Source organism: Flavobacterium okayamense (genome assembly GCF_019702945.1).
Taxonomy (GTDB): domain Bacteria; phylum Bacteroidota; class Bacteroidia; order Flavobacteriales; family Flavobacteriaceae; genus Flavobacterium; species Flavobacterium okayamense.
In genome coordinates, this window is the sequence record NZ_AP024749.1 from 461,374 (window position 1) to 519,044 (window position 57,671).

Annotated in this window: 50 protein-coding genes (1 of these 50 running past the window's edge); 19 read left to right on the forward strand and 31 right to left on the reverse strand. The window is 31.7% G+C overall.

The window, feature by feature from the left end; genetic code table 11:
* The first annotated feature begins 9 nt into the window (after positions 1-9).
* Positions 10-450, forward strand: a complete 441-nt coding sequence (locus tag KK2020170_RS02150) for a hypothetical protein (RefSeq protein WP_221259168.1) — start codon at positions 10-12, stop codon at positions 448-450.
* Between the two features lie 38 nt (positions 451-488).
* Here the strand turns inward: KK2020170_RS02150 and KK2020170_RS02155 are convergent, their stop codons facing one another.
* From KK2020170_RS02155 to KK2020170_RS02185, 7 genes are all read right to left on the reverse strand, one after another.
* Positions 489-3,143, reverse strand: coding sequence for a T9SS-dependent M36 family metallopeptidase (locus KK2020170_RS02155; protein ID WP_221259169.1), 2,655 nt, complete (start codon positions 3,141-3,143; stop codon positions 489-491).
* A gap of 75 nt (positions 3,144-3,218) precedes the next feature.
* The gene (locus tag KK2020170_RS02160; protein ID WP_221259975.1) at positions 3,219-4,556 is read right to left on the reverse strand and encodes a deoxyguanosinetriphosphate triphosphohydrolase; all 1,338 of its coding nucleotides are present in this window, start codon (positions 4,554-4,556) and stop codon (positions 3,219-3,221) included.
* 9 nt (positions 4,557-4,565) lie between these two features.
* Positions 4,566-4,799 carry a hypothetical protein gene (locus tag KK2020170_RS02165; RefSeq protein WP_221259170.1) on the reverse strand — a complete coding sequence of 78 codons (234 nt, stop codon included), beginning with the start codon at positions 4,797-4,799 and terminating at the stop codon, positions 4,566-4,568.
* A 100-nt stretch (positions 4,800-4,899) separates the two neighbouring features.
* Positions 4,900-5,409: an RDD family protein gene (locus tag KK2020170_RS02170; protein WP_221259171.1), complete on the reverse strand. Its 510-nt coding sequence runs from the start codon at positions 5,407-5,409 to the stop codon at positions 4,900-4,902.
* Positions 5,410-5,415: 6 nt separating this feature from the next.
* Positions 5,416-7,824, reverse strand: coding sequence for a ribonucleoside-diphosphate reductase subunit alpha (locus KK2020170_RS02175; protein ID WP_221259172.1), 2,409 nt, complete (start codon positions 7,822-7,824; stop codon positions 5,416-5,418).
* A gap of 98 nt (positions 7,825-7,922) precedes the next feature.
* Positions 7,923-8,900: a ribonucleotide-diphosphate reductase subunit beta gene (locus KK2020170_RS02180; RefSeq protein WP_221259173.1), complete on the reverse strand. Its 978-nt coding sequence runs from the start codon at positions 8,898-8,900 to the stop codon at positions 7,923-7,925.
* Between the two features lie 272 nt (positions 8,901-9,172).
* The gene (locus KK2020170_RS02185) at positions 9,173-9,739 is read right to left on the reverse strand and encodes a DUF3109 family protein (RefSeq protein ID WP_221259174.1); all 567 of its coding nucleotides are present in this window, start codon (positions 9,737-9,739) and stop codon (positions 9,173-9,175) included.
* Positions 9,740-9,862: 123 nt separating this feature from the next.
* Between KK2020170_RS02185 and KK2020170_RS02190 the strand changes: the two genes are divergently transcribed.
* Genes KK2020170_RS02190 through KK2020170_RS02205 form a run of 4 tightly spaced genes read left to right on the forward strand, consistent with a single transcriptional unit; the run spans position 9,863 to position 11,874 of the window.
* On the forward strand, positions 9,863-10,435 hold the full coding sequence (locus KK2020170_RS02190; RefSeq protein ID WP_221259175.1) for a MarC family protein: 573 nt from the start codon (positions 9,863-9,865) through the stop codon (positions 10,433-10,435).
* Positions 10,436-10,445: 10 nt separating this feature from the next.
* Positions 10,446-10,640: a hypothetical protein gene (locus KK2020170_RS02195; protein WP_221259176.1), complete on the forward strand. Its 195-nt coding sequence runs from the start codon at positions 10,446-10,448 to the stop codon at positions 10,638-10,640.
* Positions 10,640-11,248 (forward strand): FAD-dependent oxidoreductase, encoded by a 609-nt coding sequence (locus KK2020170_RS02200; RefSeq protein WP_221259177.1) that lies wholly within the window; start codon positions 10,640-10,642, stop codon positions 11,246-11,248. Before KK2020170_RS02195 ends, KK2020170_RS02200 begins: the two co-directional genes overlap by 1 nt.
* A gap of 47 nt (positions 11,249-11,295) precedes the next feature.
* A complete protein-coding gene (locus KK2020170_RS02205) occupies positions 11,296-11,874 on the forward strand; it encodes a hypothetical protein (protein WP_221259178.1) in 579 nt (192 codons plus the stop codon).
* Between the two features lie 96 nt (positions 11,875-11,970).
* On the opposite strand, the gene KK2020170_RS02210 is transcribed toward KK2020170_RS02205, so the two are convergent.
* Genes KK2020170_RS02210 through KK2020170_RS02220 form a run of 3 tightly spaced genes read right to left on the reverse strand, consistent with a single transcriptional unit; the run spans position 11,971 to position 14,563 of the window.
* Positions 11,971-13,542 (reverse strand): S41 family peptidase, encoded by a 1,572-nt coding sequence (locus KK2020170_RS02210; RefSeq protein ID WP_221259179.1) that lies wholly within the window; start codon positions 13,540-13,542, stop codon positions 11,971-11,973.
* Positions 13,542-13,967 carry a deoxycytidylate deaminase gene (locus KK2020170_RS02215; RefSeq protein WP_221259180.1) on the reverse strand — a complete coding sequence of 142 codons (426 nt, stop codon included), beginning with the start codon at positions 13,965-13,967 and terminating at the stop codon, positions 13,542-13,544. The genes KK2020170_RS02210 and KK2020170_RS02215 overlap by 1 nt, the downstream gene beginning before the upstream one ends.
* Positions 13,968-13,969: 2 nt before the next feature.
* The gene (locus tag KK2020170_RS02220; RefSeq protein ID WP_221259181.1) at positions 13,970-14,563 is read right to left on the reverse strand and encodes a HupE/UreJ family protein; all 594 of its coding nucleotides are present in this window, start codon (positions 14,561-14,563) and stop codon (positions 13,970-13,972) included.
* A gap of 136 nt (positions 14,564-14,699) precedes the next feature.
* Here KK2020170_RS02220 and KK2020170_RS02225 point away from each other — a divergent pair, with 136 nt between their 5' ends.
* The gene (locus KK2020170_RS02225) at positions 14,700-15,131 is read left to right on the forward strand and encodes a tellurite resistance TerB family protein (RefSeq protein ID WP_221259182.1); all 432 of its coding nucleotides are present in this window, start codon (positions 14,700-14,702) and stop codon (positions 15,129-15,131) included.
* A 66-nt stretch (positions 15,132-15,197) separates the two neighbouring features.
* On the opposite strand, the gene fbp is transcribed toward KK2020170_RS02225, so the two are convergent.
* Positions 15,198-16,205, reverse strand: a complete 1,008-nt coding sequence (gene fbp / locus KK2020170_RS02230; RefSeq protein WP_221259976.1) for a class 1 fructose-bisphosphatase — start codon at positions 16,203-16,205, stop codon at positions 15,198-15,200.
* 115 nt (positions 16,206-16,320) lie between these two features.
* Between fbp and KK2020170_RS02235 the strand changes: the two genes are divergently transcribed.
* Both KK2020170_RS02235 and KK2020170_RS02240 read left to right on the forward strand, forming a co-directional pair.
* Positions 16,321-16,797 carry a GNAT family N-acetyltransferase gene (locus KK2020170_RS02235; protein WP_221259183.1) on the forward strand — a complete coding sequence of 159 codons (477 nt, stop codon included), beginning with the start codon at positions 16,321-16,323 and terminating at the stop codon, positions 16,795-16,797.
* Positions 16,798-16,829: 32 nt separating this feature from the next.
* Positions 16,830-18,083, forward strand: coding sequence for an aspartate kinase (locus KK2020170_RS02240; RefSeq protein ID WP_221259184.1), 1,254 nt, complete (start codon positions 16,830-16,832; stop codon positions 18,081-18,083).
* A 74-nt stretch (positions 18,084-18,157) separates the two neighbouring features.
* Here the strand turns inward: KK2020170_RS02240 and KK2020170_RS02245 are convergent, their stop codons facing one another.
* The 8 genes from KK2020170_RS02245 to KK2020170_RS02280 form a co-directional block, all read right to left on the reverse strand.
* On the reverse strand, positions 18,158-19,447 hold the full coding sequence (locus KK2020170_RS02245; protein WP_221259185.1) for an amidohydrolase family protein: 1,290 nt from the start codon (positions 19,445-19,447) through the stop codon (positions 18,158-18,160).
* A 307-nt stretch (positions 19,448-19,754) separates the two neighbouring features.
* The gene (locus KK2020170_RS02250) at positions 19,755-21,038 is read right to left on the reverse strand and encodes an HlyD family secretion protein (RefSeq protein ID WP_221259186.1); all 1,284 of its coding nucleotides are present in this window, start codon (positions 21,036-21,038) and stop codon (positions 19,755-19,757) included.
* Positions 21,038-23,233, reverse strand: a complete 2,196-nt coding sequence (locus tag KK2020170_RS02255; RefSeq protein ID WP_221259187.1) for a peptidase domain-containing ABC transporter — start codon at positions 23,231-23,233, stop codon at positions 21,038-21,040. Before KK2020170_RS02255 ends, KK2020170_RS02250 begins: the two co-directional genes overlap by 1 nt.
* Complete coding sequence (locus tag KK2020170_RS02260; RefSeq protein ID WP_221259188.1) at positions 23,227-24,033, reverse strand: tetratricopeptide repeat protein; 807 nt, start codon at positions 24,031-24,033, stop codon at positions 23,227-23,229. The genes KK2020170_RS02255 and KK2020170_RS02260 overlap by 7 nt, the downstream gene beginning before the upstream one ends.
* A complete protein-coding gene (locus KK2020170_RS02265) occupies positions 24,026-25,135 on the reverse strand; it encodes a hypothetical protein (protein WP_221259189.1) in 1,110 nt (369 codons plus the stop codon). Before KK2020170_RS02265 ends, KK2020170_RS02260 begins: the two co-directional genes overlap by 8 nt.
* A 9-nt stretch (positions 25,136-25,144) precedes the next feature.
* Entirely contained in the window at positions 25,145-25,783 is a 639-nt protein-coding gene (locus KK2020170_RS02270; RefSeq protein WP_221259190.1) for a CPBP family glutamic-type intramembrane protease, read from the reverse strand.
* A gap of 88 nt (positions 25,784-25,871) precedes the next feature.
* A complete protein-coding gene (locus tag KK2020170_RS02275) occupies positions 25,872-26,066 on the reverse strand; it encodes a hypothetical protein (protein WP_221259191.1) in 195 nt (64 codons plus the stop codon).
* A 149-nt stretch (positions 26,067-26,215) separates the two neighbouring features.
* Entirely contained in the window at positions 26,216-26,890 is a 675-nt protein-coding gene (locus KK2020170_RS02280; RefSeq protein ID WP_221259192.1) for a response regulator, read from the reverse strand.
* Positions 26,891-27,105: 215 nt separating this feature from the next.
* Between KK2020170_RS02280 and KK2020170_RS02285 the strand changes: the two genes are divergently transcribed.
* The 4 genes from KK2020170_RS02285 to KK2020170_RS02300 all read left to right on the forward strand — a co-directional run bounded on the left by KK2020170_RS02285 (position 27,106) and on the right by KK2020170_RS02300 (position 35,017).
* Positions 27,106-30,486, forward strand: coding sequence for a hypothetical protein (locus KK2020170_RS02285; RefSeq protein ID WP_221259193.1), 3,381 nt, complete (start codon positions 27,106-27,108; stop codon positions 30,484-30,486).
* A gap of 69 nt (positions 30,487-30,555) precedes the next feature.
* A complete protein-coding gene (locus KK2020170_RS02290) occupies positions 30,556-34,077 on the forward strand; it encodes a T9SS type B sorting domain-containing protein (protein ID WP_221259194.1) in 3,522 nt (1,173 codons plus the stop codon).
* A complete protein-coding gene (locus KK2020170_RS02295; protein WP_221259195.1) occupies positions 34,077-34,832 on the forward strand; it encodes an enoyl-CoA hydratase/isomerase family protein in 756 nt (251 codons plus the stop codon). The genes KK2020170_RS02290 and KK2020170_RS02295 overlap by 1 nt, the downstream gene beginning before the upstream one ends.
* Positions 34,829-35,017, forward strand: a complete 189-nt coding sequence (locus tag KK2020170_RS02300; protein WP_255567333.1) for a hypothetical protein — start codon at positions 34,829-34,831, stop codon at positions 35,015-35,017. Before KK2020170_RS02295 ends, KK2020170_RS02300 begins: the two co-directional genes overlap by 4 nt.
* On the opposite strand, the gene KK2020170_RS02305 is transcribed toward KK2020170_RS02300, so the two are convergent.
* On the reverse strand, positions 35,014-35,634 hold the full coding sequence (locus KK2020170_RS02305) for a 2OG-Fe(II) oxygenase (RefSeq protein ID WP_221259196.1): 621 nt from the start codon (positions 35,632-35,634) through the stop codon (positions 35,014-35,016). The genes KK2020170_RS02300 and KK2020170_RS02305 overlap by 4 nt on opposite strands.
* Positions 35,635-35,730: 96 nt before the next feature.
* On the opposite strand from KK2020170_RS02305, the gene KK2020170_RS02310 reads away from it, so the two are divergent.
* Positions 35,731-36,183 carry a 6-pyruvoyl trahydropterin synthase family protein gene (locus KK2020170_RS02310; RefSeq protein ID WP_221259197.1) on the forward strand — a complete coding sequence of 151 codons (453 nt, stop codon included), beginning with the start codon at positions 35,731-35,733 and terminating at the stop codon, positions 36,181-36,183.
* Between the two features lie 41 nt (positions 36,184-36,224).
* On the opposite strand, the gene KK2020170_RS02315 is transcribed toward KK2020170_RS02310, so the two are convergent.
* From KK2020170_RS02315 to KK2020170_RS02325, 3 genes are all read right to left on the reverse strand, one after another.
* Positions 36,225-38,090, reverse strand: a complete 1,866-nt coding sequence (locus KK2020170_RS02315; RefSeq protein WP_221259198.1) for an OmpA family protein — start codon at positions 38,088-38,090, stop codon at positions 36,225-36,227.
* Between the two features lie 18 nt (positions 38,091-38,108).
* Positions 38,109-39,044, reverse strand: a complete 936-nt coding sequence (locus tag KK2020170_RS02320; protein ID WP_221259199.1) for a PorP/SprF family type IX secretion system membrane protein — start codon at positions 39,042-39,044, stop codon at positions 38,109-38,111.
* A 66-nt stretch (positions 39,045-39,110) separates the two neighbouring features.
* On the reverse strand, positions 39,111-45,173 hold the full coding sequence (locus tag KK2020170_RS02325) for a fibronectin type III domain-containing protein (protein WP_221259200.1): 6,063 nt from the start codon (positions 45,171-45,173) through the stop codon (positions 39,111-39,113).
* Between the two features lie 171 nt (positions 45,174-45,344).
* Here KK2020170_RS02325 and KK2020170_RS02330 point away from each other — a divergent pair, with 171 nt between their 5' ends.
* Positions 45,345-46,085, forward strand: coding sequence for a UDP-2,3-diacylglucosamine diphosphatase (locus KK2020170_RS02330; protein WP_255567334.1), 741 nt, complete (start codon positions 45,345-45,347; stop codon positions 46,083-46,085).
* Here KK2020170_RS02330 and KK2020170_RS02335 read toward each other — a convergent pair.
* Positions 46,082-47,350: an MFS transporter gene (locus tag KK2020170_RS02335; protein ID WP_221259201.1), complete on the reverse strand. Its 1,269-nt coding sequence runs from the start codon at positions 47,348-47,350 to the stop codon at positions 46,082-46,084. The genes KK2020170_RS02330 and KK2020170_RS02335 overlap by 4 nt on opposite strands.
* Entirely contained in the window at positions 47,343-49,043 is a 1,701-nt protein-coding gene (recJ, locus tag KK2020170_RS02340) for a single-stranded-DNA-specific exonuclease RecJ (RefSeq protein WP_221259202.1), read from the reverse strand. The genes KK2020170_RS02335 and recJ overlap by 8 nt, the downstream gene beginning before the upstream one ends.
* A gap of 139 nt (positions 49,044-49,182) precedes the next feature.
* Here recJ and ade point away from each other — a divergent pair, with 139 nt between their 5' ends.
* Together ade and KK2020170_RS02350 are read left to right on the forward strand one after the other, a co-directional pair.
* Positions 49,183-50,805 carry an adenine deaminase gene (ade, locus tag KK2020170_RS02345; protein WP_221259203.1) on the forward strand — a complete coding sequence of 541 codons (1,623 nt, stop codon included), beginning with the start codon at positions 49,183-49,185 and terminating at the stop codon, positions 50,803-50,805.
* Between the two features lie 96 nt (positions 50,806-50,901).
* The gene (locus tag KK2020170_RS02350) at positions 50,902-51,255 is read left to right on the forward strand and encodes a hypothetical protein (protein ID WP_221259204.1); all 354 of its coding nucleotides are present in this window, start codon (positions 50,902-50,904) and stop codon (positions 51,253-51,255) included.
* A 23-nt stretch (positions 51,256-51,278) separates the two neighbouring features.
* On the opposite strand, the gene KK2020170_RS02355 is transcribed toward KK2020170_RS02350, so the two are convergent.
* Positions 51,279-51,704 (reverse strand): OsmC family protein, encoded by a 426-nt coding sequence (locus KK2020170_RS02355; RefSeq protein WP_221259205.1) that lies wholly within the window; start codon positions 51,702-51,704, stop codon positions 51,279-51,281.
* A 108-nt stretch (positions 51,705-51,812) separates the two neighbouring features.
* Between KK2020170_RS02355 and KK2020170_RS02360 the strand changes: the two genes are divergently transcribed.
* Entirely contained in the window at positions 51,813-52,055 is a 243-nt protein-coding gene (locus tag KK2020170_RS02360; protein ID WP_221259206.1) for a hypothetical protein, read from the forward strand.
* Positions 52,056-52,084: 29 nt separating this feature from the next.
* Here the strand turns inward: KK2020170_RS02360 and KK2020170_RS02365 are convergent, their stop codons facing one another.
* Genes KK2020170_RS02365 through KK2020170_RS02385 form a run of 5 tightly spaced genes read right to left on the reverse strand, consistent with a single transcriptional unit; the run spans position 52,085 to position 54,799 of the window.
* Positions 52,085-52,309 carry a PLDc N-terminal domain-containing protein gene (locus KK2020170_RS02365; protein ID WP_221259207.1) on the reverse strand — a complete coding sequence of 75 codons (225 nt, stop codon included), beginning with the start codon at positions 52,307-52,309 and terminating at the stop codon, positions 52,085-52,087.
* 35 nt (positions 52,310-52,344) lie between these two features.
* On the reverse strand, positions 52,345-52,512 hold the full coding sequence (locus KK2020170_RS02370) for a hypothetical protein (protein ID WP_221259208.1): 168 nt from the start codon (positions 52,510-52,512) through the stop codon (positions 52,345-52,347).
* 4 nt (positions 52,513-52,516) lie between these two features.
* The gene (gene rsmI, locus KK2020170_RS02375) at positions 52,517-53,194 is read right to left on the reverse strand and encodes a 16S rRNA (cytidine(1402)-2'-O)-methyltransferase (RefSeq protein ID WP_221259209.1); all 678 of its coding nucleotides are present in this window, start codon (positions 53,192-53,194) and stop codon (positions 52,517-52,519) included.
* Complete coding sequence (locus KK2020170_RS02380) at positions 53,187-53,969, reverse strand: HEAT repeat domain-containing protein (protein WP_221259210.1); 783 nt, start codon at positions 53,967-53,969, stop codon at positions 53,187-53,189. Before KK2020170_RS02380 ends, rsmI begins: the two co-directional genes overlap by 8 nt.
* A gap of 8 nt (positions 53,970-53,977) precedes the next feature.
* On the reverse strand, positions 53,978-54,799 hold the full coding sequence (locus KK2020170_RS02385; RefSeq protein WP_221259211.1) for a hypothetical protein: 822 nt from the start codon (positions 54,797-54,799) through the stop codon (positions 53,978-53,980).
* A gap of 101 nt (positions 54,800-54,900) precedes the next feature.
* Here KK2020170_RS02385 and KK2020170_RS02390 point away from each other — a divergent pair, with 101 nt between their 5' ends.
* Together KK2020170_RS02390 and KK2020170_RS02395 are read left to right on the forward strand one after the other, a co-directional pair.
* Positions 54,901-55,497, forward strand: coding sequence for a thymidine kinase (locus KK2020170_RS02390; RefSeq protein ID WP_221259212.1), 597 nt, complete (start codon positions 54,901-54,903; stop codon positions 55,495-55,497).
* A gap of 1 nt (position 55,498) precedes the next feature.
* Positions 55,499-57,671, forward strand: partial view of a bifunctional UDP-N-acetylmuramoyl-tripeptide:D-alanyl-D-alanine ligase/alanine racemase gene (locus KK2020170_RS02395; RefSeq protein WP_221259213.1) — the 5' portion only. The gene runs 257 nt beyond the window's last position; the window shows 2,173 of its 2,430 coding nt (coding positions 1-2,173); it begins with the start codon at positions 55,499-55,501; its stop codon lies off the right edge, out of view.

Genomic DNA, 57,671 nt, shown 5'->3' on the forward strand with positions numbered 1-57,671 from the left:
TAAAGAAAAATGAAAAAGATAGTATTTATTTGTATAGCGCAATTTTTTATTATGTGTAGTACAACACAATTTCAAGTTCGTGATGACTTTAAAAGTGTAAGCGAAAACGAAAAAACTACATTCCTAAAAAAAGAAAATGCAACTGCAAAATCTAAAAGTGTTATTATTTTAACTCAAGGATTTAAAGGAGGAAAAATTACAGCTAAACAAAATAGTAAGACAATTTATTCTGAATATCCAATTACTAATTTAAAAACTCAATTTGCTGATAGTTTTAGTTTTTCAAATAGTTCAGACATTGTTCTTTATGATCAATTTTCAAAAGAAGAATTGTTGTTAGAAGCAAAAAAAATAGACTCTTATAAATTCGTTTATATCATGAAAATTTTAAAAGGAGAACAAGCTTCCTACAAAATAACTTTGAGTAATACATTAAGGCCATTGCAATAAAAAAAAAGAGCTTCAAAATGAAGCTCTTTTTTTATAATTTAATTTTTAATTACTTTCTGAGTAAATGTGAGATTGTCTCCTGTTAACTTCAATAAATAAACTCCAGATTGTAGAGAATTAATATTTAAAGATTTTTCAACTGAAAAATTCCCATCTGTATTTGAGAAAACTTTTCTTCCATTTAAATCAAACATTTCAACAGTTAACTCTCCTGAATAATTATTAACTCTTAAGTTTAACATCCCATTAGATGGGTTTGGATAAACTTTAATTAATTCTTTATTGTCAAAATAGTTTGCAGATAAAACACAATTAGGACCCGCTGGCGGAACAGTAAAATCTTCAACTTGGTCTGTTGAACTATTAGAACCACCAGAAGAAGCATTTTGTCCTAAGCCTCTTCTAGCAAAAACTTCCCAAATAAGGCAATAGTCTTGTCCACCTGTTGTAGCTTGATCAGCAGCAATTAATGCATCTCTTCCTGAAACAAATGTTGGACTACAACCTTGAAGTTTTAATCCATCTAAAACAAGTTGCATTACTTTATTATTTCCTCCAGTACCATTGTAAATATCAGGATCATAACCATATTTTCCAACATATGCCCACGCTAAATCCCATAACATAGTTGCCCAAACAGAACCTACTCCATGAGGAACAACTTCAGTATTTGTATCTGCAAAAGTGAATGGGTTAATTCCCATATCAGTTGAATAAGGATATGTTCTAATTCCAGTTCCACTTGTAGGCTCACTTACTACGTATGTTCCAATTCCTTTAACGTCCTCTGGTTGATCACCAGACTTCATTTGCATCATTAAACCAAAGAAATCTGACCATCCTTCGCCCATTTGTTCTTGATTATTTAAACAACTTGTAGCAGGCCCTCCTGTTAATCGAGTTGAAATTCCATGACCATATTCATGTGCAATAACTACGTTATCAAAATCTCCATCAGCATTTATAAATCCAGTATCTTGATTTCTTAATGTTACATTAACTGTATTTGATGACATTGCGGCAATAATAGCCTCTCCAATATTGTAGTTAACAAAAACAGCTGGTATTGTTATAGAAGCATCAGCTCCTGACATTCCAACGTATTGGTTAGGATCAATACAGCTAGCAGTGCAACCCGGATTAGTAGTTAAATGACCATAATCATTCACTACTATAACAGCCGCTGCACCTGCATTTTGTGCATTTAAGACTTTTTGAGTAAACGGACAAGTACCTCTTCTAACTATAACAATTTTTCCTGATATCATGGCAGAATTAAGTGCAGCTTCACATGCGTCGGTTTGATCTGGAGTTGCATCTTCATAAAGAACTAAATCTGTTGTTAAACCAGGCATAGCTGGTAAATCTATATGTCCTGGGCTAAATACATTATCTGCTACAAAATACTCTCCTGCAACTCCAGTAGGTGAATTAACAACTAAATTCATAGGTGTTGGTCCAACATCCCATAAAAACATTTGCATTCTTGGTCTAGTTCCATCAGAAGGCGTAGAGAAATTCGCATTATTAGTCCCACTTCCATCTTGAGAGTCAGCAAAAACATAATCTCCAAATGGAGAATTAGCACCACCATTCCCGTAATTATTTTGTTGAAAATTTCCATTTGGTTCATCAAAACCGTAATGATACCATACATCATGCATAATATTATTCATATAGAATAAATTTGTAGTAGCAGCATCAGTATAATTATCCGCAGTTACGCCATTACCTCCATAGGGATAATCAAACAATAATGAAGCACCACCATCTGGGCTCGCACCAGTTCCATTATTTCCATTAATATCTTCTTGCGCATGAACATTATTACCTCTAGTAATAGTAAATTCAGCCCCATCAGCCCCATTAGTATCATGCCATCCGTAAGGAGAAGAAGTTACATCATGAGGATTTGAGATTAATGATCTACTCCCGTGATTTGGACTTTCAATGTAGTAAGGATAAACTCTGTATGAACCCGATTGAATATCTAAAGCCGAAAGATTAGATTCTTTAAAACCTTTTTTAGTAAAGAAAAAATTAGTATGGTTATGATTCTTATGGTTAGTATCACCAAAATTACATGTTAAAACACCATCAAACTTCTCAAGTAAATCTCCATTTAAAGCATCAATTCTTACACTCCATAAATGTTTATAATCTTGAGAATAAAACTCATAATGCCATGCAAGTTTTAATTGATTATTTACATTTTGAAAAACTAATTTTGCATTAACAAAATCTTCAGTTAAAGCACCATTAGAAATCAAATATTTATTTTGATCTGACACCTGAATAATTTCATGAGAGATTAAACTTTCATTTAATGCAATATGAGCGTAGTTTAATCCTGACAAAACATCAATACTAGGTGAAATAGTATTTATTTTAGTTGCTAAATTATTTACAAAATTCATCTTTGCATCTAAAACTTCACCATTCTTATACCAAATATTTGAATTAGAACCATAAACTTCAATATTTTGAAATGTCTGGTTAATGTAATAATTAGTAATTCCAGTAGCTTTAGAACTAGTAGTGCTTTCAACCTTCCAGTTTGCTACATCTCCTACAGTCAATCCAAATGAAACTCTATGAGCATCAAGATAATCTTGAATTTTAGCAGTTGGAATTTGGGCAAAACATCCAAATGTTAGCATCCCAAACACCAAAAATAGTAATTGTTTTTTCATATTAAGTTTAGGTTAAATTTTTTATAATAAGCACAAATATAATTAATTAGCTCTTAAACAAAATTTTTTTTTTTGTTAAATTCCTTTAATAAGCCTATAAAGTTCGATTGCTTTTCCATCTGTTAATAAAGAAACATAGTGACATATATGTAACAATCGTTGATAAATTGATTCTTTTTCTGATAAAAATCTTTCCGGTAATAATTTTAAAACAATCTTGTCGTAATTAGATTCGTTACCTTCCATTTTATTGTTAAAAGCCGTACAAAATACATCTAATAAAGAACTGATTACTTTGTAACCCATTACTTCTTTTTCAATTACTTCTTTACTTTGATAAATACGCTTTACACTAACTTTAATTATGTCATCCATTTGCGCTTTATACTGACTCTTATCGGTTAATGCAAAAGGAAATTCACCTTTTAAAATCAATTCTTCATTTTGCATAAAAACGTTTACAGCATCACTAATTAAACTACCAATTGCAAGTGCTCGTAAATAACTAATCCTATCTTCTTTAGTCTTAAGTTCGTTATATTTTGAAGTATCAATATTGTTTTTAACCAGCTTAATTAAATATTCTAACGCAAATTCTTCGTCAATTAATCCTAAATTAATTCCGTCTTCAAAATCGATAATAGTATAACAAATATCATCAGCCGCTTCAACTAAATACGCTAATGGATGTCTTTCGTAACCAATATCATTTCCAGATTTATTTGAAATCAATCCTAACTCAAAAGCTACATCTTTGAAAAACGCTTTATCTTGTTGGAAGAAGCCGTATTTTTTGTCACTAATTTTTGAAGTTGGTTTTTTTGGCAAACTCTCTTTAGGATACTTCATAAAGGCACCTAAAGTAGCATAAGTTAAACGCAATGCGCCTTCAACTCCTTCACGAGAAGACGAAACCACAGAAAACCCGTTTGCATTTCCTTCAAAATCGATTAGATCTTGCCATTCCTTATCGGTTAACTTCTCTTTAAATTGCTGACCTTTTCCTGTTTTAAAATATTCTCCAATAGCTTTTTCTCCAGAATGTCCAAAAGGAGGATTCCCGATATCGTGTGCTAAAGCCGCAGCCGCGACAATTGCACCAAAATCATTCATGTGATAGCCATGAATTTCAGACAAATGCGGATATTTTTCTAAAATTTTTTTACCAACTAAACGTCCCAGTGAACGACCTACAACAGAAACCTCTAAACTATGTGTTAATCGGGTGTGAACAAAGTCGGTTTTTGATAAAGGAATTACTTGTGTTTTATCTTGCAAACTGCGAAATGCTGAAGAAAATATGATACGATCATAATCGACTTCAAAACCTAAACGCGTATCATCTTGTTCTTTTCGTAGTCTTTTTGAAGTGTCGCCTTGTCGTTTTAAAGACAACAGTTGTTCCCATTGCATCATACTATTTTATTTATTTTCGGGTTTATCATTCGCTAAAAAGAAATCACGTGATTTTTTTGGATAAGCATCGTAACTAATATCACTTGGGTTTTCAATAACTGATTTAATCGTTATTTCGTCACCAACATTAAATTTAGCCATTGCATATTTATAATCTAATAAATACTCTCCACAGAAAAAATTACCATTTTCATCTTTCTCAATAACTCCCGTATAAACACCTTTATTTGCTCTCGACATGTTTTTATGTATATTTTCTCAAATGTACGAATTGAAATGCAATTTTATAAAAATAAAAACAGCCTTCATTTGAAGGCTGTTTTTAAAAATATTTCTATACTTAATTTTCAGAACCAATTTCTTCCATGGCAAATTGCTTTTGCATTTCCATATCGAAAGTTTTAGCATCTACTACATAAGTATCAGATAATGAATCGTGCCATCCTCTGGCTTCATTTCCTAGAAAAGATAGCGCATTAAAAGGAATAAGCCTACACAAGGTTCTTTTCATAATATTTGCCGTATCTGGAGTTTCTCCTGACAGATTTACAACCTTTGTGTTAGTTATCAATTTACCAATGGTTTTACCTTTAGCTAAGCTTTCCATTGCAAAATAATAAATTACCATGAGTACATAACCTAATAAATACTCTTCAATTTTTCCAATGGTATCAAACCATTCGCCAATACTATTACTTCCGGTTATGTATAATTGTAACAATACAATAACCATCATTATTCCAGTAAACAAAACTAATTGAACTATATAGTCTACTATATAATTAGCAAAACGCTTTCCACCGTTTGCCTTACTTTTTTCGAGTATAGATTTATTAATTCTCTTTTGCATTGTATATTAAGAACCACACATTTCACAATCTTCTGGGCCAGCATTTTTAGAACGTTCAAGCATTGCTCTAAATTCAGCAGCGCTCATTCCTTCAGCTTCAACATTCACTGCATTAGCTTCTACTTCAGGTTTTGGCTGTGCTTTTTTCTCATTATTTAATGTAAACTTGATAGCATCAACGGCTGATTTTGTTCTTAAATAATACATTCCTGTTTTTAAGCCGCTTTTCCAAGCATAGAAGTGCATAGATGTTAATTTTGCCATTGTAGCACCTTCCATAAACAAGTTTAAAGATTGTGATTGATCAATGAAGTAACCACGTTGGCGTGACATATCAATTATGTCTTTCATACTCATTTCCCAAACTGTTTTATACAAGTCTTTAATATCTTGAGGAATCACATCGATATTTTGGATTGAACCGTTATTACGCATAATTTCTTGTTTTAGGTTCTCATTCCATAATCCTAATGAAACTAAATCGTGTAATAAGTGTTTATTTACTACAATAAATTCACCCGATAAAACTCGACGTGTATAAATATTTGAAGTATACGGCTCAAAAGCTTCGTTATTACCTAAAATTTGAGAAGTTGAAGCTGTTGGCATTGGCGCTAATAACAATGAATTACGCACACCATGTTCCATTACTTCTTTTCGTAATGAAGTCCAATCCCAACGACCTGATAAATCTGAATCGTTTAATCCCCAAAGGTTGTATTGGAATTCTCCTTGAGAAATAGGTGAACCTTTAAAAGTTGAATATGCTCCTTCTTCTTTAGCCATTTCCATTGAAGCCGTTACAGCTGCAAAATAAATAGTTTCGAAGATTTCTTGGTTTAATTGTTTTGCTTCATCACTTGTAAATGGCAAACGCATTAATATAAAAGCATCAGCTAGACCCTGAACACCTAGACCAACAGGACGGTGACGCATGTTTGAGTTTTCTGCTTCTTTAACCGGATAGTAATTTCTATCGATTACCTTATTTAAGTTACGTGTAATACGTTTTGTTACATCATATAAATATTGGTGGTTGAACTTCCCATCTTCCACAAACATTGGTAATGAAATTGAAGCTAAGTTACAAACTGCAATTTCATCTTCAGATGTATATTCTAAAATCTCAGTACATAAGTTAGACGAACGAATAGTTCCTAAATTCTTTTGATTTGATTTTCTATTCGCAGCATCTTTATATAACATATAAGGCGTACCTGTCTCAATTTGAGATTCTAATATTTTTTCCCAAAGTTCACGAGCCTTAATTGTTTTCCTTCCTTTTCCAGCCGCTTCATAATCCAAATACATTTTTTCGAATTCTTCACTGTGCACATCGTACATTCCAGGACACTCATTTGGACACATTAACGTCCAAGTGCTATCTGCTTCTACACGTTTCATGAATAAATCTGGAATCCACATCGCATAGAATAAATCACGAGCACGCATTTCTTCTTTACCATGGTTCTTCTTCAATTCTAAGAATTCCATAATATCAGCATGCCAAGGTTCTACATAAATAGCAAAACTACCTTTACGTTTTCCTCCACCTTGATCTACATAACGCGCCGTATCATTAAACACACGTAACATTGGCACAATTCCATTAGATGTACCGTTTGTACCACGAATATAGGAACCTGTTGCTCTTACATTGTGAATAGACAAACCAATACCACCTGCTGATTGTGAAATTTTTGCCGTTTGTTTTAACGTATCGTAAATTCCGTCAATACTATCATCTTTCATCGTTAATAAGAAACATGAAGACATTTGAGGTTTTGGAGTTCCCGCGTTAAATAGCGTTGGCGTAGCATGAGTAAAGTATTTTTTAGACATTAACTCATACGTTTCAATTGCCGCATCGATGTCATTTAAGTGAATACCCACTGAAACACGCATTAACATGTGTTGCGGACGCTCGGCAATTTTACCGTTTATTTTTAACAAGTATGAACGTTCAAGTGTTTTAAATCCGAAATAGTCATAGTTAAAATCACGGTTATAGATAATACTAGAATCTAAACGCTCAGCATTTTCCATGATAACATTGTACACCTCATCCGATAACATTGGTGCTTCTTGACCTGTACGAGGATTTACATACTCATACAAATCGGTCATCGTTTCAGAAAACGATTTTTTAGAGTTCTTATGTAAGTTTGAAACGGCGATACGAGCAGCTAATTGTGCATAATCTGGATGTGTTACCGTCATCGATGCGGCAGTTTCAGCCGCTAAATTATCTAATTCGGAAGTCGTAACTCCATCGTATAATCCTTCAATAACTCGCATAGCTACTTTAACAGGATCTACTAATTCGTTTAACTCATAACACATCATACGGATGCGGTCAGTAATTTTATCGAACATTACCGGCTCTTTTCTACCATCTCTTTTTACTACGAACATACCTTTATATTTTAAAATTAGAATTTTGAACTTGGAAGCAAGTCTCGCTCACTTCCAAATTCATTTTTATAGTTTCTCTTAATGTAAGACGACCTCTATTAAAAATCAGCGTCGAAGCTAATTTTATTTCCTTCTGAATCGTTATTTAAAACGCCAGCTTTTTGATATTCAGAAACTCTTTTTTCAAAGAAATTTGTTTTTCCTTGTAACGAAATCATATCCATAAAATCGAATGGATTTGTTACATTGTAAACTTTATCACAACCAAGTTCCACTAACAATCTATCAGTTACAAACTCTAAATATTGCGTCATTAACTTGGCGTTCATACCAATTAAACTAACTGGCAAACTTTCTGTTATAAATTCTCTTTCGATATCTAAAGCATTAGTTAAAATTTCAGTAATTCTAGATTTTGAAACCTTGTTAACTAAATGGTTATTGTGTAAGTGAACAGCAAAATCACAGTGCATACCTTCGTCTCGAGAAATTAACTCATTTGAGAATGTTAATCCAGGCATAACTCCTCTTTTCTTTAACCAGAAAATTGAACAGAATGCCCCTGAAAAGAAAATTCCTTCTACAGCAGCAAAAGCAATTAAACGTTCTGCAAAAGATTCAGACTCTACCCATTTTAAAGCCCATTCTGCTTTTTTAGCGATTGCTGGAAAATTTTCTAACGCTTTGAATAAAACATTTTTCTCTTTTTCGTCTTTAACGTAAGTATCAATCAATAAGGAATACGTTTCTGAATGAATGTTCTCCATCATTAATTGAAACCCGTAAAAGAATTTTGCTTCAGTATATTGAACTTCACTTACAAAGTTTTCCGCTAAATTTTCATTCACAATCCCATCAGAAGCTGCAAAAAATGCTAAAATATGCTTAACGAAGAACTTTTCATCATCGTTTAATTTTGTATTCCAATCTGTAATATCCTGATGCAAATCAATTTCTTCTGCAGTCCAAAAACAAGCCTCTTGTTTCTTGTACCATTCCCAAATATCGTGGTGTTTAATTGGAAAAATTACAAATCGATCTTTGTTTTCTTGCAAAATAGGCTCTACTACAGACATAGCTAATTGATTTTTATATTGTTATAAAATTGATTATTTGTGTGATAAGGGGATTACAAAGTTTGTCATTTGAATTAAAAAATCAAAGTCAAACTTATTCACAATTTGAGCAAGTTTTTAACAATATAAACATTTGCAAGAAAATCTTTTTGAGAGTCTAAAATATTGATAGTCAATATTTTAAAAATAATAAAAAGTTCTAAAAAAATCGCCTTAACAAGTGATAAATCAAGCGTTAAGACGATTTTTGATATCTTAAAAAAAACTAAAATTTACTTCTTCAATTCTTCCGCTACTTTTTCTAATTCGTCATACCATTGTTGACCAAATTTTCGAATCAAAGCTTCTTTTACAAATTTGTAAACTGGAACACTTAATTCTTCACCTAAAGAACAAGCATCTGAACAAATATGCCATTTATGGTAATTAACCGCTGCAAAATCTGAATATTCTTTTACACGAATTGGGTACAAATGACATGAAACAGGTTTTTTCCAATCTACCACACCTTGATTGTAAGCTTGTTCAATTCCGCATAAAGCAGTTTTTCCATCGAAAATTACATACGCACAATCTTTACCATCAATTAAAGGCGTTTCTAATTCACCAAAATCAGAAACCACATGTGTTCCTTGTTCTTCAATTGCTTTAATTCCTTCAGGACGAAGAAATGGTTTAACTTTTGGATAAATTTCAGCCATAATTTTTGTTTCCTCTTCATCTAAAGGCGCACCTGCATCGCCATCAACACAACAAGCGCCGTGACAAGCGTTTAGATTACACACAAATTCTTTTTCAAAAAGTTCTTCAGAAACAATTGTTTTTTCCAGCTGAAACATATACTAACATTTATTTTGCAAAGATACTTATTTAGATGTTTAGAAATTGAATTTTTATAATGTATAGTTAAATAACAAACGTATTCATTTGGTTTACTTTATCTTTGTTCAAAATTTACTGAAATGTTTGATTGGAAAGAAATTTTCACCATTAGCATGATTTTATTTGCTGTAATCGATATTGTAGGAAGCATTCCTATTATTGTTGATTTACGAAGTAAAGTTGGTCACATTCAATCGGAAAAAGCAACTTTAGTTGCCGCAATTATAATGATTGCTTTTTTGTTTGTAGGTGAAGAAATTTTAAAACTTATTGGAATTGACGCGAACTCGTTTGCTGTTGCAGGTTCGTTTGTATTGTTCTTTTTAGCGCTTGAAATGATTTTAGGAATTCGTTTATACAAAGAAGACAACCCCACGACGGCTTCGATTGTACCAATTGCATTTCCGTTAATTGCAGGTGCCGGAACGATGACAACGTTACTTTCTTTACGTGCCGAATACGAAAAAATTAATATTATTGTAGCGATTTTAATTAACATCGTATTAGTTTATGGTGTTTTAAAAGCCTCTGGAAAGATTGAAAAATTATTAGGCGCAAATGGTTTAGGGATAATACGTAAAATATTTGGCGTAATATTGCTAGCAATTTCAGTAAAATTGTTTGCTGCTAATGTAAAAGGATTGTTTATTTAAAAAATATAAAATGAAAATTTTCTCATATATTGTTTTTGCAATTGCGATTGCTTTAATCGGATTCAATTTAACTAAAGTTAATTTTAGTAAACCTTTTGAAGGCGATAGTACCATAGCGCTTATTGGTGTTATTGCTGGACTTTGTGCTATTGTTTTGCTATTAATTTTCAAAGCTTCTAAAGCTGTTGAAGAAAAAACCAAATAATGTTTGATGTTCTAATCATTGGTGGCGGTGCCGCTGGAGTTTCTACAGCTTTACTTTTAGGTTCGGCGGTTAAGAAACCTTATGCCGAAAATAAAAAAATTGGCATTATTACTCATCAACGCGCTTCTTATCTTCAAACAGGAATTTACAATAATGTTTACGGAATTAAAGCAGGAACTTTAGGAAGTGATTTACTTCGTGAAAGCTTAGAACAACTGACTGAACTTTATCCTCACCTTGAACAAATTGACAAAGAAAAAGTAACTGCAATTTCTAAAACCGATTTTGGCTATTTAATCACTACAAATAAAAATGAATACCAAACGAAAATTGTAGTTGTTGCCATAAACTCTAACAGTCCAATGACAATTGAAGGTTTAGAAGACTATATCATTCCACATGAAAAAGCGGCTCCTTCTAAAAACCGCATTCAACTGAAGAATACCGAAAACTTAGTAACTGAAGGTTTATATGTAGCTGGAACTTTGGCCGGTTGCAGAAGCCAACTTTCTATTGCTGCCGGAAGTGGTGCGAATGCTGCTGCTGAAATTTTGACTTTATGGAATAATGGTGAATTTGCACAAGTGCATGATGCTATTGGGAAGTAGTTTTTGTTGATTTGTTTTTTGTTTAGTCGTTGATTTGTTAAAACATCGTGAAAAATCCTTTAATTTTATTTTCATTTTTTTTATTCTTAAGTTGTCATAATAATGATAAAATTAATCTTGAAAACAAATCAAAAGTTAATCAACAACTTAAAAACAAAACAAACTCTTTAGTCATTGATACTTTGGTTTTCAGCGAAAGCATGAAAGGCGAATTATTAGATAAAAAAATTATTGAGAGTAAAAAGAAACTTAAATTTTATAAAAAATTCACTCACACAAAAGCAATCAATAAAATTCAAATAATTGAAGACAAACATTCAAAAACTGAATTAATATATTTAGGTGAAATATATGATATTGATAATTCAAACTCATATAAAGTTATATCAAATTTTAAACTAATTGGAATCAATGAACTTTTATCACCAAAAGGAAAAAGTGAAATTGCATTCATTGATAATAATTACAATATCATGGTTTACGATATGGGAATGCCAGAAAACCTACCAAAATATATTAATGACAATGTACTATATTTCAATATTAAAAATACAAAGATCGGAATTCAAATATCCGGCGGTCTATCTCCAATGTTTTGTATACCAAAAATTGGTTGTAATGAATAAATAAATTGAATACTAAAAATCTTGTTGTTTCTATTTAGAAAGAATCTTTTTCGATTATGAGATTCCTCGACTACTCTCGGAATGACAAAAAAAACATTATTTTAACTCCAAAACCTTTTTCACCATTGCGTCTTCTTGCAAAATGATTTTATAGTGCGCTTCGTCACTAAAAAGTTGGCGAACAAATTCAGCATACAAATACGTTAGAATTTTTTCTTTGTTAGAATAATCCATTAAGAATCCACCTTGCGCAACATAATTCTGAAAATCATTAAAATACTTATCGTTAGCAAAAATTTCAGTTTTTAAATTCTCTAATGATAGCTTTTCGAAGAAAGCACGATTTTTATCTAATTCTTCAAACACAAAATAATCAACCAAGCCCGATTGCATTATCATCGTAGTTGCTTCTTCGCCATGATTTGAACTTAATGGCACAAAAACATCAGGAATAATTCCGCCACCGCCATAAACAATTCGTCCTTTTTTAATGGTTTTGTATTTTAAACTATCGGCAACTTTAATGCTATCTGCTTCGTATAATTCGCCATTTGCAAAACGCTTTTCAAATTCGTTAAAGTAACCATCTGCTTTGTCTTCAAAAGGTTTTTGAATAGAACGACCTGAAGGCGTGTAATATCTCGCCACAGTTAATCGCACCGCCGAACCATCTCCAAGTGGCATTTCGCGTTGTACTAAACCTTTACCAAAAGAACGACGACCAACGATTGTTCCTCTATCGTTATCTTGAATAGCACCGGCTAAAATTTCACTTGCAGAAGCCGTATTTTCATCAATTAAAACATAAATCTTACCACTTTCAAAATCACCTTCTTCAGTGGCGAAACTTAAATCTTCGTTTCCTTTTTTGTTTTTTGTTTTAACAATTAATTCTTTGTCTTTTAAAAACTCATCGGCAATTTTTTCAGCCATTTCTAGATAACCACCACCGTTTCCGCGAACATCTACAATTAACGATTTTATTCCTTGTGCTTTCAATTTTAAAAGTCCTTTGTGAAATTCGTTATATGTCGTTTCAGCAAAGCGATTAATTTTAATATAACCCACCTCATCTGAAACCTTCAAAGCAACATCAACACTTTTAATAGGAATTACATCGCGCTTAACTTTCAGTTTAAATTTTTTATTGGTTGATTTTCTAAAAATGGTCAAATTCACTTCTGAACCTACTTCGCCTTTCAACTTAGAAAACAATGTATCGTTGGAAATCTTTTTATCGAAAAGTTGGAAATTTTCAGCAAAAAGAATTCGGTCACCCGCTTTTAATCCGGCTTTTTCAGAAGGTCCGTCTTTTATGGTTTTAATAATTGCAACGGTATCTTTATACATGTAGAAATTAACACCAATTCCCACAAAATTTCCATTCATACTTTCAGAAACGGCAACTAAATCCTTCTTATTGATATAGATGGAATGGGGATCGAGATTTTCGAGAATTTTATCTACCGTAATATCAACAATAGAATCGGTATTTACATCATCTACATATTCTCTGTCGATAAAATCGAGTAATCGATTTAATTTATTTTTACCAGAAACTGTTGAAGCAACATCGTTATTTCGAGACAATTTATTCCCGAGCAATAATCCGAATGCTACAGCAATGGACAAAGCTAAAGGAAAAAATATTTTACGAGAGGATGACATTATGTTAAATCTGTAATCAATTCAATTTCTACACCTGCTTTTCTTAGAAAATCTATTCCCGAACAATCTTTATATTCTTCGTGATAAACAACTCTTTTAATTCCCGATTGATGTATAAGCTTGCTACAATCTTTACAAGGTGAAAGTGTTATATACAACGTTGCACCTTCGCAAGATTGTGTAGAACGCGCTACTTTTGAAATTGCATTTGCTTCAGCATGAAGCACATACCATTTAGTTAAGCCCTCATCATCTTCACAACAATTTTCAAAACCAGACGGAGTTCCGTTATAACCATCTGAAATTATCATTCTATCTTTAACAATAATCGCACCAACTTGCTTTCGTTTACAATACGAGAGTTGGCCCCATTCTTTTGCTATTCGTAAATAGGCTTTATCGTATTTTGATTTCTTTTGCGACATTTTTATCTGTTCCAAATTTCACTTTCTATTATCATAGGCAAAACTACACCAATTATAAATGCCGACATCACTAATGCCCAATCTCTTTTTGAAAATCTGAAAAAAGTTTGCACCACATAAGCTAAAATCAACACTATAAATACTACGACTAACTGTGCAGCTTCAATTCCTAAAGCAAATTCTAACAAAGGCAAAAGCTTATCGGAAGCGTTCCCTGGTAAAATTGTTTTAAAATAATTTGAAAAACCTAATCCATGAATAATTCCGAAGAATACAGTAATTATAGCCACAAAAGAAATACTTTCTTTCTTTCCTGATTTTCCAGCAGTAAACAAATGAAATCCTGCAGTTGTCAAAATTGTAATTGGGATTAAAAACTCGACAAGACTCGGGTTTATATAAACTACTCCATAAACTGACAGCATTAATGCTAAAGTATGTCCAACTGTGAATAGTGAAACCAACAATAAAACGCGTTTCCAATCTTTAAAGGCATAAGGAACCATAAGCGCAATTAAATACAATACATGATCGTAAGCATGTATATCTAAAACGTGGTTAAGTCCTAACTTAAAATACAACCAAAATTCTGACATATAAACTGTTTTTATGGGGAAATCCAAACTTACAATATATTTTATAAAAATTGAACTTTCTTAACACAAAAAGAAAGGCTTTTGTTTTATACAAAATCAAAATTTACGTAAGTTTGCAAAACTAAAATTTATACACATGTCAATTTCAGATTTATTTGATAGCGGATTTAAAAATCGTAACAAAGGTCATTTTTCAGCAATTGTAAGAGTTGCCTTGTCTGATGGCGAATTAACTTCTGAAGAAAAACAATTCTTAGACAAACTTGCGGTTCGTCTTGAAATTTCTCAATCAGAATATGAAGAAATTCTTGAAAACCCTACAAAATATCCTATTAATCCTCCGGTTTTATATGTACACCGTTTAGAGCGTTTGTATGATTTAGCACGTATGGTTTATGCAGATCACGTTTTAGGTCCAAAACAAAAAGATATTTTAACACGTTTTGCTTTAGCTTTAGGCTTTACACCAAGCAACGTAAGCTATATTGTAGATAAATCTTTATCACTTTTAGTTTTAAATGTAGATTTAGATACATTTATCTTCGAAATGCAAAACATGAACAAATAAAAAAATCCCGCAATTGCGGGATTTTTTTTTATCATAGACACTTCGACTGCGCTCAGTGTAACAATTTTACTCAGCGTTTTTCATAAATTCTTCTGCTTTTTCGACCATGTTTTTACTTCCGCAAAAGAATGGAACTCTTTGATGTAATTCTGTTGGTTGGATTTCCATAATTCTTTTAAATCCATCAGAGGCTTTTCCGCCGGCTTGTTCTGCCAAGAAAGCCATAGGATTACATTCATATAACAAACGTAATTTCCCTTTTGGTGCTTTTGAACTTGTTGGGTAAATATAAATTCCGCCTTTTATCATATTTCTATGGAAATCGGAAACCAAACTACCTATGTAACGTGATGTATACGGACGATCACCTTCTTCCATTTGGCAATATTTCAAATAGTTTTTCACACCTTGTGGAAAATGAATATAATTCCCTTCATTAATTGAATATATTTTTCCATCTTCAGAATATCTCATGTTTGGATGCGACAAATAAAATGTTCCAATTGCAGGATTTAAGGTAAATCCATTAACACCAAAACCTGTTGTATAAACTAACATGGTTGACGTTCCGTAAATAACATATCCAGCCGCAACTTGATTCACACCTGGTTGTAAAAAATCTTCTAATTGAACTGGCGTTCCTAATGGTGTTACTCTTCTAAAAACCGAGAAAATAGTTCCTACCGAAACATTTACATCAATATTTGAAGATCCGTCCAAAGGATCCATCAACACTACATATTTATTGTTGTGACTGTTATCTGCACCAGCAACAGTAATAAAATCATCATTTTCTTCAGAACCAATTCCACAAACAATTTCTCTATTAATCAAAGTTTGAATAAAGGTTTCGTTAGCAAAAACATCCAGCTTTTGTTGGTCTTCACCTTGAATATTTTGTTCGCCAGCAGCACCAACAATATCCACTAAACCTGCCTTGTTCACTTTGTAGTTTACCACTTTCGCCGCTAAACGAATAGAGTTAATAATTCGTGATAATTCTCCTGTTGAATATTGAAAAGAGTTTTGATTCTCAATAATAAACTCACCTAAGGTGGTATTTCTTTCTTCCATTACGAAATCGTTGTAGTTGTTATGTTTGTGCAAATATCGGATTTTTTTGTTATTCGATTAAATATTTAGCAGAAGATGTTCTTCTTCGTAGTACATTTGTACAAAATTTTGAAAAATGGTTATACGAAAAGGAACAAAAGAAGACGTATCGAGTATTTTAAGCTTAATTACCGAATTAGCAGTTTTTGAGAAAGAACCTGATGCTGTAGTTGTTACTGAAGCTGATTTATTGCGCGATGGTTTTTCTGAAAATCCTTTGTATTATACATTTATTGCAGAAGAAAATGGAGAGGTAATTGGAATAGCGTTGTATTATTACCGCTACTCTACTTGGAAAGGAAAAACCATTCATTTAGAAGATTTAATTGTTCGCGAAAACAAACGTGGTACTGGTGCTGGTTTTGCTTTGTACAAAAAAATAATCGAACAAGGTAAAATAGATGGCGTACGAAGAATAGAATGGAATGTACTTGACTGGAATATAAACGCTATTAAATTTTATGAAAAGAGTGGCGCTAAATTGTTAGACGATTGGCGTGTCGTTCAAATGGATGAAAACGGAATCAATACTTTTTTAAATCAGAATACATAAAACTTTATACTTTGTCTTAATACGGATAGATAATGAGAATTTTTAAATTTGGTGGTGCATCAGTAAAAGATGCCGATGGCGTTAAAAACTTAGCCCATGTTTTAGAGCAAGTTGGATTTGACAACACTTTATTAGTAATTTCTGCAATGGGAAAAACAACCAATGCTTTAGAAGTTGTAATCCGAAATTACTTTGATAAATCGAATGAATTAAACGCATCATTGCAAGAAGTTCGAAAGTACCACAACCAAATTTTAATGGATTTATTCGATAATGAAGAGCACGAAGTTTTTTACGAAGTAACCAGTCTTTTAGACGATTTAGAATATTTCATAAGAAGCAATAAATCGCCAAACTATAACTTTGTTTACGACCAAGTTATTAGTTTTGGAGAATTAGTTTCTACGACTATTGTTAGTTTCTATTTAAAAGAAGTTGGCATTAAAAACAACTGGATTGATGTTCGCAATTTCATTAAAACCGATACGAATTATCGCGATGCGAATGTAGATTGGGAACAAACCCAAACGTTGATTAAAAAAGGCGTTAAGAAAAACATATTAAACATTACCCAAGGTTTCATAGGTAGTGACGAAAACAACTTTACAACTACTCTTGGTCGTGAAGGTTCCGATTATACGGCGGCAATTTTTGCCTATTGTTTAAGTGCCGAAAGTGTAACGATTTGGAAAGACGTTCCAGGTGTTTTAAATGCCGATCCGCGTTATTTTGAAAATGCGATTTTATTGAACCAAATTTCCTATCGCGAAGCGATTGAGTTAGCCTTTTACGGTGCCAGTGTAATTCACCCGAAAACCTTACAACCTTTACAACGAAAAGAAATTCCGTTGTATGTAAAATCATTTATAAATCCGCTTTTAGCAGGAACTTCCGTTTCAAAAGGAGCCGATTTAGAACCGCATGTTCCATGTTTTATTGTTAAGAAAAATCAATTGTTAATTTCACTTTCGTCGTTAGATTTCTCTTTTATCATGGAAGAACACATAAGCGAAGTTTTTGCTTTGTTCCACCAATACAAAGTGAAAGTAAATTTAATACAAAACTCGGCGATTAGTTTCTCGGTTTGTATTGAAGATAAGTTCAATAATTTTGAGGAATTGCGTAAAATTTTAGCAAAGAAATTTAAGGTTTCGTATAACGAAAATGTATCATTGTACACCATTCGTCATTTTGATGAAAAATCGACCGCTATTGTAGAAACCAACAAAACGGTTTTACTAAAACAAATCTCGAGAGAAACCTTGCAGATTATTACGAAAGAATAAAACAAAACCCTGCAAAAGCAGGGTTTTGTTTTATTCTTTGATTGATTGAAACTAAAATTACTCCATTATAAAATCTAGTTTACTTTTAAAGCGCTCTTAATTAAATCAAGTTTTTTATCATCTAAATATTTTTGGTTATAATATACACCTTTTATATTTTTTAAAGTCTTCAAATCCTCTAAAGGATTGTTTTCTATAATTATAAAATCGGCATCTTTACCTTCACTTAATTTACCATAATTTTCATTGAAAAATTCGGCAAAATTAGTTGTCGCCATTTGTAAAATTTCAAAATTGGAAAGATTAGCGTTTTTTAACAATTCCATTTCGGTTAACATATTAAATCCAGCACTCATGTATTTTGAAGAAGCATCGGGACTTAAAATCATTTTAACCCTTTCTTTTTGTAAACGAGCAATAACTTGATATTTTTCTTCCAAATCTTTTAATTCTTTAGCAACCTCATCTTTATAAGCTTGTTCACCAATTTTATCTCTATACTGTTTAGTTTTTTCAAGCCATTCTTTCATACTTTCATTTGAAACATATTCCATTCCTGGTAATTTTTGCAATTCTTCATAAGAGTATTGCCCAGAACCAATGCTGTACCAACTTAAAGTTGGGCAAATAAAAATCTTTTGCTTTTTAATTTCTGCAATTCTCGATTCAAATAAATTAGGTTCGCCCACTAAACCTCCTAAATGTTCAATTGAGGTATAATTAGAATTAAAAAATGTAGATTCCTCTATGGTGTTTCCTGAAGCTAATCGTGGAAAATGTCCACCTAATGAAACATTATATTTTTTACAAGTTTCATCTAATTGTTTAAAAATCTCCTGATTTTTTATACTTAGTATTTTAATAAAATCGAAACCGCGGTCTTTTGTTGCCTTCACAAAGCCCTCAATTTGCTCTTGTGTTAAATCGTAGCTTCTACTAATAGGTGGTGGTGAAAGATATAATTTTGGGTAAAAGCTTTCAGTTGTATTGTATTTATTTCTCCAATCTTTGTGTTTCCAATCGCCTCGCATTGATCGCAATTTGGTTACACCGTTTATTAAATTTAATTCGAAAAAACGCTGTAACTCTTCTTCCTTTTCTGGTAAATGCACGTGCGCATCGGCAAGTGAAGGCATAATAAACTGCCCTTTTAAATCGTATTCTTTTTCTCCTTTTAGTTTTGATTTTTTTGCATTTTCAATTACTATTATTTTACCCGCTATAATGGCAATGTTTTGATTGTACAAAACCTGCTCGTTTTCCATAGAAACAATGTTTACATTTTTGAAAACCACATCATATTTTTGTTGACTGAATAATAATTGAGTTAAAGTTAAAATGAGAAGTAAAATGATTTTTTGCATTGGAGTTGATTAAATTTAAGCTATTTGATATTCTTAATATTTTTGATTGTTTATAATGAACGTTAGCCCAAATTTATAACGTTCGAAAGTTTTTTTATTGCAAATCAACATTTTGTGGTTTATTTTTTGAAAATATTTAACAATTACTTTTGGAAAATTTATTATTAAACATTTATTTATTCATTACAAATACTACTTTTACAAATCGAGAGTTATAGTATTTATGAAGCAAATAGGTTTATTTTGGTTGTTGTTGTTTTTCATTTCGAGTGTACACGCTCAAGAAGTGGAAACTAACAAGTTAAACCTATCTCTTAAAAACATCCCTAAATTGATAGAGTAATCGTTCTATTAATCGTAAATCTTCAGTTATGATATCAGCAGTTCCTATCATTTCTTGTTGAAACTCGATATCTTTTTTATACGACGTTTGAAGTCCTTTAGGTAGTTCAATATCAATTAATAAATTTCCATCTTTATCAGGTGTGAGCGATATATTCCTCACTCTTCCTTCTAATATTCCAAATTCTCTATCGGGATAATTAGCTAATCTAATATTTACTTTTTGTCCAACTTTAATTTTTCCAGAATTTTGTGCTGGGGCTTTTAGTTTCCCTATAAAACTATTGGAATCAATTGGAACTATTGAAAACATAGTTTCACCAGATTGTATAAATTGATTTTCACTCCAAACTTGTAAGTAACTTACTTTCCCATTTATTGATCCAATAAAAGCATATTGTAATTCCCAATCTTTTAAAGCTTTTTTTAGCTGATAAAAAGACTGTAAAACACTTCGTTCTAAGTTAACATTCTCTTTGTTTTCGTTAATCTTTGTTACCTGACTGTTTCTATTTAAGTCGTTTAACGATGATTTTAACTGTGAAATTGAACTTAAAAGAGATTGATATGCTTTTTCAGCTTGTAAGTATTGTAAGCGTTGCTTTTCTATTTCTTGAGCAGAAATTATTCCTTTCTTATATAATTGCTCATATCGATCAATATCCTTTTTTTGAAGTTTTAATTCTGCTTGGTTAATTTCTTTTTGATTGATCAATAAATTTAATCGTTCATTTAATTGTCTGCTTTCAAATGTTTGCGCCGATGATTCGACTTGAAAGGGTTTTAATTGTTTATTCAAATCACTTGCGATATATTCTTTTTGAAAAAGCGCAAATGGAGCTTCTAAATCTCCTAAGTTAGTATTATAAAAAATCTCGAAAGGAAAAACACTTTTACTTATCGAAATAGTATCTAAAACCGATTTTAATTGGAAAACCGCTGTATAATCGGCAGAATTCTCAATTATTGCAAGTGGAGTATTTGTTTTGACTTCTGATTTATCCTGAATTAATATTTTGTCAATTTTTCCACTTGTTCTAGCAATTAATTTTTCAGGAGGGGTTTGAGTTGTAATTAAAAGTTGACCTCTTATAATGTCTGGGTACTTAATATAATAAGCTAAAACAAAAATTAGCAAAACAAAACCTAACAATATTGTGTTACCCCATTTAAAAATTGATTTGGGAGGATCGTTCAACACATCTCTTACTTCCTCACTATATATTTTTAAATCGTCTTGTAGTTCCATTAATTACCTAATTCTAATTGATTTTTAACTAATTCGTAATATTTGCCTTTTTTTGCAGTTAATTCAATATGGCTTCCTTGCTCTGCTAACTCACCATTTTCCAAAACAATTATATTATCTGCATTTTTAACTGTGCTTAAACGATGTGCAACTATAACTGCTGTCTTCCCTTTTATAAATGAATTTAGTTTTTCCATAATTACTTTTTCATTATTAGCATCTAATGAACTTGTTGCTTCATCAAAAAAAACGTATTCTGGATTTTTATAAACAGCACGGGCAATCATTAAGCGCTGTTCTTGCCCACCACTTAACCGTATTCCTGATGTACCTAATTCGGTATTTAGCTTATTAGGTAATCGTTCTACAAAATCTTCAATATTAGCTATATATACAGCGTTTTTTAATTTTTCTCTATCTATGATTTCATTTTGTTCCGACTCGGAAATATTTCCTGCTATGGTATCGTTAAAAATAAAGGTTTCCTGTAAAACAGCTCCACAACTCATTCGCCAATAATCATTATTGATAGCGTTTAAATTTGTTTTATCGATTAAAATAGAACCTTCAGTAGGCTCGTAAAATTTTAAAAGTAATTTTATTAATGTTGTTTTCCCACTTCCACTTGCACCTACAATTGCAGTTGTTTTCCCTACGGGAATTTCAAAATTTAAGTTTTTCAAAACCATTTGAGACGATTTGCTTCCATATTGAAAACTTAAATTTTGTATTTGAATAGACTTATTTTCAGGTAATTCTTTGGCTTTTTGCATTTCAATAGCATCTTCATCTTCTTTTGAGTGTACTTGCCACAAACGCTCTAAACTAATTTTTGCATCTTGCCAAAGCTGAATAAAACCTATAAAATTACTTAGCGGTAAATTTAGTTGTCCTACTATATATTGTATGGAAAGCATCATACCTAAAGTAATATCTCCATTTACAACAGCCGAAGCCGATAAAAAAGTAATAAGAATGTTTTTTAATTCATTTATAAAATTAGAACCTATACTTTGATACTGCGCTAACTTTAAACTACTCATAGATGTTTTAAACAAACTAATTTGAACCTGCTCCCATTTCCAACGATTTTTTCGTTGTGAGTTGTTTACCTTTATTTCTCTAACACCATTAATTATTTGCAACAAAGAAGTTTGGCTTGCCGATTGTTCATCAAAACGTTTAAAATCTAATTCTGCTCGTTTTTTAAGAAAGAAAAACGTATAACTTACATATATAATAGCTCCAATTAAAAATGTGAAAAATATTTTAACATTGTAATAAAGTAATACACCGCTAAAAATTACAAACAAAACCAATGAATACAGCATGTTAAACGAAGAAGAAGATACAAAATTTTGCACCCTTGCATGATCTTGAATACGTTGTAGATGTTCTCCTGTATTTCGTGTATCAAAAAAGTTAACGGGTAGTTTAAGCATTTTAAACAAAAAATCGGAAATCATTTTTATATTGAATCTTCCTGTTACATGTAATAGTAACCATTCCCTAAAAATAGAAACCAAAGTTTGTGAAATAAACAACACTAATTGCGCTATTAAAACCAGATAAATAAAGGGAATGTCTTGGTTACTAACTCCAATATCTACAACAGATTCCATTAAAAATGGCATGATAAATTGTATACAAGTCCCTACTAATAAACCTATTAATAATTGATAAATTAACTTTTTATAAGGTTTAAGATACGGCCAAAGGAAACTAAAGTTTTTAGGTTTTGAGTTATCTTCATCTAATTTAAAAAAAGAAGCATTAGGCTCTAATAAAAGCACAAAACCTGTTTGGTCTTGAGTTGTAGTCCAAGCTTCTAAAAAATCTTGATGACTATACTCTAATAATCCTTGAGCCGGATCGGCCACAAAAATTTTAGTTGAAGTAGTTTTGTAAACCACTACAAAGTGTTTTTGTCTCCAAGGAACAATGAATGGAGTAGGCGCTTCATTAACTAAACTTTCTAATGAAATACGCATACCCAGCGTGCGCATTTCTATAGCTTCGGCAGCATCTGCAATACCTGCCATAGTAACACCCATACGAGTGATACCTGCTTTATCGCGCAAGAACTCTCTTGAAAAAGTTTTACCGTGAAACTTGGCAACCATTCTCAAACAAGTAGGTCCGCAATCGCGATAATCTAATTGACGGTAAAAAGGGAATTTATCTTTTTTTACCATCTTACCTTATAAGGATACGTTTCATAAATAGCATTATCTTCGTTTATGGTGTAACCAGTTTCAGCGTCATTTTTTGCTTTTTCAAAAAGAACTTTGCTTTCTTCTCTTTTACCCAAATGAGCTAAACAGATAGCTTTGTAATACTCTACCTCTGAAAATTGTGGGTATTGCTTTAGTGATTTATCAAACTCTACAATAGCTTCTTCCCATTTTTGTTGCTCGAATTTAGCTAAACCGTAATAAAATAAATCTAAAAAATGAGCTTCTTTCATTCTTTTCTCTTGGTCTTCAATATCGCTTTTAAAAATAGCTTCGGCTTTTTCAAAATCGTTTAATTGTAAATATGACAAACCTATATAAAAAGCATAGGTATGATCCATTTCATAACTATTGCCATATTTTTCTATGCATTTTTCAAAATCTTCAATAGCTCCAATATAATCTCTAGAAAAAATACATTTCATAAATCCTCGGTAAGATAACCATCGCTTTTCGTCATATTGAACCGCTTTATCTAAAAAAGGTTTCCCTACACTATATTTTCTTGCCTTATAATAAGGCATTGCTTTTTGTTGCCACAAATAAGCAATAGTACTGTCTTTTTTTAAACCAGCATCTAAACAATTTTGATATTCATTCATCATGATTCTATAGTTTATTTTATCTGCACAATCATGAATATGCTGTTTAATAATGGCTTCCTGTCTCACTTTTTTTTCTTCGGGTGTTTCATCCTTTTGGGGTTGACTTTGGCATTGAAAAAAACAAAATGAAATTAGAATAATTAATAATCTAGTCATTAGGTATTGGGTTTTTCTTTATAAAATCTCTAAATGTAAAATTATAAGGCTGGTTATTATAATTAAATTTAGAAACAATCTTATCGTATTTTTTATTTGTATCTACATATTTATTTGCAATCATTTTAAATAATGAAATTCCATCATTTGTAAGAATATTTCCAATAGATTTATAATGTTGAATTACTTTTTCAAAATTTAATAAATCAGATTTATATTTTAATAAGTAAAAGCCTATTCTCGCTTTTGCTTCATGTGTTTGTCTTTTGTTAAAACAGTTGTTTTCTAAACAAGCACCTAAACACAAAATGGTAGTGTAGTAAGTGTATAATGCGTGAAAGAGAATATAAAAACTTCTATATTCTGATTTGTTTTTTGTTAAACTTCCTATATTTTGATTTTCATCAATAATAAAATATTTTTTTCGTTCAAATAAAATAGTAGTCATAATAACATGACCTGTTTGATGGGCGATATCATCTACAAAAAACACCTCGTCATAATCGTCTTGATATACGTTAAAAAATGCAATTCCATGAGCATTAATAGTAGCAAACGAATTAGTGTTTTTAGGGTCTGTTTTAAATAAAACAATTTTTTTACAACATTGTTCTATCAAATCAAAATGTTCTTTGTTACTTGATTTTATATATAGAAAAGCATTTGACAAAGCATTTTCATGTCTTTTGCATAAATCTTTAGAAATTTCTATCTTAGATGTATCAATAGCGTTTTCATTAAAGTCTTTGAAAATATGTTTTAGATGAATTATAGGATGAATTAATAGCTCAATAGAAGAATTTTTAATTAAAAAAACATCATCAACTTTATTACCTTGCTCATCAAAATACCCTAAATTAGGCAAATAAGCAATACCTTCTTTGTTATATGATTCGTTTAATAATAAAGGTTCTTTTTCTACAAAATATCCTTGGATAATTTCAGTTAACATTGCTGTTGAAAACAAACTGCTTGTTTTGTTATTAAAATATGCAAAAAGCAAAGGCTCTTGAAAGACAGCTTCGTTTTCGAAATCTATTTTTTCTAATAATTCGGGGTTTTCTTTATAAAATAGCAATTGAATAGTATTAATAATACTCATAAGTTATTTTTATAAAATAGTTACTAAAAAATTCCAAAACATATGAGCTATTAAACCATAGTAAAAGCCGAATTTTAATCTAAGTTTACTAAAAATAAAACCCGCTAAAAAATAAGGTAATAACACAACTGGACTTAATAAAATATTTATTAAATTATTATAATCAGCATGAAAAACAAAATGAGAATACCCAAATAAGATTATTGATAAGTATAAAATAGCCTTTGGGTTATTAGCATAAAAGTTTTCAACTATATTATGATGCTTTTTTACAATTTGATATATGATAATATAAAGAAAAACAAAAGACAAAATAATCAATGGTGCTATAATGGGGTTTTGAAAATTCATGTTAGGAAAAAAAAGTAAAAATGTAAATATTATTCCAATACAATAAAAAGTAGCATTTCTTATTGAATATTTTAATCCCAGTCTATATAATAATTCTTCAAAAAAAGGGACAATTAGAATCAATATTAATTTATGAACAATAGTATCATTAAATCCTTTTGAAACAACAACTCTTTTTGTATTTATATTGAAAAAATCATCAATTTCATTTAAAAAAAATAACTTGTAATACTTTATTAAAAGTATTGCTATTGTAACTAAAACTATTGTAAATAAAAAAACTGATACTTTTTTCATTTTTATCTTATTGTAATTTTACTTGATAAATTTATATGTTTACTTTCACTAGGTAAATTAGCGAGACATTTGTCTCGCTAATAATTGTTTAGTTTGTTATAATCTGCCATAAATTATAAACACCTACAAAAATATCCGCAATTGGATTACCAGTATAATCAGCAGTATCAGGTAGGCTATCATGACAAGAATTCTCAGTACCACCAGAAATAGTTGCTAATAGCTCATTTGAAGTTGTTGCTTCTGCTCTTTCTTTAAGAGCATCTAAACTTAATTTACTCATTTTTTTAAATTTTAATATTGATTATAAATTTTACAACACCCTTAAGCTATTTTGCGCGCCAAATAATTTTAAGAATGCACTGCAAACATAACGTATCAAAAAAAAAAAAAATTACGGTTTTTACCTCTAATTGATGCGGTTTATAAATTTTAAACTAATTTTAACAATCTCGCTTTATCAATTAAATCTTTATCATTTCCATTTTCTCCTTCTAATAGATGAAATTTAATCTCTTTCTTTCTTTTTTCAATTGCACTTAATGAAATTCCTGTGAATCCTGGTAAATCTTTTGTTTTTATTCCTCTTTCAAGAAGTCTTATAATTTCAGCATCTAAATCGTCAAATCTAAATTTTGTTTGATTAAATTGATTCAAAGCATCTAACATGGTTTCAGAAATAAAAAACTCTCCATTAAAAACTTTTGAAAAGATTTCTGAAAAAGATTCAAAGTCGATATCCGATTTATTTATAATTGCATCAGGTTTTAATTCTTTAAATAATTTATTAACTATACAACCTTCAGCATGCATAGATATCATAAAAATTTTAGCATCGGTAAATTTTTTCTTGAAATCTAAAGCCAAATCAAGACCATCATAAATACTCATCTCTATATATTCGGGCATACTAATATCGAAAATAGCAAAATCAATTTTGTTATTTTCGTTGTAGTTAACTTTTATCAGATTATACGCTTCCTTAGTATTTGAACTTCTTAAAAATTCAAGTTCATAATTTTCTAATGAACAGCTTATCAAATTAATGTATGCATCTATTATAAATGGATGATCATCCACAATTAATATTCTAAGTTTTGTAGACATTTTATTTTTTTACAGCGTTCAAATATATAACGCTTTAAAGTTTTTTTATTGCATAAAATGTTATTTTTTTAAACTTATTTTTTATTTTGTTACAAATCAATATTATACAGCTTATTTGTTTAAAATATGTAACAATTACTTTTTGAAAATTTATTATTAAACATTTATTTATCTATTACAAATACTACTTTTACAAATCGAGAGTTATAGTATTTATGAAGCAAATAGGTTTCTTTTGGTTGTTGTTGTTTTTCATTTCGAGTGTACATGCTCAAGAAGTGGAAAAAAATTACCAATCGAAAAAAATTGCGGTTTCAAACGATACCATTTCGCTTGCTAAAGAAAGCTTAAACCCCAAACATTTTGAAGTTTTAGACAAACTGGGCAACAAAATAGATTCCGCCGCTTACGAAGTCAACTTTGAAAAAGGCTTTTTGCTTTTTAAATCGAATGTACAAGATTCGGTTACCGTAAATTATCTAACCTATCCAAAATTCTTAACAAAAGAATATGCTATTTACGATGATAGCAAAGTAGTTCCTAACGAAAGCGGTCAGCTTTTTGTAACGGGTAACGAACAAAAAAATAAATTTCAACCTTTTGATGGATTAAATACTTCGGGAAGTATTTCACGAGGCATTACGGTTGGAAATAACCAAAATACGGTGGTGAATTCCAATTTAGATTTACAAATCACAGGAAAAATTTCCGATAAAGTTAGTTTACGCGCTTCCATTCAAGATAGCAACATTCCGTTGCAAGATGGCGGCTATTCTCAAAAATTAGATGAATTTGACCAAATTTTCATCGAACTATTTTCTGATAATTGGAGCATTCGTGCAGGAGATTTATTTTTAGAGAATCGACAATCACAATTTTTAAATTTCAACAAAAAAGTACAAGGTTTATCAACCCGATTTAATTTTGGAAACACTACTTCAAAAACTGAAATTCAAGCTTCAGCGGCTTTAGTTCGCGGACAATATGCGCGAAGTACTTTTACCGGTCAAGAAGGGAATCAAGGTCCGTACAAACTAAAAGGCAACAATAACGAATTGTATGTTTTGGTTATTTCGGGTTCGGAACGAGTTTACGTAAACGGAATTTTACTAAAACGAGGTGAAAACAACGATTACACAATCGATTACAACGCTGGCGAAATTACATTTACATCGCTTTTCCCAATTACTTCTGAAATGCGAATTAATATTGAATACCAATATTCTGATAGAAATTTTACGCGATTTGTAACTTACGGTGGCGCAAAACGTGAAGGTGAAAAATTCACCATTGGTACTTATATTTATTCGGAAAATGATGTAAAAAACCAACCATTGCAACAAAATTTATCGCAAGAACAAGTTAGTATTCTTCAGAATGCTGGTGATGATATTAGTTTGATGACTGCGCCATCTGCTTATGAAGATTCGTATTCTGAAAATAAAATTTTATACAGAAAAATACTTGTTGGAACGGAAGAAGTTTTTGAGTTCTCAACCGATGAAAACGAAGTGTTGTACAATGTTCGCTTTAGTTTTGTGGGAACTAATCAAGGAAGTTATGCTTTAGCGAGTAATAATGCGATTGGAAAAATATACGAATATGCTGGTGCTGGCTTAGGCGATTACGAACCAACTATTCCATTGGTTGCGCCAACAAAAATTCAAATTGCAACCGTTTTAGGAGCCTACACTCCTACCGAAAAAACTAATATTGATTTTGAAATTGCGGTTTCTAATAACGACAGAAATCTCTATTCTGGAATTGACGATAATGACAATCAAGGAATTGCCGCAAAAGTGAATGCCAATCAACGATTGTATTCTGGAAGCTTTTTGTTGGATGGTTTTGCCAATTTCAATTTAATTCAGAAAGATTTTAGAAGCATTGAGCGTTTGTTCAACATCGAATTTAATCGTGATTGGAACTTGAACAATCCTTTAGGCAATCAAAGTTTGTTAATTACCGGAACCAATTTCAATTTTAAAAAGAACGGTTTTGCTAAATATCAATTGGAAAAACTAGACTTTTCAGAAAACTTTTCTGGAACAAGACATTTAGTTGAATCTAATTTACGATTCAATAAAACTACACTTTCAACCAATTTTAGTGCTTTATCAAGTGCGAGTGATTATGCCGATTCAAAATTTATTCGAAATCAAACCATTGGAAAGCATCATTTTGGAAAAAATTGGGTGGGTGCAAGTTTGAGTTTAGAAAACAATCAAGAAACCTTAGCTTCAACAAATGAATTGAGTAATTTAAGTCAGAAATTTACCGAATACGGAGCGTTTGTTGGCCGTGGCGATTCGACCAAAGTTTTTGTAGAATTAGGCTACTTAAACCGAGTTAATGATAGTGTTCAGGATGGAAATTTAAGTCGTGTAAATCGTTCTGATTCATATTATTTAAAATCTCAACTAATCAAAACTGAGAAAAGTAATTTAAGTCTTTTTGTAAAATACCGAAATTTAAAATATACTGATGAAACACGACAAAATGAACCTTCATTGAATTCGAGAGTTTTGTATAGCAATAATTTCTTCAACAATTTGTTACAAAGCACATCAACTTACGAAACGTCATCGGGAACGATTCCTCAACAAGAGTTTACGTATCTTGAAGTTGAACCTGGACAAGGTGTTTACACTTGGATTGATTACAACAACAACGGCATTCAAGAATTACAAGAATTTGAAATTGCACCGTTTCCTGATCAAGCAAAATATGTTCGTGTGTTTTTACCTAACCAGATTTTTATTCGAACACATCAAAATAGATTTTCACAATCATTAAACTTTAATGGATTGGTTTGGCAAAACGATAGTGGTTTCAAGAAGTTTCTATCGCATTTTTACAATCAATTTTCGTTTTTAGTGGAACGAAAAATTATTCGTGATGGTAATAATTTTGATTTCAATCCTTTTTCAAATTCTGATGAAATGATTGGATTAAATAATAGTTTTAGAAACAGTTTGTTTTACAATCGCGGTAAGCAGAAGCACTCTGTAACCTATACATACTTGAACAATCAATTAAAAAATCTTTTGAATATTGGAAGTCAAGAAACCAAACAATTTTCACATCAAGTAAATTACCAGCATCTCATTGCGAAATCTTGGTTAACACAATTAACTTCATCTATTGGAAATTCAAAAAGTGATGTTGAAAATTATGCCACTAGAAATTTTGACATTGACAACTACGCTATCCAACCAAAATTATCCTATATTTTTTCTAAAAATGCGAGTTGGGATATTTTCTACGAATTCAAAAATCAATTGAATCAAATAAACAACCAAGAAGAACTCAATCAAAGCCGATTAGGAACAGCTTTTAACTTTAATAGTGAAAAAGGATTTACACTAACAGGAGAATATTCTTATTATAATAATGATTTTACAGGCAACCAACTTTCACCAGTAGCTTTCCAAATGTTACAAGGTTTACAAGCTGGAAAAAATAGTGTTTGGCAATTTTTATTACAGAAAAATATTACACAGTATTTAGACATAAATATTAATTATCAAGGAAGAAAATCAGAAACCTCACAAACGATTCATACGGGTAATATTCAATTAAGAGCCTTTTTTTAACTTTTTATTCAAGTCTATTCCTTATAAAGTTTGTAAATTTGTGAAATTTTAACAAAAACAACCCTACACGTGAAAAAGTTAAATATTATATTTTTTTTATTAGTTTTCAGTTTATGTGTTAATGCTCAATTGAGTAACAAACACTGGATTCCGCCTTTACATGCTAATGAGACTTTTGATTCAAGTTTAATTAAGCAACATTATATTTATCTATCAACTCCAGAACCAACTCCTTTTCAAGTTACAATTAAGGATGGTTCAGGAAATCCATTTAATTTAGGAACTTATACTATTTCTCAAGGAAATCCTATTAGAGTTACAATTGGTAGTGCACAACCCTCTACCATGATGGTTGACAGAGAAGATGTTGGGCATGTTATTTCTGGAAAAGGATTAATTCTTGAAGCTCAATATGATTTTTATGTAAACTTTAGAGTCCGTGCAGATAACCATGCAGAATTTTTAGCTTCAAAAGGGAGAACTGGTGTAGGAAAAGTTTTCCGTTTGGGAAGTTTACCTCAAAATGATTTCGGTACTATTAGAAATTTTGTTTCTAGTTTTATGGCTACTGAAGATAATACAACTGTAAATTTATCTCAATACGACTCAACAATAATCTTTATTAACGGAAATAGTACTTTTAGTAGTGCTAATCAAACTTTTACTTTAAATGAAGGCGAAAGTGTTGTTGTTTCAGGTTATTCCGAATCTAATGTAGCCAATTTAAATGGATTTGTTGGTGCACTTTTAGAATCGGACAAACCTATAGTAGTAAACACTGGTAATTTAGCAGGAGGGATGAATAATGCTGGTATGGGGCAAGATTTTAATCTAGACCAAATTGTCCCATTAGAACAAGTGGGTCAAGAATATGTAATAATGAAAGGAAATGGAAGTGATATAACCGAACACCCTCTTGTTATAGCTCATGAAGACAACACTGAAATATACATAAATGGTAGTGCTACTCCAATTATAACAATTAATGCTGGTCAATATTTTTTAATTCCAACTTCTTCTTTTATAGGACCTGGAACAAATAAAAACATGTATATCTACACTTCAAAAAAATCATTTTTGTATCAAATTGTTGGAGGTAGTTTATCTGATGCAACTTCCGGATTTTATTTTATTCCACCATTGAGTTGTTTTTGGCAAAATAGTGTTGATTTAATTCCTTCTATCAATGAAATTGGAACTCAAACCGATTTTAATGGTAACTTAATCATTGCAACAGAAGCTGGATCTACAGTTAGTATAAATGGCACACCGACAACTTCAACACCTCTTATTGTTACTGGAAATCCGAATTGGGAAACCTACAGAGTTACTAACTTAACAGGTAATGTAAGTATTGAATCTACAGGTGCTTTAGCAGTAGGTGTATTTTCGGCAAGTGGTAATGCTGGGATTGGAGGTTATTTTTCTGGATTTGGAAGTACGCCTAGCGACACAACGATAGACGTATGTACAGGATCTATAATTGATTTATTCGACAAAATACCTGGCAACCCTGAACCAGGAGGAAATTGGGAATACAATGGAGCTCCAAGAAATCCAAATAATGGTCTTTTTGATCCTTCAACAGATCCAATTGGAACTTATACATATACATTTTCTAAAACCTGTGATGGTATAGTAAGAACAATTCCAATTGACATTGTTATCAATTCTATTCAGCCAGGGCCAAATGTTGGTGCTTCATCTTCAAAATCTTACTGTGTGACTGATACATCGGAAGATTTAACAAATGTTTTAGGAACAAATATCACAACAGGTGGTAATTGGACATTTAATGGAAATCCTCGTCCTGACGGTATAATTGATCCTTCTGTAGATCTGTCAGGGTTATACACTTATACAATTCCTGCCCAAGGTGTTTGTGATGCTGTTTCAGCAACAATAACAGTAGCAATAAACCCATCGCCTCAACTCGAGTCTGTTTCTGATTTTTTACTTTGCGATGACACAAACTCTGGTTCGGACACTGATGGAATGTCTGTTTTTAACTTAAACTTAAAAAACGCTGAGGTTTTTGGATTACAAACTAACGTATCTGTAAAATACTATGAAGACATTTCAGATGCTGAAAATGAAAACACTAATAACATTACTTCAATAACAGCTAGTACTGGGAAAATAATCTATTTTCGTATTGAAAATAATTTTGGTTGTTATCTAGTCGGTAATTTTTCATTAATTGTAAATCCAAAACCAAGTTTAACAATAACAACAATATCGCTAAAACAATGTGATAATGACACCGACACTATTGCCGATTTTGTTTTAACCGAAGCAAATGATTTAATTACTAGTGACACTAATGTAACTTTTACATATTTTACATCTTTCAATGGAGCAAACACTAATAATAGTTCATTACAAATTTTAAACCCTGATCAATTTTCTGCTGCTAATGGAAGTTCAATATGGGTTAGAGTTGAAAATCAATTTGGGTGCCATCGAGTTGCTCAAATTAATCTAGTTGTTTCAACAACTCAATTCCCTTCTTCATTTATTCCTCAAGAATATCCGGTATGTGATATTTATAGAGATGTAAACGATGTTGATAATGATGGTTTTGATTACTTTGATATTGATGATTTCTACACAAATGACATTATTAATGCTTTCCCATTATCACAACAACCATTTTTAGAAGTTTCATATTATGAAAATTATGACGATGCAGAATTAGTAATTAATCCAATTCTAAACATCAATAACTATAGAAATATTATTGCAGGTGGAAATTCTATCTGGGCAAGAGTGGATAGTCAATTAAATAACGACCCTGGTTGTAAAGGAATTCAAGAATTAGTTTTAGTTGTAAACCCTATCCCAGAAATAGATTTAGGTGTAAACTTTACACTATGTTTGGATCCAGTAGTGGGAACTGGCTCGCAAATAATAGATGCAACTCCTTCAAATGCTGGAACTTTTTCTTATGAATGGTTTTCAAATATACCGGGTCTGGATTTAACTGGAGAAACAAACGCTCAATATAACGTTACTGAACCAGGAACCTATAGTGTTTTGGTTACTAATCTTACAACAGGTTGTCAAAATACTGATGATATTACCGCTACATTCTCTTCAGAACCTGCAACATTTGAAGCTTCCGTTACTACTGAACCTTTTTCTCCGGGATTAAGTACAATTGTAGGTTTAGCATCTGGTGGATATGGAATTTATGAATATAGTTTAGATTTAGTTAACTGGCAATCAAGCCCAATTTTTAATAATATTCCTAATGGAAATCATACTATTTATGTTCGTGATATTCAAGGATGTGGTATTTTAGCTGTTAGCAATCTAATAGCAATAACATATCCTAATTTCTTTACACCTAATGGTGACGGGTATAATGATACTTGGAATATTTCAAACTTACCTGAAGAATATAATGCTCAAATTCACATATTTGATAGATATGGTAAATTTATTAAACAAATTAGTCCTTACGGATTAGGATGGAATGGCACCTATAATGGTGAGTTATTACCCTCTTCTGACTACTGGTTTACGATGAAATATACTGTAAATAACGAACAAAAAGAATTTAAGTCACATTTTACATTAAAGCGTTAATGGAAGGAAAAATCTCTGTAGAAATAAAAGAAAACATTGCTACGGTCAGTTTTTATAACCCAGCTAGTAATTCTTTCCCAAGTTCACAACTTCAATTGTTAACTGATACATTATATGATTTAAATAAAAATAAATCAGTTGTATTAATCATACTTAAAAGTGAAGGTGAAGGCGCTTTTTGTGCAGGCGCTTCATTCGACGAACTTCTACAAGTTACTAATTTAGAAGAAGGTAATAGATTTTTCTCGGGGTTTGCTAACGTTATAAATGCCATGCGAAAATCTAATAAATTAATTGTTGGTCGTATACATGGTAAAGCTGTTGGTGGCGGTGTTGGAATTATGGCTGCTTGTGATTATACTTTCGCAACTGAAAAAGTAGCTGTAAAATTATCTGAGTTAGCTATAGGAATAGGACCATTTGTTATTGAACCTGCAGTAAGTAAAAAAATTGGAAAAGCTGCAATGGCAGAAATGACATTAGCAGCAACGGAATGGAAATCTTCTCAGTGGGCATTTGATAAAGGACTTATTTCTAAATTATTTCATACAACGGAAGAAATGGATAATAACCTTAGTTCTTTTTCAAAGCAATTAGCTAGTTTTAATCCAGAAGCTTTATATGAAATGAAAAAAGTAATTTGGGAAGGAACCGAAGATTGGGATCATCTACTTTATGAAAGAGCTGCAATATCTGGTCGACTTGTTTTATCAGAATTTACTAGAAACGCTTTAAATGAATTCAAAAAATCATGATTCCAACTTTAATAAGTTTACTTCAAAAAGTAAACATAGAAGAGAAGATTAAAAATGCTCCTGATCAAGGGTATGAAATAGGTGTAGTTATTGGAACTTATTTACCTTTCATTGTCTTAATCATCATTGCGTATTCTACCTATTTTTATTTTAAGAAAAAAGAAAAAAACAAACCCGAGAACTAATTCAACTTTCGGGTTTTTAACCAGCCTGTAATACTTAATCGCATTTGCTCAACCTGACTAACTTCGTGTTCTAAAACCTGACTTTCAAAGATCACTACTCTCCCTTTTAATGGGTATACTTTAATTTCTTCTAGAGGCTTAAATATAACTAACTCACCTCCGTATTCAGGTTTCCAATCCTCATCATTTAAATAACAAACAATTGATAATTTTCTAGAATCATCGTTCTGAAATGTATCTAAGTGTTTTTTATAAAAAGTTCCCTTAGGATAAACTGCATAATGAAACTCCTTTTCTTGAATTCCAAGAAAACAAGTTCGGTTCATGTAATTAGTAAAATCATCAATTTTATTGAAAAAAACTTTTTCTTCAGGTAATAAATTGTTTTCGTCTATCCAAGAAATAAAATCTCCTCTTATAGATTTGATAATTTGTTCTGAGAATTGATTACCAATTGCTGCTTTTCTAAATTCATCTTCATTATATTTCTCTAACAAAAGTGCTCTTAAATCTTCAATCTCTTTAAAATTAAAGAAATCATCAACAATAGAAAATTGTTGCTCTAAAAGGTCAATAATAACCTTTTCATACATTGGATTCAATTCAAATTCACTCATAAAAATTAAGCGATAAAAGTGCGCAAATATACATTGAAATTGAATACAAAAAACAAGTGCATTAATTTATTAACTTTGCAAAATATTTTTATTAGAATGAGTACAATCAGAATTACAAAACAATTCAATTTTGAAACTGGCCATGCACTTTATGGCTACGATGGTAAATGTAAAAATGTTCATGGGCATAGCTATAAACTTTCTGTAACAGTTATTGGCAAACCTATAACTGATACTAAAAACGTAAAGTATGGAATGGTCATTGATTTTTCTGATTTAAAAAAAATTGTAAAAGAAGAAATCGTTGACTTATTTGATCATGCAACAGTCTTTAACAAGAATACACCTCATATAGAATTAGCTGAAGAGTTAAAATCAAGAGGACACCATGTAATCTTAGTAGATTATCAGCCAACAAGTGAAAATATGGTTATTGATTTTGCTTTAAAAATAAAAGCAAGACTTCCAGAAGACATTAAATTGTTTTCATTACGATTACAAGAAACAGAGAGTTCGTATGCCGAATGGTTTCAAAGTGATAACATATAAAAAAAGCCACTCAAATGAGTGGCTTTTTTTATTTAGAAATATTATTTCTTAACAATTAAGAATTCACTTCTTCTGTTTTGCGCATGTTCCTCTTCAGTACATTTTTTACAATCTACTTTTGGTTCAGTTTCACCAAAACCTTGTCCAGAGATTCTCTCTTTATCTATACCTTTTGAAATAATGTATTGAACAGTAGCTTTAGCTCTACGGTCAGATAAATTTAAATTGTACTTATCACCACCTCTACTATCTGTATGAGATTTAGCAAATATTACCATTTCAGGATGCTCATTCATTACATCAACTAAACGATCTAACTCTTCAGCTCCTTGTTTAGTTATATTACTTCTATTAAATTCAAAGAAAATAGGGTTTAGAATAACTTCTGTTTCTGTGATAATAGGCTTGATAGGATCCATTAAAATTTCAATAATTTCTTCTCCACCTTCTGATTTACTCATTGATGCTACAGCGTTTTCAAAACCTGAACGTGAAGCATTAAAGTTATAATCTTTCTCACAAGCTAATCCAAATTTAGCATTACCTTGGTCGTTAGTTGTGTTTGTTGAAACTACATTATTTTGATCATCTAAAACTGACACTAATACTCCTTCAATAACTGTTCCAGTTTTAGAATTTTTAACCAAAACTAAACCATTTACACCGCAAATAGGTGTTGCCATATAAATGTTATCAACACCAGCTCTATTACTAGAGAAAAAAGCTACCTTTTTATCGGTATTGAAAGCAAAAGAGAAATCGTCTTTTTCCGTGTTTACAGGTTCTCCAACATTTAATGGTTCATTATCTTTAGCTAAATCAATTTTAAAAATATCAAAACCTCCGAAACCTTCTCTAGCGTTAGATGCAAAATATAAGACATCTTTATTTGTAATAAAAGGAAAACTTTCATCTCCTTCAGTATTTACTTTATTACCTAAATTTTCAGGCGTGCCATAAGTATCTCCATCTACACTTACTTTATAAATATCTTCACCTCCAATTCCTCCAGGCATATCAGAAGAGAAGTATAATGTTTTACCATCAGCACTTAAAGCAGGGTTTCGTAATGAATACGCCTCATTGTTAAATGGAAGTGGCTTAATGTTTGACCATTTGTCTCCATTTTTTGTCGCTTTATAAAGATATATTTTACCGTATTTTAATCGTTTATCTTTATCTTTTACAAATTCACTTTCGTTAAAACTTTCACTACCAAAGAACATAGTATTTCCATCTGCTGAAATAGCTACTGGACCATCATGCCATTTAGTATTAATCTCAGAAACTAATGTTGGTTCACTCAAAGTACCATCTTCATTATAAATTGCTTTATAAACGTCTAAAAATGGCTCTTCGTTGAAACTAGCATTTTTTCTAGAACCATTTCTAGCACTTGAAAAATATACTTCGTTTGTATTTGACATTACTGCTCCAAAATCAGATTTGTCACTACTAATTGTTGCTGGAGTAATCTCAAATAATTTAGATTGATTTTTTAAATCTTGTAGGTAATTTGGATTACTCTTAAATTCAATTGCTCTTTGGTCTTTAGGAGCTAAAGCAGCAAACTTATTCATTTGCTTATCAGATTCCGTATAATTTCCTTGAGCTTTTAACATTTGAGCATATCTATAGTATGTTTCTGCATCGTTCTTTTGTTCAGCGATCTTACCATACCATTTTACAGCTTCACTTGTGTTAAAAACATTGTAGTAGCATTCTGCCAATTGACTTTCGATATATAAATCATCGTCATTTTCATCTACAATTTTTAAATATGCTTCAGCAGCTTCAACATATTCGTAGCGATCAAATAATTTATCTGCCGCTTTTGTTTTATTGTTTTGTGCGCTTATTAATCCTGAAGCGATTACAAAACTTAAAGTAAAAAATATTTTTTTCATTTCTTTATCGCTTTTAGGTTAGAAAAATCTTGGTGAACTTGAAACCTTCTTAGAGAAGTTAACATCCCACAATAAAATAATCTCGTGTGAAGATGGAGTTGTAACTTTTAAGTCAGAAACAATATGATCATAAGCATAACCTATTCTTAAATTAGGTAAAACAGCATAATTAGCCATTGCACCGAAACTATCATCAAGACGATAAGTTGCTCCTACTTCAAATTTATCATTAAATAAGAAATTAGTCGATAAATCTAAAGATGTAGGCGCACTAAATGCAGACTTCAACATAAAGAAAGGCTTGAATTTAACTTTTTCATTTAAATCAAAAACATATCCTCCAGTAAAGAAATAATGAGAAGTTTCTGAACCAAACTCATATTGATCTCCATTTACTGACAAATCTAAATGTTTAGATTTTAACATATTAGGCACTGAAAATCCAAGGTAATATTTATTTGTATAATAAAACAATCCTGAACCAATGTTAAAGTATGTATTACTGATATTTTCTGAAAATGCTGGATCATCAACATCCGGAACATAACCATTTCCAATTTCGCTGAATAAACCAACTTTATGTAATGTTAGCCCAGTTTTAATACCAAAAGCTAACTTATGCTCTCCTCCTAAACTTAGAGTGTAAGAAAAATCACCGTAAATGTTATTTTCTTCTACAGGCCCAATTTTATCAGAAATAACAGACAAACCCAATCCAACATTTTTCCCAACTGGACTGTGTCCAAAAAAAGTAGCTGTTGTTGGCGCATCTTCAATTTCTACCCATTGTTTTCGGTAAAGTATACCCAAAGATAAACTTTCTTTAGAACCAGCATAAGCTGGATTCATTACACTCATATTATACATATATTGAGTATAATGCGGATCTTGTTGAGCGTAACCTTCAAAAAGGGCTCCTGAGGCTAAAAATATAACTAATAATAGTTTTCTCATTTTTTTTATAATAATTGTTTAAATAACTCCGTCAAAAAAAAACGGAGTTATTTTGTTGTGTCTTTATTATTCTTGTCTGTTTATATAAACCCAACCAGTTTTTGAAGGTTGATCATTAAACTCTAAAACATAAAAATAAGTCCCTGTTGGTAATTCAGAACCAGAATCTGATTGTCCATGCCATTCATCAAGGTAATTAGTTTTAGAATAAACTTTTCTTCCATAACGATTAAAAATTTCTGCCTTTTTAACATTAAACCCTGTTAAATCCCATTCATCATTTTTATCATCACCGTTTGGAGAAATCCCTCTAGGAATTTCACAAACTTTAGTATCTACTTGGAATACTGCTTGAGCATAACACACATCATCTGGTGTAAAAATATAATCAAAAGGTCCTACTGATGTTGTCGTAACAACACTTGGACTCCATGTTCCTGACAATGTATAACCTTCAACTGATATAGTTGGGAAATCAACAATTGAACCTAAACATGCTTCTACACTATTAAATGTTACGATATCTTTAGCAATTATTTCTACATCTAATGTCCCTACAGTAGCACATTGGCCAGGATCTGGAGTAAATGTGTAAACTTGACTACCAATAATAGAGGTGTCAATATTAACCGCATCCCAAGTTCCAGTAAATCCTTCCAAAGAATTCATTGGTAAAGAATTATTTATATCTCCTTGACATAAAGTTATATTATTGAAAGTAGCTGGTGTACCAGCTGTTATTGTAACTTCAAATGTTGAACTTCCAGCATTTAAACAGATTGAATTATCTGCCAAAACTAAATAGGTAACTGTATAAACTCCAGGAGTACTTGCTACTACATTTATTTCACCTGTTACTGAATCAATTACTAAGCCCACAGGCGTAGCAGTATATTCACCTCCAGTTGTAAATCCAGGAGTAGTTGTATCAGGTAAAAGATTTGCACTTCCTTCACAAACAGGAGTATTATAACTAATTGTAGTAATTGGGTCGTTAAAAATAACAGGATTAATTACTATATCTAATGCCTCAGAATAACATCCAGTAGCTGTATCATGTACAACTAGCGTATAAGTTCCAGGTACTACTCCTGTGTAAGTTGTAGTCGTTTGAGTAGTTGATGTAGTACCATCACTCAAAGTATACTCATAATTTGCTGCATATAAAGTGTAAAAACCTACATCACTGTAATCACCAGTTGTAGCTGTTGGGTTACCCCAATCTGTAGCAGTCCAATCTGCAGGATTCCATGTAGTTGATGGAAGAGTTGTACCAGTAGTTATTCTTTGATAGTTGTATCCAATTCCACTTGCAGGTGTAAAGACAGAACCATCAGGAGTACCCCAAACATCTATATCAACGTTAGATAGATTTGATAAAGCAATTCTATCGTTATTATTAACTCCTGTACATGTTGTAAATGCTAAGTCAGCTACAATACCACCTTCATCTGCACTTGAACTTAATTTTACAACAAGTACATCATCATTTACTAAAACACCACTTAAAGGTAAATCACACGATAATGTAGTACCATTTGTTGTAACTCTAATTTTATAATTACTTAAATCAACATCTGATCCAGTTCCATTGTAAATTTCAACATATGTTAAAGATCCTGGTTGAGCATCAGTAATTTCAGATATAAATAAATCACCAGGGAAATTAACTTGTGATATTAAAGGTGAAGTAACTTCTACTGTACCTGTAGTAACTGAACAAGTTGGCTGAGTTATATTGGCTGTAGGCACAGGAACAACAACTATTGCAACATTTGCAACTTCGCCTAAAATTGTGTTAACACATCCAGTTGTCGGATTAGTCACATCAACTAATGTAACTTGAACATCAACATTAGAAGTAACATTTAAAGTATAACTTCCAGTTGCATCTAAAGTTATTGGTGAACCCGGTGCTCCTGTAAATGATACAATAGCTCCAGGTGTTCCAGTAATTGTAAATACTGCATCTGAACCAATACATGCGAATGTACTTGGAGCAGAAATAGTTGCAGTTGGCAATGGATTAACAATTACTGAAGAAGTGTTATTAACCACTATATTACAAACTGAATTATAAATATTCAATAACGCTAAATCAACGGTACCAGGTGCAGGGTTTGTCACTGTTACAGTAGCAAATCCTGAAGCATCTAAAGTTACCGCAGGCATTGGTGTACCATTAATAGTGTAATCTACATCAAAGTTTGGTGTACCTTCAATTACAAATACTGCATCATTTCCAAAACAAATAGGTGAATTATTTGTCACATTTGTTATAGACGGTGAAAAATCAGTAATAATAATTGGAGTAGCTTCAAAAATTGAACATCCATTAATTACAAAATCAAAATTATCATAAGTTCCTGCGTCTAAACCTGTAATTATAATTTGTCCATTAAAATCAGCTTGATAATCAACTGGACCAACAGGGATAGTATCGTCATTATACGTTAATGTATAAACATCTCCAGGATTAAATCCAGAAACAATTATAGTACCATTAGAACTTCCACACTCTTCATTTGTTTGTGTAAATGTAATTGCACTTTGGATTGTGAAATTTGAAATAAAATTATTTCCACCATTATTAACTAGGATTGTATCATCACATTGATTAGGAGCGTCATTATCTCCATTTACATCATAATAAACTTCCAAGATATAATCACCCGGAACAAAAGTTGTTAAATCAATAGCTTGAGATGAATTACCCCAAATTTGATCACCAGGAACACATGGAGCTCCTGAAGTAAAAGTTCCTGCTCCACAATCTTCTAAAAAAGTTAAAGGTATAGCAGTAAATGCACTAGGAACTGAAGAAACTTCATAAACTCTATAATACATGTTTGCTCCGCATACATTAGAAGTAGCATTTTTAAAGGTTTTAATTGCAGCACCTTGTAACATAAAGTTACCTGAATTTTGTACATAAGTACCAAAATCATTACCGCTAAAACTATTTGTAGCAGCTCCGAAAGCATTTGTTGAAGAACCAGTAGTATTAAAATATTCTCCTGGATCTGTTGTTTCGCAATTATCTACATAAACTGCAGAAGCAAAAGCGTTAAAAGTACATGTAGATAATATTTCTACCTGCATTGTTATTGCTGGTGAACATGGGAATGCAACAGGATCTGGTGTAAAAATATAATCATAAACACCTGCAGTTGAAGCATCTACCTCAGTTACTGGATTACCACCTAAAGTCCATGAACCAGTAATACCATTAGAATCAGTAGTATCTAATGTCACGTTTGGAGATCCAGAACATAATGGTCCTGGATTTGAGAAAGAAGGTGTTGTATTATCTAAAACTGTAACTTCTATAAAGTCAGCTGTTGCACATAATGAATTAGTATCAGTTGTTTGAACATTGATGATGTAAACTCCCGGTGCCGGTGGAGTAAATACCACAGAAGGACCTGTTGTTGTATCTAATCCAGTTGCTGGATCCCAGTTGTAAACTCCATTACCACCAGTAACATCAATAGTTAAAGTATCATCAATACATATCGTTTGGTCTTCTTGAGTGATAGTTACGTCTGTTGTAAATGAACCTCCAGAAGTTACTGTAACTGAATAGTCACAAATTGCACCTGCAAAACCATCAATCATTAAAAAATAAGTTTGTCCAGGCACTAAACCATTAAAAGTTAGAGCATTTGTTCCTGGATTCATAGGTGAATTACATCCTATTGAAGTAACAGCTCCACCACATGAACCAGAGAATATCATAAATTGTATACCTGAACCATTAGTACAGTTTCCAACTTCAACATTCATTGAAATTGAAGTTGAAGCGGCTTCAAATGTCAAGAATGAGTTATTTTCAATAGACCCACAGAATGCAGTATCTAAAGCTGGCCAAGAAGCATCAGTATAGGTTCCTGATGTATTTCCACAATATCCGTCTAGTGAACATACTGGTGTTGCATCAACACAAACATCCGAAGCAGGTGCAGAACCACCACAACCAGGGAATAAAGTATTAAATGAGAAAGGACCTCCCCAATAACTTACTCCATCAGCTGCGCCACAATCAGATAAAACATAAAATTCATATGTTGAATTTGGGTTTAAACCAGTAACAGTAAATGGGTTTGTTGTAGCATTAAATAAAATTGTAGAAGCTGTTGGTGGATAACCAGAACCCGCAGGTTGTACTGCAATTTGCCAACCCGTAGCTGGTGGTGTATTAGTATCTGTCCAACTTAAAGTCGCTCCATCAGAAGTGATACTACTTACAGACAATCCTGTTGGCATACTACATGTTGGTGGCGGACCACATACAACATTAGCAGTCCAACCAGGATTATTAACTGATCCATCACTTCTAAATCTGAAAGTCAAACATCCTGAAGGATGAGTTGAAACAAACGGACCAGGAATTGTAGTTCCCCAGAAACTTCCAGGAACACCACCAGGAACATTTCCAGCCCCATTACCACTAGCTATTTGAGGTGCAGTAATATCTGGACCATCAAAAACATATAAACCATCCCAGTTTGCCTCAGTATTAAAAGTATTAAAAAATACTGTTACAGCATCACCTGGAGTATCTGGACAAATAGTCCATGTGATATCTTCACCATTTGAATAGTTTGCTCCAGCTCCTCCAGAATCAGTAAAAATATCACCTCCACAGTAGTTTTTTGAAGTTGTGAAAAGTGTCGGACCTTCATAAAAACTTGGATCAGGTGTGCCAGATGCATCACATATTGCACTTATAAAAACTTCATATTGAGTATCTGAATTTAAACCAGAAAAAGAATAACTTGTTGAAGAAACAGTTGTATTTATAATTTCAGCACCAGATGGCGGATATCCTGACCCAGCCGGCTGAATTATAACTTGCCATTGTGTGGCAGGAACTGCTACTCCACCTGTGTTATCTGACCATGTAATTGTTCCTGAAGAAGTATTAACTCCTGAAATTAGAACATTACTTGGCTGTGGACATGTAGGCGGTGTACAAGCAGCAACACCAGAAAATATAGTTGTACCTGCCTGGCTACCACTACCTGAAGGCATAGTAAATATTGTTGCACCAAGTGGATCAACTATTGAAACACCTACCTCATTAGGGAATGTTCCTCCAGTAGTCCATACTAAATCAAATGGTTGACTACTACACAAAGGAACAGTAACAGTAATTGGACCACTTCCTCCAGTAAAAGTTGATCCTATTGTAGCAACAGGAACCCCAAATTGAGATATAGTCATAGAGGCCCCATTCCATCCATCTCCAAAACTATCTGTCATTACAAAATCAAAATCACATTGCTGTGTAATTGCACAGACTGCTGTTGTAAATGTTTCAGGACCAGCCCAAATTCCATAATTATCGTTAGGACAAATTGGTCTTACATAAAAATCATAAGTAGTAGCCGCTACTAAACCTCCTAAATTAAAAGGATTTGTATTAACAGGAGTTACTAATGTTCCTGTACCAGGTGTAAATCCAGTAGGACCCCATTCAATTTCCCACTGTGTAGCACCACTTGGATTATCCCAGTTTAAGTCAACTGAAGTATCGTTTACACTAGTAACAAATAAATTTGTAGACTCCAAACATCTCTGATCAACGTAAACATTGTCAACCAACCAACGATTACCATTGTCATTTGTCATAACAAATGCCAAGTAAACATTTTGTCCTGTGTAAGCAGATAAATCTATAACTTTCTGCTCATAAAACGGAGCTGTTTGATTGGTATTAATATTAGAGTCATCCCATGTTTGCAAAACTGTAAAGTCTGCTGGATTAGTTTGAGAAACAGTCGCAATCCTAACAGTATATTGCGTACCATTATTTGTTCCTACTGCTTTTCTAGTTTGAAACCTTAATTGTCCGTCAGTTGGAACTAAAACTTGAGGAGTAACTAACCAATCTTCTGCAAAAGTTCCATCTGTTACATTCTCACGAATTACATAAGCAGAACCAAGCGAAGCATTGTAAGTTAAACTCGAAATGGTTGTTCGTTGCCAACTTTGAACAGTACCAATTCCGTTGTCAAACTCAACCCATCCTGTCGGTGGAAAGGTGGGGTTTTCAAAATCTTCTGCCAATTGAGAAAATCCTAAAAACGAGAAAAACAACATAATTAGAAGTAAAAATTTTTTCATCAGTGTTGTTATTAATAAGTTATGGTTTGATTAATTTTTCAAAGATAATAATTTAATTTGCTAGACATACATCAATCGTTCAATTGTAACATTTCTCCGACAAAATGTTATTTTTGACTTTACAAATAATTATTACATTTGTAACAACAAATAATTTTAATAAAATTCCTTTTGAAAATATATTTTGCCTCTGACCAACATTTTGGTGCTCCAACTTCAGAATTGAGTTTTCCTCGGGAGCAAAAATTCGTTCAATGGTTGGATGAAATTAAAAAAGATGCAGATGTAATCTTTCTATTAGGGGATTTATTTGATTTTTGGTTTGAATACAAAACAGTTGTACCTAAAGGTTTTGTTAGAGTACTTGGAAAATTAGCTGAAATAAGGGATTCTGGAACTCCAATCTATTTTTTTGTGGGCAATCATGATTTGTGGATGCACGATTATTTTGAAAAGGAATTGAATATTCCTGTTTATCACGATAACAAAGAATTTACTTTTAATGGCAAAACATTCTTAATTGGCCATGGAGACGGAAAAGGCCCCGGCGACAAAGGCTACAAAAGAATGAAAAAAGTCTTTACCAATCCTTTTTCAAAATGCTTGTTCCGATGGTTACATCCCGATTTAGGTGTTAAATTAGCACAATATCTTTCTGTTAAAAATAAATTGATTTCTGGTGAAGAAGATGTTAAATTTTTAGGGGAAGAAAATGAATGGCTAGTTCAATATGCAAAACGAAAATTAGAAACTAAGCATTATGATTATTTTGTTTTTGGTCATAGACATTTACCTATGATTATTGATGTTTCTGAGAAATCAAAATATGTAAATCTTGGCGATTGGATTGGCTATTTTACTTACGGAGTTTTCGATGGTGAAAAATTCGAGTTAAAAGAATTCAAAGATTAATCCTCTTTACTTAATTCTTCCAAATCTTTTTCTAAATCTAATTGTCTAAACGAAGGCGAAACAATAGCAGTTCCAAAAACTGTTGCAATAGTCATACAACCACCAAAAACAACTGCCGGAACAACTCCCATCAATTTTGCCGTCAATCCGCTTTCAAAAGCGCCTAATTCATTAGAAGACCCAACAAATATTGAATTAACGGATGAAACGCGACCTCGCATATTATCTGGTGTGTGCAATTGCAATATAGTGCTTCTAATAACAACTGATACACCATCGGCTACACCACTTAAAAATAGTGCAACTACTGAAACCCAAAAAATGGTTGACAATCCGAAAACAATTATACATGCTCCAAATATAAAGATGGCTATTAAAAGTTTTTTTCCAGCGTTTCTTGTTAAAGAAATATGAGCTGCGGCTAGCATAGTTATTATTGAACCAACTGCTGGTGCAGCACGTAAAATTCCAAAACCTTCTGAACCTACTTTTAAAATATCTTGAGCAAAAATTGGTAATAAAGCAACAGCACCACCAAATAAAACCGCAAACATATCTAAAGATATAGCTCCTAAAATTGTTTTATTATTGAAAACAAATTTTACACCTTCTTTTAAACTTTGCATTATTGGCTCACCAATCTTAGGGTTTAAAATTGGCTTCTTTTCTATTTTAATTAACCAAAGTAATGCTATTAACGTACAAGCAAATACAAAACACATAGACCAGTGTACGCCAATCCAACTGATTAAAAATCCAGCCGAGGCAGGACCAAACATGGATGCTAATTGCCACGTTGAACTACTCCAAGTGGCTGCGTTAGGATAATCTTTCTTTGGCACAATTAGGGCTAATAATGAAAAGACAGTTGGACTAATGAATGATCGTACAATTCCACCCAGAAAAACCAATCCATAAATAGTAAAAAGAATTGTATTTTTAGACAATGAAGCAACTAAACTTGGCACAGTAATTAGAAACAAACCTAAACTAATTACTGAAAAACCTAACATAATTTTTAACAGCAAGCCTTTCTTTTCATTTTGATCCACAATATGTCCTGCAAAAAGCGACATTGCAACTGCTGGAATAATTTCCATTAAGCCAATAATCCCTAATGAAAGTGGATTTTTAGTTAAACTATACACTTCCCATTCGATGATTACAAATTGCATTGACCAAGCGAAAACTAATGCGAATCGCATAGCAAGAAAAAAACGAAATTCTTTAAAACGAAGTGCTGCGTAAGGATCTTTCTTAGTCATTCAAAGATTTAATGTCACGTAATTGCAATTGCAAAGTTACAACATCTCGCCATTCATTTTCTTCAATTGAAACGATAGCATCAAATTTTGAGAAATTTTTAACTATGTCTATTTTATTTCCTAAACCAAAACCAATTGCACCAAAAGAATCCGAATCATTTTGCTTTACATACGCTTTTAGATGTTCTCCCTCTGAACCTAAGGTTTTAGCATAACCAGAATCAGTTAAATCTTTTACTAAAAAAAGCGGTGTCATATTTTGTGGACCATATGGCTCAAATTGTTTTAAAATTCGAACTAATTTCGGATTAATGTCGGTTAATTGAATTTCTGCATCGAATTCTATCTCTGGAGTTTGCAAATCGGGATGCAAAGTTTGTTGGACTACTTCTTCAAAAGCTTGTTTGAAATTTTGATAATTTTCTTCCAAAAGTGTCATTCCAGCCGCATACATATGTCCGCCAAATTGTTCCAAATGTTCTGAACACGCTTCTAAGGCATTATAAATATCAAAATCTTTTACCGATCGAGCCGAAGCTGACAATTTATCGCCACTTTTTGTAAAAACAATCGTTGGACGATAATAATTTTCAACTAAGCGAGAAGCTACAATTCCAATTACGCCTTTGTGCCAATTTTCATTATAAACTACAGTTGAAAAAGACTTTTCTTCTTGATTTTCTTGTATTTGAAGTAAGGCTTCTTTAGTGATTTGTTTATCCAAATCTTTCCTGTCCGAATTGAATTGTTCAATTTCTTTCGCCACTTCTTCCGCTTGTTCCAAATTAAATTCGGTTAACAAGCGAACCGCATAATCACCATGATGAATTCTTCCCGCCGCATTAATTCGTGGTGCAACAGTAAAAACAACATCAGTAATCGTTAATTCCTTCTTTTTTACATTTTGGATGAGTGCTTTTATTCCTGCTCTTGGATTTGAATTGATAACTTCTAAACCAAATTTTGCCAACACTCTATTTTCTCCAGTAATTGGAACTATATCCGCAGCAATTGCTGTTGCTACTAAATCTAAATACGGAACTAAATTTTCAATAGTTTGATTTCTATTTTTCCCTAACGCTTGAATCAGTTTGAATCCGACACCACAACCGCATAATTCATCATAAGGATAGGAACAATCTTCTCTTTTTGGATCTAAAATAGCTACAGCATCGGGTAAAAATTCTCCTGGACGATGGTGATCACAAATGATAAAATCGATTCCTTTTTCCTTCGCATACTTTACATGGTCAATCGATTTAATTCCGCAATCTAAAGCAATGATTAGCGAAAATCCATTGTCGTCAGCAAAATCAATCCCTTTGTAGGAAACTCCGTAACCTTCAGCATATCTATCCGGAATATATGTTGCAATATTTGGTGTAATGGTTTTTAAATAAGAAGAAACAAGTGAAACAGCAGTGGTTCCGTCGACATCATAATCACCAAAAACTAAAATTCGTTCGTTATTGGTAATTGCCAATTCGATACGATTTACCGCTTTATCCATATCCATCATCAAATACGGATCGTATAAATCTTCTAAGGTAGGACGGAAAAATTGTTTAGCTTGTTCAAAGGTTTCAATTCCTCTTTGAACTAATAAAGTAGCGACGATTTCATCTACTTGAAGTGCATTTTGTAAGGCTTGTACTTTTTCTTTTTGAGGCTTCGATTTTAAATTCCAACGCATAATTAATTACGAATTATGATTTTACAATATTTTATTTTGGCTTATACAAATGCAAATGTATATAGAAAAACTTTAAATTGATTAATCTTTTTAACCTTCAGTCTAATTTAGTTACTTTTGAATTTACAAATTCAAGAAAATGCAAATTCAAGGACAAATTGTTGACATACAAAATAAACGAATTTTTTCAGGTGAAATTACTGTTGAAAACGGTAAAATAAAATCGATTATAGAAAAGGAACATGATGTACATCATTACATCATGCCTGGTTTTATTGATGCGCACATTCACATTGAAAGTTCGATGTTAGTCCCTTCTGAATTTGCAAAATTGGCGGTTTTACACGGAACAGTTGGAACGATTTCCGATCCACATGAAATTGCGAATGTTTTAGGAAAAGACGGTGTGTATTACATGATTGAAAACAGTAAAAAAGTGCCGTTGAAATTTCATTTTGGAGCGCCTTCGTGTGTACCGGCAACTTCTTTTGAAACAGCAGGAGCTGTTATCGATTCTGAAGGAATTAAAGAACTTTTGGCTACGCCAGATATTCACTATTTAGCGGAAATGATGAATTATCCTGGTGTTTTGTTTGACGATGAAGAAGTAATGAAGAAAATTGCTTGGGCTAAACATTTTAACAAACCTATTGACGGTCACGCCCCTGGTTTAAGAGGCGATGCGGTGAAAAAATATATTTCTGCTGGAATTACAACCGATCATGAGTGTTTTACTTATGAAGAAGCAGCCGAAAAATTATCTTTAGGCATGAAAGTCATCATTCGTGAAGGTAGTGCTGCAAAGAATTTTGAAGCCTTAATTGATTTATTGCCTGAACATTTTGAAAATATGATGTTTTGTTCGGATGATAAGCATCCTGATGATTTAATTATTAGTCATATTAACACGCTTTGTGCTCGAGCGGTTGCCAAAGGAATGGATGTTTTTAAAGTGTTGCAAGCCGCTTGTATCAATCCGGTACATCATTATAATATGAATGTTGGAATTTTACACGAAGGCGATTTTGCCGATTTTATTATTGTAGAAGATTTAGTCGATTTTAAAGTCCAACAAACGTACATTAATGGTGAATTAGTTGCCGAAAATGGGTTTTCAAAAGTTACACAAGTTGACTTTGAAACACCAAATAATTTCAACACTTCTTTCAAGAATACTGAAGATTTTGAAGTTAAAAGCTCAGCTTCTAAAATTAGAGTAATTGAAGCTTTAGAAGGACAATTGATTACGAATGAAATTCATCACACATCTTTAGTTCAAGATGGAAATTTGGTTTCCAATACTAATGATGATATTTTAAAAATGACGGTTGTGAATCGCTATCAAGAGGCACAACCTGCAATTGCTTTTATTAAAAATTTCGGATTAAAAAAAGGCGCCATTGCGAGTTCAGTAGCGCACGATTGTCATAATATTGTTGCGGTTGGGACTTCGGATGAAGAAATTTGCAAAGCAGTTAATTTATTAATCGAAAACAAAGGAGGCGTTTGTGCCGTAAATGGTGCCGAACAAAAAGTTTTACCCCTTCCTGTAGCAGGAATTATGAGTGATAAAGACGGCTGGACTGCTGGAAAATTGTATCAAGAAATAGATGAAATGGCAAAAGAACTAGGAAGCAATTTAAAAGCGCCATTTATGACACTTTCGTTTATGGCTTTATTAGTAATTCCCGATTTAAAACTTTCTGATAAAGGATTGTTTAGTGGGAATACTTTTTCTTTTGTAGATTTAGAAATGGAATAAATGAAAAAAATTTCTATTCTTATTTTTTTGATTTTTGCCATCCTTTGCAACTGTAAATCGAGCAAAGAAAATATATATTATCTATTTCCTACTAAAATGAAAAAAATCACTTCTAAAGAAATAGATACTTTCTATAATAAGACTTTTTATGTTCAAGGCAGCACTTTTGATGACAAAAATTTAAAAAAAATAAAATTCGATTCTATAAACTTTAAAAAAGATGGAAGTATTTATTCTTTTAACAACAAAGTTGGGACTTGGAAAAAAGATAGAACAATTTATTTATCAAATTACAAAAGAAAGTTCTTTTTCAACCATATATCAAATAATACTTTAAGAATTAATTCTAGATATTCTAGTAAAAAAGATACTCTTATAAAACAAATAAAAATTATATTGGTAAATAAAGAATTTAAAAAAGATAGTGTAGCTACTTTTATTGACTTTTAATAAAGTGAAGTATTTGTATTGTACTATTCTTTATGAAATAAAACCTTAATGTCAATTTTCGCAAACTGACGGAACATTTCCATTACACCACAATATTTTTCTACTGATAAATCTACGGCGCGTTGCAATTTGGCTTCGTTTAAATTATTTCCGTAAAAATGATATTCTACAGTAACAGCGTCATACACTTTTGGATGTTCTTCGGTTAAATTGGCAATGGTTTCAATTTTGAAATCGGTTACTTCCAACTTCATTTTCTCGATTAAAGAAGCTACATCTAAACCGGAACAACCTGCTAAAGCTGACAACATCATCGCTTTTGGACGCAAACCAGCACCTTCGCCACCATGCTCTGCCGCAGCATTTATTAAAAATGTTTCTCCACTTGGGTTAGTAGATTCAAATTGCATTTTGCCTTTCCAAGTTGTGGTTACTTCGTGTGTTGCCATGATATTTTTTAATTTTTTACAAATTTAATTGATAAAAATTGAAACAAAAATGATTGTTTCTGGTTTTAATTATAGTTAGTTAATTATTAATATAAAAAACAATTTAAAATGGTAAAAATTATTGATAAAGTAAAATTACTTGAAGTAAACGAAGATGATTTGTTAAATGAAATTATAAATGAAAGTTTTATTGGTTTAAAGAAACTTTTAAAAGCTGAAATTTCAAAAATTGACTCTAACGGAATTATTATAATTGAAGGGACACCTGAAAATTATGATTTTAAAATAAAATCAGAAGATGAAAGTTCTATTTTCACTATAGAGACAATCATTAATAGATTGATTGATTAATGTTTTAATTAAAAGTGGATAGAGTAGTTCTATTCACTTTTATTCAATCTTTTCTTTCGTCCAATTAATAAATACAAAAACGGTCCAAGAAATGGAACAAATAATAAAACTAAAATCCAAATCAATTTATCATTACCATTAAATGAATTTCTTAAAACATCAATTATACAAAACACCCAAAAAACTAAGTTAATAAAAACAATAATTTGCCAAATCATTAATCCAATTGAAAAGTTATCAACTTGAAATTCCATGTATAAATAATTTTATTTTTTAATTAAATATTAATTCAATCATTATAAAGTTTAACTGCTCCTACTATGCCAATTGAAAATATAACAACTCCAATTATTATTAAATATGACTTCATTTTCTCAAAGCCTAAGTTAATAAGTGCTATTCCAAGGAAAGTTGAAATTACAATTATCAAAAGTAGAATTATTGATTTTTTACTCATCTAGTTATTTTAAATTCTTCCCTCCAACACAAACCACAATTTCGCCTTTTGCGGGTTTGGCTTCAAAATGTTTTAATACTTCTTCAGCTGTTCCGCGAACGGTTTCTTCATGTAGTTTTGACAATTCTCTTGAAACAGAAACAGGTCTATCGGCACCGAAGTATTGCACGTATTCAGCTAAGGTTTTATTCAATTTATGTGGGGAAACATAAAAAATCATGGTTCTGGTTTCTTCAGCTAGCGCTAAAAAGCGTGTTTGACGACCTTTTTTATCGGGCAAAAAACCTTCGAATACAAATTTATCGTTTGGCAAACCACTATTCACTAAAGCAGGAACGAAAGCCGTTGCTCCAGGCAAACATTCCACATCAATACCATTTTCAACACAAGCACGCGTTAATAAAAACCCAGGATCGGAAATAGCTGGTGTTCCTGCATCGCTAATTAAAGCAATGGTTTCGCCGGCTTGCATGCGTTTTACCAAATTTTCAACGGTTTTATGTTCGTTGTGCATGTGGTGGCTTTGCATAGGTGTACCAATTTCAAAATGCTTCATTAATTTTCCGCTGGTACGCGTATCTTCGGCAAGAACACAATCGGCTTCTTTTAGAACGGTAATCGCTCTAAACGTCATGTCTTCTAAGTTGCCTATTGGTGTTGGTACAATATATAGTTTACCCATTATTTTTACTAATTTGTAAATGCTCGTCTATATAACGAATAACTTCTTGTTGTGTTAATGCTGTGAACTTTGCATATCTTTTTTCGCTATGCACATCTACTATTTCATCGATTGCATCTTGAACTAACGCTTTGTTTTTCCAAGTATTTAAATGCGAAACAACTTTTTGCAAACAGCCTTTTTTATAACTAATCTGTCCTAAAACATGAACCAAAGTTGTTCTTACCCGTTTTGTTTCATCAAATTGTAGTTCTTTCAACAATGGTAAAATATCTTCAGGATGTTTTCTTCCTCTTAGTTCAATTCCATGGCATATTTCTCTTCGAACTTCTTTATCTTCATGATGCAAATAGTTCTTTGCCCATTCCAAAACAGGTTTGGGGTTTTTCTCTCCCATTTTTTTAACGGAACCTATAACTGCATTTCTTATGGAATGGTGATCGTCAAACAAACCGATATCGAAAAAGGAAATAACATCTTCAAAATAATACATTCCTATTTCACCTGCCGAATTTATTGTTGTTTGACGAACTTTTTCATTTTCGTTTTCTAACAATTCCTTTAAATATACAAGGATATCTTTTTGCAATCGAAAATTAGAATTATAAATTTTACCTACCGATTGATATGCAGTTTTTCTAATGTAAGTATCTTCATTAGAAAAATGAACCAATAACTTTTCAAGATTTTTTCTTTCAAAAGAGGTTAAACAATCTTCGTAAATATTATTTACAACAAGCTGCCTTTCTTCTTTGTTTAAATCATAAAAAGCCATAAAGAAATTTAAGAAAACTTACGTTCTACAAATTCTAAGAAACGATTTTCAAACTCCTCTTTTCCGTCCCAATTATTGTAATCAGGTTTTACAAAATCTTCAATAAAACCTTTAGCTTCATCAAATGATTCAAACGTATTCAATTGTGACAGAACGCGATTGAAGTCATCAGCACTTCCTCCAAATAATTTTTTTTCAAAAGCAATTCTATCATTTAGTCCAATGTTGATTCCGTTGTTTAGTCTATCGTTAAGCGATTTTACTTTTGGCTCTTCAAAAACAACTTCAGGAACTTTTTCTATTACAATTTCCTCTTTTATTTCTTCTTTAGTTTCTTCAATTGTTTCAACTACTTCTTCAATAATTGGTTCTTCTTCAACTTTTTCAAAAGTAATTTCAGCAACTTTCTCTACTTCCTGCGGAACATCTTCTACTTTGACAAAATCTAACTCTTTGAAATCATCAATTGAAACCGTATCAAATAATGCAGGTTGTTCTTGTTTTATATCTTCTTCGTGTTGAATGTTTTCAACTTCTTCTTCAATAATTTCTTCTTCTATTTCAGGCTCAAAAGTTGATACTTCTTTAAGAACTGGCTCTTCTTGAACATCTAAATCAACAGCCGCTTCTTCTTGTAGTTTTGCTTCTAAAGCTTCAACCGGAATTTCTTCTTTTACCGCTTCAAAATTTTCCTCATAAAAACGCAAAATGGTTAATTGCTCGTATAGCTTTTTAGCTTCTTCTTGTAATTGCTTTGTTTCGGAACGATTTTTTAATTTTAAAACTCTGTGTGCAATGCTAATTAACTCGGCTTCTAACTTTTTCTTCATAACTTTATTTCTTGCAGTTGAAATTATGGTTGGTTTTTCACTATTTTTGTTTTGCTTACAAAAGTAAAGCAAATTACAAATAAACGTCCGAAAGATACAAAATGTTTCTCGAAAATACAGTAAATCAGCAAGAACAATTTGGGTGGATTGAAGTCATTTGTGGCTCTATGTTTTCTGGTAAAACGGAAGAGTTAATTCGCCGACTAAAACGTGCCCAATTTGCCAAACAAAGAGTTGAAATTTTCAAACCTGCAATTGATACGCGTTATCATGATGAAATGGTGGTTTCTCATGATGCGAATGAAATTCGTTCTACACCAGTTCCTGCAGCAGAAAGCATTAGAATTTTAGCGCAAACCTGTGATGTCGTTGGGATTGATGAAGCACAGTTTTTTGATGATGAAATTGTAGCGGTTTGTAATGATTTAGCTAATTCTGGAATTCGGGTAATTGTGGCTGGTTTAGATATGGATTTTAAAGGAAATCCCTTCGGACCAATGCCTGCTTTAATGGCAACTGCCGAATACGTAACTAAAGTTCATGCGGTTTGTACGCGAACTGGAAATTTAGCTAATTATAGTTTTAGAAAAGCGCAAAATGATAAATTGGTTTTATTAGGAGAAACCGAAGAATATGAGCCATTAAGTCGTGCTGCTTTTTACAAGGCTTTGAAAGAACAGAAAGAAGAAAACAAATAATTTGACGTTTTCCATACAAAATATTATACAACACCTAAACGCCAAAACTTCAGGTTCGTTTAGCGATTTTATAGTTGAAAATGTTTCTATCGATAGTCGTTCGCTTCAAAATAGTAACGGCACACTTTTTTTTGCACTGAAAGGTTCAAACCATGACGGTCATGATTATATTGAAAGTCTAATTACAAAAGGTGTTCGAAGTTTCGTAGTTGAATATATTCCAAATAACTTAGAAGAAAAAGCTAATTTTATAATTGTTGAAAACACTAAAAAAGCACTTCAAGAAACCGCAAAATATTACCGCAATTTATTTCAATTTCCAATAATTGGAATTACAGGAAGCAACGGAAAAACTATTGTAAAAGAATGGTTGAATTTTCTATTAAGCCCTGATTTTTCAGTCGTTAGAAGTCCCAAAAGTTATAATTCACAAGTGGGTGTTCCGTTATCAATTTTCGGAATTAATGAACATCACAACTTAGGTCTTTTTGAAGCTGGAATTTCCCAAAATGGTGAAATGGATATTTTGGAAGAAATTATCCAACCTTCCATTGGAGTTTTTACGTATTTGGGAAGTGCTCACGACGAAGGATTTAGTTCGCCATCAGAAAAATTACTTGAAAAAGTAAAGCTTTTTAAGAATTGTAAAGTTGTTGTTTTAGAACAAAATGATGAAATTGAAAATCACATCGCTTGTAAAAAAATTACTTGGAGTTTTACCAATAAAATTGCAACTGTTTTTGTAGAGAAACTTCTGGAAAATCAATTAAAAGTTAATTACAATAGCGATTCTTTTGTAGTAACTATTCCCTTTTCTGATGAAATAAGTATTAAAAATTGTGTGACTTGCATTGCTACACTTTTACATTTAGGAATTAGTCTTGAAAAAATCCAAGAACGCGTTGCCAATTTATATCCAGTTGAGATTCGTTTACAAGCAAAAAAAGGAATTAACAATTGTGTTTTAATTGACGATTCATATTCTTCCGATTATCAATCGCTAAAAATTGCGCTTGATTTTCTGGAACAACAAAAATTACACCAAAAGAAAACGATTATACTTTCTGACATCTTTCAAAGTGGTTTACCTACAGAAAGATTATATGAGAAAGTTACTTCTGTTCTACAACGAAATAATATCGATAGAATTATTGTAATTGGCGAAACTATTTCAAAATATTTAAGTGAATTGAATAATGTAATCGGATTTCAATCAACTTCTGATTTTTTAAAACAATTCAACACACAATCGTTTCAAAATGAAACCATATTAATTAAGGGTGCTCGTAGTTTTAATTTCGATGAAATTGTAGTACTTCTCGAAGAGAAAAACCACGAAACTGTTTTAGAAATTAACTTAGATGCTATCAGTCATAACTTAAATTTTTACAAATCGAAACTAAAACCAACAACCAATATTATGGTTATGGTGAAAGCTTTTGGTTATGGAAATGGCGGATTTGAAATTGCAAAATTACTCGAACACCATAAAGTTGATTATTTAGGCGTTGCATTTGCTGATGAAGGAATTGAACTGCGTAAAGCAGGAATTACATTGCCCATCATGGTTTTAAATCCGGAAAATAGTAGTTTTTCGGCAATGATTGCCTATGATTTAGAACCTGAAATTTATTCACTTTCAGGTTTACAAGAATTTATAAAAGTTGCCCAACAGAAAAATGTAAATTCTTATCCAATTCATTTGAAATTAGATACCGGAATGCATCGTTTAGGTTTTGAAAACCACCAAATTCAAGATGTAATTTCCATTTTAAAAGAAACTAATTTAGTTACCATAAAATCGATTTTTTCACATTTAGCAACTTCAGATGATACTTCATTTAGAGAGTTTACTTTGGAACAATTTTCAAGATTTGAAAAAGCAACTTCTACAATATGTAAAAGTTTGAAAATTTCTCCAATCCAACATATTTTGAACACATCAGGAATTTTTAATTATTCAGAAATGCAACTTGATATGGTTCGTTTAGGGATTGGTTTATACGGAATTGGTAATTCTGAAGAAGAAAATAAAAAACTACAGCAAGTTGGCACTTTAAAAAGTATTATCTCTCAAATACGAACTTTGAAAAAAGGCGAAAGTGTTGGTTATAGTAGAAAATTTATGATTTCTAAAGAAACCAAAGTTGCTACAATTCCAATTGGTTATGCTG

What these genes read in the sequence shown, in the direction of transcription:
- KK2020170_RS02305 (WP_221259196.1), bottom strand. Translation starts at nt 35,634, where the DNA reads ATGAGTGAATTTGAATTGAATCCAATGTATGAAAAGGTTATTATTGAC.
- rsmI (WP_221259209.1), bottom strand. Translation starts at nt 53,194, where the DNA reads ATGGGTAAACTATATATTGTACCAACACCAATAGGCAACTTAGAAGAC.
- KK2020170_RS02160 (WP_221259975.1), bottom strand. Translation starts at nt 4,556, where the DNA reads ATGCAATGGGAACAACTGTTGTCTTTAAAACGACAAGGCGACACTTCA.
- KK2020170_RS02245 (WP_221259185.1), bottom strand. Translation starts at nt 19,447, where the DNA reads ATGCAAAAAATCATTTTACTTCTCATTTTAACTTTAACTCAATTATTA.
- KK2020170_RS02185 (WP_221259174.1), bottom strand. Translation starts at nt 9,739, where the DNA reads ATGTTTCAGCTGGAAAAAACAATTGTTTCTGAAGAACTTTTTGAAAAA.
- KK2020170_RS02265 (WP_221259189.1), bottom strand. Translation starts at nt 25,135, where the DNA reads ATGAGTATTATTAATACTATTCAATTGCTATTTTATAAAGAAAACCCC.
- KK2020170_RS02385 (WP_221259211.1), bottom strand. Translation starts at nt 54,799, where the DNA reads ATGAAGAAAAAGTTAGAAGCCGAGTTAATTAGCATTGCACACAGAGTT.
- KK2020170_RS02240 (WP_221259184.1), top strand. Translation starts at nt 16,830, where the DNA reads ATGAGAATTTTTAAATTTGGTGGTGCATCAGTAAAAGATGCCGATGGC.
- KK2020170_RS02275 (WP_221259191.1), bottom strand. Translation starts at nt 26,066, where the DNA reads ATGAGTAAATTAAGTTTAGATGCTCTTAAAGAAAGAGCAGAAGCAACA.
- KK2020170_RS02215 (WP_221259180.1), bottom strand. Translation starts at nt 13,967, where the DNA reads ATGTCGCAAAAGAAATCAAAATACGATAAAGCCTATTTACGAATAGCA.
- KK2020170_RS02320 (WP_221259199.1), bottom strand. Translation starts at nt 39,044, where the DNA reads ATGAGAAAACTATTATTAGTTATATTTTTAGCCTCAGGAGCCCTTTTT.
- KK2020170_RS02165 (WP_221259170.1), bottom strand. Translation starts at nt 4,799, where the DNA reads ATGTCGAGAGCAAATAAAGGTGTTTATACGGGAGTTATTGAGAAAGAT.
- KK2020170_RS02210 (WP_221259179.1), bottom strand. Translation starts at nt 13,542, where the DNA reads ATGTCATCCTCTCGTAAAATATTTTTTCCTTTAGCTTTGTCCATTGCT.
- KK2020170_RS02285 (WP_221259193.1), top strand. Translation starts at nt 27,106, where the DNA reads ATGAAGCAAATAGGTTTCTTTTGGTTGTTGTTGTTTTTCATTTCGAGT.
- KK2020170_RS02295 (WP_221259195.1), top strand. Translation starts at nt 34,077, where the DNA reads ATGGAAGGAAAAATCTCTGTAGAAATAAAAGAAAACATTGCTACGGTC.
- KK2020170_RS02355 (WP_221259205.1), bottom strand. Translation starts at nt 51,704, where the DNA reads ATGGCAACACACGAAGTAACCACAACTTGGAAAGGCAAAATGCAATTT.
- KK2020170_RS02170 (WP_221259171.1), bottom strand. Translation starts at nt 5,409, where the DNA reads ATGCAAAAGAGAATTAATAAATCTATACTCGAAAAAAGTAAGGCAAAC.
- KK2020170_RS02190 (WP_221259175.1), top strand. Translation starts at nt 9,863, where the DNA reads ATGTTTGATTGGAAAGAAATTTTCACCATTAGCATGATTTTATTTGCT.
- KK2020170_RS02220 (WP_221259181.1), bottom strand. Translation starts at nt 14,563, where the DNA reads ATGTCAGAATTTTGGTTGTATTTTAAGTTAGGACTTAACCACGTTTTA.
- KK2020170_RS02300 (WP_255567333.1), top strand. Translation starts at nt 34,829, where the DNA reads ATGATTCCAACTTTAATAAGTTTACTTCAAAAAGTAAACATAGAAGAG.
- KK2020170_RS02370 (WP_221259208.1), bottom strand. Translation starts at nt 52,512, where the DNA reads ATGAGTAAAAAATCAATAATTCTACTTTTGATAATTGTAATTTCAACT.
- KK2020170_RS02380 (WP_221259210.1), bottom strand. Translation starts at nt 53,969, where the DNA reads ATGGCTTTTTATGATTTAAACAAAGAAGAAAGGCAGCTTGTTGTAAAT.
- KK2020170_RS02255 (WP_221259187.1), bottom strand. Translation starts at nt 23,233, where the DNA reads ATGGTAAAAAAAGATAAATTCCCTTTTTACCGTCAATTAGATTATCGC.
- KK2020170_RS02390 (WP_221259212.1), top strand. Translation starts at nt 54,901, where the DNA reads ATGTTTCTCGAAAATACAGTAAATCAGCAAGAACAATTTGGGTGGATT.
- KK2020170_RS02310 (WP_221259197.1), top strand. Translation starts at nt 35,731, where the DNA reads ATGAGTACAATCAGAATTACAAAACAATTCAATTTTGAAACTGGCCAT.
- KK2020170_RS02250 (WP_221259186.1), bottom strand. Translation starts at nt 21,038, where the DNA reads ATGGAACTACAAGACGATTTAAAAATATATAGTGAGGAAGTAAGAGAT.
- KK2020170_RS02365 (WP_221259207.1), bottom strand. Translation starts at nt 52,309, where the DNA reads ATGGAATTTCAAGTTGATAACTTTTCAATTGGATTAATGATTTGGCAA.
- KK2020170_RS02335 (WP_221259201.1), bottom strand. Translation starts at nt 47,350, where the DNA reads ATGACTAAGAAAGATCCTTACGCAGCACTTCGTTTTAAAGAATTTCGT.
- ade (WP_221259203.1), top strand. Translation starts at nt 49,183, where the DNA reads ATGCAAATTCAAGGACAAATTGTTGACATACAAAATAAACGAATTTTT.
- KK2020170_RS02195 (WP_221259176.1), top strand. Translation starts at nt 10,446, where the DNA reads ATGAAAATTTTCTCATATATTGTTTTTGCAATTGCGATTGCTTTAATC.
- KK2020170_RS02260 (WP_221259188.1), bottom strand. Translation starts at nt 24,033, where the DNA reads ATGACTAGATTATTAATTATTCTAATTTCATTTTGTTTTTTTCAATGC.
- KK2020170_RS02360 (WP_221259206.1), top strand. Translation starts at nt 51,813, where the DNA reads ATGGTAAAAATTATTGATAAAGTAAAATTACTTGAAGTAAACGAAGAT.
- KK2020170_RS02225 (WP_221259182.1), top strand. Translation starts at nt 14,700, where the DNA reads ATGTCAATTTCAGATTTATTTGATAGCGGATTTAAAAATCGTAACAAA.
- KK2020170_RS02235 (WP_221259183.1), top strand. Translation starts at nt 16,321, where the DNA reads ATGGTTATACGAAAAGGAACAAAAGAAGACGTATCGAGTATTTTAAGC.
- KK2020170_RS02280 (WP_221259192.1), bottom strand. Translation starts at nt 26,890, where the DNA reads ATGTCTACAAAACTTAGAATATTAATTGTGGATGATCATCCATTTATA.
- fbp (WP_221259976.1), bottom strand. Translation starts at nt 16,205, where the DNA reads ATGGAAGAAAGAAATACCACCTTAGGTGAGTTTATTATTGAGAATCAA.
- KK2020170_RS02175 (WP_221259172.1), bottom strand. Translation starts at nt 7,824, where the DNA reads ATGTTCGTAGTAAAAAGAGATGGTAGAAAAGAGCCGGTAATGTTCGAT.
- KK2020170_RS02150 (WP_221259168.1), top strand. Translation starts at nt 10, where the DNA reads ATGAAAAAGATAGTATTTATTTGTATAGCGCAATTTTTTATTATGTGT.
- KK2020170_RS02315 (WP_221259198.1), bottom strand. Translation starts at nt 38,090, where the DNA reads ATGAAAAAAATATTTTTTACTTTAAGTTTTGTAATCGCTTCAGGATTA.
- KK2020170_RS02180 (WP_221259173.1), bottom strand. Translation starts at nt 8,900, where the DNA reads ATGTCTGTAGTAGAGCCTATTTTGCAAGAAAACAAAGATCGATTTGTA.
- KK2020170_RS02270 (WP_221259190.1), bottom strand. Translation starts at nt 25,783, where the DNA reads ATGAAAAAAGTATCAGTTTTTTTATTTACAATAGTTTTAGTTACAATA.
- KK2020170_RS02200 (WP_221259177.1), top strand. Translation starts at nt 10,640, where the DNA reads ATGTTTGATGTTCTAATCATTGGTGGCGGTGCCGCTGGAGTTTCTACA.
- recJ (WP_221259202.1), bottom strand. Translation starts at nt 49,043, where the DNA reads ATGCGTTGGAATTTAAAATCGAAGCCTCAAAAAGAAAAAGTACAAGCC.
- KK2020170_RS02325 (WP_221259200.1), bottom strand. Translation starts at nt 45,173, where the DNA reads ATGAAAAAATTTTTACTTCTAATTATGTTGTTTTTCTCGTTTTTAGGA.
- KK2020170_RS02350 (WP_221259204.1), top strand. Translation starts at nt 50,902, where the DNA reads ATGAAAAAAATCACTTCTAAAGAAATAGATACTTTCTATAATAAGACT.
- KK2020170_RS02155 (WP_221259169.1), bottom strand. Translation starts at nt 3,143, where the DNA reads ATGAAAAAACAATTACTATTTTTGGTGTTTGGGATGCTAACATTTGGA.